48 protein-coding genes and 1 riboswitch (1 of these 49 only partly in view) are annotated in these 57063 nt (G+C 65.5%); of the genes, 29 read left to right on the top strand and 19 right to left on the bottom strand.

Translation table 11 applies throughout. The annotated features are described in order from the left end of the window. The 4 genes from coaBC to ACP159_RS13715 all read left to right on the top strand — a co-directional run. Window positions 1-1040 carry the 3' portion of a bifunctional phosphopantothenoylcysteine decarboxylase/phosphopantothenate--cysteine ligase CoaBC gene (gene coaBC, locus ACP159_RS13730; protein ID WP_425100301.1) on the top strand. 157 nt of this gene lie to the left of the window's left edge, so 1040 of the gene's 1197 nt are visible here — the last part of the coding sequence; the start codon falls outside the window, past its left edge; its stop codon occupies window positions 1038-1040. Between the two features lie 42 nt (window positions 1041-1082). Beyond that, window positions 1083-1544, top strand: a complete 462-nt coding sequence (dut, locus tag ACP159_RS13725) for a dUTP diphosphatase (RefSeq protein ID WP_425100300.1) — start codon at window positions 1083-1085, stop codon at window positions 1542-1544. After that, window positions 1544-2611 (top strand): molybdopterin-synthase adenylyltransferase MoeB, encoded by a 1068-nt coding sequence (moeB, locus tag ACP159_RS13720; protein ID WP_425100299.1) that lies wholly within the window; start codon window positions 1544-1546, stop codon window positions 2609-2611. The genes dut and moeB overlap by 1 nt, the downstream gene beginning before the upstream one ends. A gap of 343 nt (window positions 2612-2954) precedes the next feature. After that, window positions 2955-4979 carry a M3 family metallopeptidase gene (locus ACP159_RS13715; RefSeq protein ID WP_425100298.1) on the top strand — a complete coding sequence of 675 codons (2025 nt, stop codon included), beginning with the start codon at window positions 2955-2957 and terminating at the stop codon, window positions 4977-4979. Between the two features lie 60 nt (window positions 4980-5039). On the opposite strand, the gene ACP159_RS13710 is transcribed toward ACP159_RS13715, so the two are convergent. Continuing rightward, window positions 5040-6023 (bottom strand): TraB/GumN family protein, encoded by a 984-nt coding sequence (locus tag ACP159_RS13710; RefSeq protein ID WP_425100297.1) that lies wholly within the window; start codon window positions 6021-6023, stop codon window positions 5040-5042. A gap of 63 nt (window positions 6024-6086) precedes the next feature. Between ACP159_RS13710 and ACP159_RS13705 the strand changes: the two genes are divergently transcribed. Further along, complete coding sequence (locus ACP159_RS13705) at window positions 6087-6776, top strand: DUF2161 domain-containing phosphodiesterase (protein WP_425100296.1); 690 nt, start codon at window positions 6087-6089, stop codon at window positions 6774-6776. Between the two features lie 17 nt (window positions 6777-6793). Here the strand turns inward: ACP159_RS13705 and ACP159_RS13700 are convergent, their stop codons facing one another. Together ACP159_RS13700 and ACP159_RS13695 are read right to left on the bottom strand one after the other, a co-directional pair. Further along, on the bottom strand, window positions 6794-7723 hold the full coding sequence (locus ACP159_RS13700) for a DMT family transporter (protein WP_425100295.1): 930 nt from the start codon (window positions 7721-7723) through the stop codon (window positions 6794-6796). A gap of 198 nt (window positions 7724-7921) precedes the next feature. Then, window positions 7922-8407: a GNAT family N-acetyltransferase gene (locus ACP159_RS13695; RefSeq protein ID WP_425100294.1), complete on the bottom strand. Its 486-nt coding sequence runs from the start codon at window positions 8405-8407 to the stop codon at window positions 7922-7924. A 266-nt stretch (window positions 8408-8673) separates the two neighbouring features. On the opposite strand from ACP159_RS13695, the gene ACP159_RS13690 reads away from it, so the two are divergent. The 5 genes from ACP159_RS13690 to ACP159_RS13670 all read left to right on the top strand — a co-directional run bounded on the left by ACP159_RS13690 (window position 8674) and on the right by ACP159_RS13670 (window position 13566). Next, the gene (locus tag ACP159_RS13690) at window positions 8674-8961 is read left to right on the top strand and encodes a co-chaperone GroES (protein ID WP_425100293.1); all 288 of its coding nucleotides are present in this window, start codon (window positions 8674-8676) and stop codon (window positions 8959-8961) included. Between the two features lie 66 nt (window positions 8962-9027). Then, window positions 9028-10674 (top strand): chaperonin GroEL, encoded by a 1647-nt coding sequence (gene groL, locus ACP159_RS13685; RefSeq protein ID WP_425100292.1) that lies wholly within the window; start codon window positions 9028-9030, stop codon window positions 10672-10674. A gap of 228 nt (window positions 10675-10902) precedes the next feature. Next, the gene (locus ACP159_RS13680) at window positions 10903-11691 is read left to right on the top strand and encodes a GGDEF domain-containing protein (RefSeq protein ID WP_425100291.1); all 789 of its coding nucleotides are present in this window, start codon (window positions 10903-10905) and stop codon (window positions 11689-11691) included. Window positions 11692-11729: 38 nt separating this feature from the next. Continuing rightward, a complete protein-coding gene (locus ACP159_RS13675) occupies window positions 11730-12359 on the top strand; it encodes a ribonuclease HII (RefSeq protein ID WP_425100290.1) in 630 nt (209 codons plus the stop codon). 91 nt (window positions 12360-12450) lie between these two features. Continuing rightward, complete coding sequence (locus ACP159_RS13670; protein ID WP_425100289.1) at window positions 12451-13566, top strand: site-specific DNA-methyltransferase; 1116 nt, start codon at window positions 12451-12453, stop codon at window positions 13564-13566. Window positions 13567-13674: 108 nt separating this feature from the next. Here the strand turns inward: ACP159_RS13670 and ACP159_RS13665 are convergent, their stop codons facing one another. Further along, on the bottom strand, window positions 13675-14127 hold the full coding sequence (locus ACP159_RS13665; protein ID WP_425100288.1) for a YbjN domain-containing protein: 453 nt from the start codon (window positions 14125-14127) through the stop codon (window positions 13675-13677). 142 nt (window positions 14128-14269) lie between these two features. On the opposite strand from ACP159_RS13665, the gene ACP159_RS13660 reads away from it, so the two are divergent. Together ACP159_RS13660 and ACP159_RS13655 are read left to right on the top strand one after the other, a co-directional pair. Beyond that, a complete protein-coding gene (locus tag ACP159_RS13660; RefSeq protein WP_425100287.1) occupies window positions 14270-15145 on the top strand; it encodes a DMT family transporter in 876 nt (291 codons plus the stop codon). 174 nt (window positions 15146-15319) lie between these two features. After that, window positions 15320-17245: a methyl-accepting chemotaxis protein gene (locus tag ACP159_RS13655; protein WP_425100286.1), complete on the top strand. Its 1926-nt coding sequence runs from the start codon at window positions 15320-15322 to the stop codon at window positions 17243-17245. Window positions 17246-17302: 57 nt separating this feature from the next. Here ACP159_RS13655 and aroC read toward each other — a convergent pair whose 3' ends face one another. After that, window positions 17303-18409, bottom strand: a complete 1107-nt coding sequence (aroC, locus tag ACP159_RS13650) for a chorismate synthase (protein ID WP_425100285.1) — start codon at window positions 18407-18409, stop codon at window positions 17303-17305. 91 nt (window positions 18410-18500) lie between these two features. Next, a riboswitch (TPP riboswitch) is annotated at window positions 18501-18611 on the top strand. A gap of 47 nt (window positions 18612-18658) precedes the next feature. On the opposite strand from aroC, the gene thiB reads away from it, so the two are divergent. Genes thiB through ACP159_RS13635 form a run of 3 tightly spaced genes read left to right on the top strand, consistent with a single transcriptional unit; the run spans window position 18659 to window position 21826 of the window. After that, on the top strand, window positions 18659-19639 hold the full coding sequence (gene thiB / locus ACP159_RS13645; RefSeq protein ID WP_425100284.1) for a thiamine ABC transporter substrate binding subunit: 981 nt from the start codon (window positions 18659-18661) through the stop codon (window positions 19637-19639). Further along, window positions 19615-21126, top strand: coding sequence for a thiamine/thiamine pyrophosphate ABC transporter permease ThiP (locus ACP159_RS13640; RefSeq protein WP_425100283.1), 1512 nt, complete (start codon window positions 19615-19617; stop codon window positions 21124-21126). Before thiB ends, ACP159_RS13640 begins: the two co-directional genes overlap by 25 nt. Continuing rightward, the gene (locus ACP159_RS13635; RefSeq protein ID WP_425100282.1) at window positions 21119-21826 is read left to right on the top strand and encodes an ATP-binding cassette domain-containing protein; all 708 of its coding nucleotides are present in this window, start codon (window positions 21119-21121) and stop codon (window positions 21824-21826) included. The genes ACP159_RS13640 and ACP159_RS13635 overlap by 8 nt, the downstream gene beginning before the upstream one ends. Before the next feature lie 228 nt (window positions 21827-22054). On the opposite strand, the gene ACP159_RS13630 is transcribed toward ACP159_RS13635, so the two are convergent. The 3 genes from ACP159_RS13630 to petA are packed head-to-tail and all read right to left on the bottom strand — an operon-like array spanning window position 22055 to window position 24775. Further along, on the bottom strand, window positions 22055-22849 hold the full coding sequence (locus ACP159_RS13630) for a cytochrome c1 (RefSeq protein WP_425100281.1): 795 nt from the start codon (window positions 22847-22849) through the stop codon (window positions 22055-22057). 18 nt (window positions 22850-22867) lie between these two features. Next, window positions 22868-24199: a cytochrome b gene (gene petB, locus ACP159_RS13625; RefSeq protein WP_425100280.1), complete on the bottom strand. Its 1332-nt coding sequence runs from the start codon at window positions 24197-24199 to the stop codon at window positions 22868-22870. 12 nt (window positions 24200-24211) lie between these two features. Then, window positions 24212-24775: a ubiquinol-cytochrome c reductase iron-sulfur subunit gene (petA, locus tag ACP159_RS13620; protein ID WP_425100279.1), complete on the bottom strand. Its 564-nt coding sequence runs from the start codon at window positions 24773-24775 to the stop codon at window positions 24212-24214. Window positions 24776-24988: 213 nt separating this feature from the next. On the opposite strand from petA, the gene ACP159_RS13615 reads away from it, so the two are divergent. Beyond that, entirely contained in the window at window positions 24989-25654 is a 666-nt protein-coding gene (locus ACP159_RS13615; RefSeq protein ID WP_425100277.1) for an outer membrane protein, read from the top strand. Window positions 25655-25700: 46 nt separating this feature from the next. Here ACP159_RS13615 and ACP159_RS13610 read toward each other — a convergent pair whose 3' ends face one another. The 4 genes from ACP159_RS13610 to ACP159_RS13595 all read right to left on the bottom strand — a co-directional run bounded on the left by ACP159_RS13610 (window position 25701) and on the right by ACP159_RS13595 (window position 29001). Next, a complete protein-coding gene (locus ACP159_RS13610) occupies window positions 25701-26303 on the bottom strand; it encodes a glutathione S-transferase (protein ID WP_425100276.1) in 603 nt (200 codons plus the stop codon). 140 nt (window positions 26304-26443) lie between these two features. Next, window positions 26444-27370, bottom strand: a complete 927-nt coding sequence (locus ACP159_RS13605; protein ID WP_425100275.1) for a tyrosine recombinase XerC — start codon at window positions 27368-27370, stop codon at window positions 26444-26446. 74 nt (window positions 27371-27444) lie between these two features. Beyond that, window positions 27445-28155 (bottom strand): DUF484 family protein, encoded by a 711-nt coding sequence (locus ACP159_RS13600; RefSeq protein ID WP_425100274.1) that lies wholly within the window; start codon window positions 28153-28155, stop codon window positions 27445-27447. A gap of 153 nt (window positions 28156-28308) precedes the next feature. After that, window positions 28309-29001 (bottom strand): winged helix-turn-helix transcriptional regulator, encoded by a 693-nt coding sequence (locus tag ACP159_RS13595; protein ID WP_425100273.1) that lies wholly within the window; start codon window positions 28999-29001, stop codon window positions 28309-28311. A 290-nt stretch (window positions 29002-29291) separates the two neighbouring features. On the opposite strand from ACP159_RS13595, the gene ACP159_RS13590 reads away from it, so the two are divergent. Further along, complete coding sequence (locus tag ACP159_RS13590) at window positions 29292-29705, top strand: universal stress protein (protein ID WP_425100272.1); 414 nt, start codon at window positions 29292-29294, stop codon at window positions 29703-29705. Window positions 29706-29735: 30 nt separating this feature from the next. After that, on the top strand, window positions 29736-30287 hold the full coding sequence (locus ACP159_RS13585) for a hemerythrin domain-containing protein (protein ID WP_425100271.1): 552 nt from the start codon (window positions 29736-29738) through the stop codon (window positions 30285-30287). Here the strand turns inward: ACP159_RS13585 and ACP159_RS13580 are convergent, their stop codons facing one another. From ACP159_RS13580 to uvrB, 5 genes are all read right to left on the bottom strand, one after another. Then, window positions 30288-30674 carry a VOC family protein gene (locus tag ACP159_RS13580; RefSeq protein ID WP_425100270.1) on the bottom strand — a complete coding sequence of 129 codons (387 nt, stop codon included), beginning with the start codon at window positions 30672-30674 and terminating at the stop codon, window positions 30288-30290. 162 nt (window positions 30675-30836) lie between these two features. Next, a complete protein-coding gene (locus tag ACP159_RS13575; protein ID WP_425100269.1) occupies window positions 30837-31022 on the bottom strand; it encodes a PLD nuclease N-terminal domain-containing protein in 186 nt (61 codons plus the stop codon). 87 nt (window positions 31023-31109) lie between these two features. Next, on the bottom strand, window positions 31110-31538 hold the full coding sequence (locus ACP159_RS13570; protein ID WP_425100268.1) for a hypothetical protein: 429 nt from the start codon (window positions 31536-31538) through the stop codon (window positions 31110-31112). A gap of 138 nt (window positions 31539-31676) precedes the next feature. Continuing rightward, window positions 31677-31889 (bottom strand): hypothetical protein, encoded by a 213-nt coding sequence (locus ACP159_RS13565; RefSeq protein WP_425100267.1) that lies wholly within the window; start codon window positions 31887-31889, stop codon window positions 31677-31679. Between the two features lie 34 nt (window positions 31890-31923). Beyond that, complete coding sequence (gene uvrB, locus ACP159_RS13560) at window positions 31924-34116, bottom strand: excinuclease ABC subunit UvrB (protein ID WP_425100266.1); 2193 nt, start codon at window positions 34114-34116, stop codon at window positions 31924-31926. Window positions 34117-34623: 507 nt separating this feature from the next. On the opposite strand from uvrB, the gene ACP159_RS13555 reads away from it, so the two are divergent. Then, on the top strand, window positions 34624-35073 hold the full coding sequence (locus ACP159_RS13555; RefSeq protein WP_425100265.1) for a hypothetical protein: 450 nt from the start codon (window positions 34624-34626) through the stop codon (window positions 35071-35073). A gap of 347 nt (window positions 35074-35420) precedes the next feature. Then, on the top strand, window positions 35421-35732 hold the full coding sequence (locus tag ACP159_RS13550; RefSeq protein WP_425100264.1) for an ETC complex I subunit: 312 nt from the start codon (window positions 35421-35423) through the stop codon (window positions 35730-35732). 103 nt (window positions 35733-35835) lie between these two features. Here ACP159_RS13550 and ACP159_RS13545 read toward each other — a convergent pair whose 3' ends face one another. Beyond that, window positions 35836-37158, bottom strand: a complete 1323-nt coding sequence (locus tag ACP159_RS13545; protein WP_425100263.1) for an RsmB/NOP family class I SAM-dependent RNA methyltransferase — start codon at window positions 37156-37158, stop codon at window positions 35836-35838. Window positions 37159-37558: 400 nt separating this feature from the next. Between ACP159_RS13545 and ACP159_RS13540 the strand changes: the two genes are divergently transcribed. The 7 genes from ACP159_RS13540 (at window position 37559) to ACP159_RS13510 (ending at window position 48489) form a co-directional block, all read left to right on the top strand. Then, complete coding sequence (locus tag ACP159_RS13540; RefSeq protein WP_425100262.1) at window positions 37559-38476, top strand: MYG1 family protein; 918 nt, start codon at window positions 37559-37561, stop codon at window positions 38474-38476. 3 nt (window positions 38477-38479) lie between these two features. Continuing rightward, window positions 38480-39106: an alpha/beta family hydrolase gene (locus ACP159_RS13535; RefSeq protein ID WP_425100261.1), complete on the top strand. Its 627-nt coding sequence runs from the start codon at window positions 38480-38482 to the stop codon at window positions 39104-39106. 162 nt (window positions 39107-39268) lie between these two features. Then, the gene (gene glgB / locus ACP159_RS13530) at window positions 39269-41236 is read left to right on the top strand and encodes a 1,4-alpha-glucan branching protein GlgB (RefSeq protein ID WP_425100260.1); all 1968 of its coding nucleotides are present in this window, start codon (window positions 39269-39271) and stop codon (window positions 41234-41236) included. A 22-nt stretch (window positions 41237-41258) separates the two neighbouring features. After that, on the top strand, window positions 41259-42515 hold the full coding sequence (glgC, locus tag ACP159_RS13525) for a glucose-1-phosphate adenylyltransferase (protein WP_425100259.1): 1257 nt from the start codon (window positions 41259-41261) through the stop codon (window positions 42513-42515). Beyond that, window positions 42512-43936 carry a glycogen synthase GlgA gene (gene glgA / locus ACP159_RS13520; RefSeq protein ID WP_425100258.1) on the top strand — a complete coding sequence of 475 codons (1425 nt, stop codon included), beginning with the start codon at window positions 42512-42514 and terminating at the stop codon, window positions 43934-43936. The genes glgC and glgA overlap by 4 nt, the downstream gene beginning before the upstream one ends. A 4-nt stretch (window positions 43937-43940) precedes the next feature. After that, window positions 43941-46022, top strand: coding sequence for a glycogen debranching protein GlgX (glgX, locus tag ACP159_RS13515; protein ID WP_425100257.1), 2082 nt, complete (start codon window positions 43941-43943; stop codon window positions 46020-46022). A gap of 76 nt (window positions 46023-46098) precedes the next feature. After that, complete coding sequence (locus ACP159_RS13510) at window positions 46099-48489, top strand: glycogen/starch/alpha-glucan phosphorylase (protein WP_425100256.1); 2391 nt, start codon at window positions 46099-46101, stop codon at window positions 48487-48489. Window positions 48490-48982: 493 nt separating this feature from the next. On the opposite strand, the gene ACP159_RS13505 is transcribed toward ACP159_RS13510, so the two are convergent. Beyond that, window positions 48983-50611 carry an alpha-glucosidase gene (locus ACP159_RS13505; RefSeq protein ID WP_425100255.1) on the bottom strand — a complete coding sequence of 543 codons (1629 nt, stop codon included), beginning with the start codon at window positions 50609-50611 and terminating at the stop codon, window positions 48983-48985. A 222-nt stretch (window positions 50612-50833) separates the two neighbouring features. Between ACP159_RS13505 and ACP159_RS13500 the strand changes: the two genes are divergently transcribed. Further along, window positions 50834-51241, top strand: coding sequence for a hypothetical protein (locus ACP159_RS13500; RefSeq protein WP_425100254.1), 408 nt, complete (start codon window positions 50834-50836; stop codon window positions 51239-51241). 595 nt (window positions 51242-51836) lie between these two features. Then, a partial coding sequence (locus ACP159_RS13495) for a beta strand repeat-containing protein (protein ID WP_425100253.1) occupies window positions 51837-57063 on the top strand: 5227 nt, incomplete at its 3' end.

Genomic DNA, 57063 nt, shown 5'->3' with positions numbered 1-57063 from the left:
CGCTGGCCGGAGAAGAGGTGCACAGCGATTTGTTCGACCTCACCCGCGAAGCGCAGATGGGACACATACAACTCAGCCGTGTTGCAGACCTGGTCGTGGTCGCCCCGGCGACCGCGGACTTGATGGGAAAGATGGCCAATGGCCTGGCGAATGATCTGGCGTCGACTTTGCTTATGGCGACGGACACAGCCGTGATGATCGCCCCGGCGATGAATGTACGGATGTGGGAGCATCCTGCGACGCGGCGGAATCTCAAGGTTTTGCAAGCAGATGGCGTGTCGGTTGTCGGACCGGACAGCGGCGAGATGGCATGCGGCGAGTTCGGCGAGGGGCGCATGGCCGAGCCGGCGGCCATCGTCGCGGCCGTGGAAGCGGCCTTTTCCGACGGGCCGCTGAAAGGTCGGCGTATTGTGATCACATCCGGCCCGACCCATGAGCCGATCGACCCTGTCCGCTACATCGCCAACCGGTCCTCCGGGGCACAGGGCACGGCGATTGCGGCGGCACTGCGGGATCTTGGGGCGGAGGTGGTCTTCGTGACAGGGCCCGCGGACGTGGCGCGGCCTCATGGTGTCTCGGTCATCGAGGTTGAAACCGCGCGGGACATGCGTGAGGCGGTCCTCCAAGCGCTGCCCGCGGACGCGGCCGTCTTCGCCGCGGCGGTTGCGGATTGGAGGGTTGCGTCCGAAAGTTCAAGCAAGATCAAGAAGAAAGCAGGTGCCTTGCCGGTTCTGGAGTTTGCGGAAAACCCGGATATTCTTGCCGAAGTGTCGCAACTCGCCGAGGGCCGCCCGGGTCTTGTCATAGGCTTTGCGGCCGAAACCGACGATGTGATCACAAACGCGACCGCGAAGCGCATCCGTAAAGGCTGCGACTGGATCGTGGCCAATGACGTCAGCCCCGCGACCGGCATCATGGGCGGATCGGAGAATGCCGTTGTGCTGATTTCAGCCGATGGTGTCGAGGAATGGACGCGCATGAGCAAGACCGAGGTGGCGCGACGGCTGGCCGACAGGATCACCTCGGCTCTGAACTCCTGACGTGGTGGGAAAAAGAATTGACTGTTTTCAGAGAGAAAGCACATGACGGACTGTAGGATCGTGTTCGCATGGGAGCCTGGGGCGGACAGGTCTCTGGGGTTGCCGGCCTATGCGACGGCGGGAGCCGCAGGCGCGGACCTTCGCGCCAACCTCGCGGATCGCGGTGTGATCACGCTTGCTCCGGGGCAGCGGCTTCTGGTTCCGACAGGACTGCGCCTTGCCATTCCGGACGGCTTTGAAGTCCAGGTCCGCCCGCGGTCCGGTCTTGCGCTCAAGCATGGAATAACATTGCCGAATTCGCCCGGAACAATCGACTCCGACTATCGAGGCGCCCTGGGCGTTATCCTGATGAATACCGGTCAGGAGGTTTTTGTGATCACGCATGGTGACCGGATCGCCCAGATGGTTGTCGCTCCCGTGGTGCGGGGCGCATTCGAAGCCGCCGAGACCCTGCCGGAAACGCCGCGCGGCAGGGGTGGGTTCGGCTCCACTGGGCGGCTCTGATGCTTCTGATTTTTCTTTTGATTGCGGGACTTTGGGGTGTCGGGCTCTTGATGGGTGCGCCGGTTCGGGCGCGGCTCGTGATGATCGGTATACTTTATCTTGGCGTGGTGCTTGGACATCTGGTCCTGCCACCGGGGCATGCTCTGCGCGAGGCGACGGGCGGGTCGGCGGCGGGTTGGTTGATTCTTGCGGGATTTCTGGCGCTGGGGTTTGCCTATGCGTTTGGAATCAGACGGTTGCGGGACATCACCCGTAACCGCGAAACGCAGGAGACGACAAAACGGCAAGGCGTCTTTGCCGAGGGCGAACTGGACCGCTACGCGCGCCACGTGGTCCTGCGTGAACTCGGCGGGCCCGGACAGAAAAAACTGAAGGAATCCAAGGTCCTGGTGGTCGGCGCCGGGGGGCTTGGGTCTCCTGTCCTGCTCTATCTCGCGGCGGGGGGCGTGGGGCGTATCGGCGTGATCGACGATGACGTCGTCGATAGTGGAAACTTGCAGCGGCAGATTGTGCATGATGATCCAAGCATAGGAAAAGAAAAGGTTTTCTCCGCGCAAGAGCGGATGCTCGCAATAAATCCATTCGTGGATGTGCGGCCCTACAAGCGCAGATTGACCGAAGAGATCGCGGCAGACTTGATCGCCGACTACGATCTCGTGCTCGACGGAACGGACAATTTCGACACGCGATATCTGGTCAACCGGACGTGCGTGGCACAGGGAAAACCGCTGGTTTCCGGCGCGCTCAGCCAATGGGAGGGGCAGGTGTCCGTCTTTCATCCGCAGGTCTCAGGCCCCTGTTATCAATGTATTTTTCCGGAAGCGCCCGCGCCGGGCCTTGCGCCGAGTTGCGCCGTCGCCGGCGTGCTCGGGCCGCTGCCCGGAGTGGTCGGGAGCATGATGGCGGTGGAGGCGGTGAAGCAGATCAGCGGGGCCGGGCAAGTTCTGCGGGGCGACATGCTGATCTATGACGCGCTCTGGAGTGAGACCCGGAAAATCGGTTTGAAAGCGCGGGTGGACTGCCCGGTGTGCGGCGGGCGCGGCGCCAATACGGCCGAGACGTCCTGACGGGTCAAATCCGGTGCGCTCGCCGCGTTAACCCCGCCCATCAACGGATTCGCAACCTTCTTTCGGTACAAAACGTCCCGAGTTTCGTACAGATTGCCCCAGCCTGGCAGAGTGGCGCTGCCGGTGTGACGGATCGTTTGGTACGATTCCTGGTCAGTTTCGTACAGATTGGCTCCAGGGCGGGACTGGCACGCCGATTTTGGGAAGCGTGGCTTGAAAAGTGCCTTCACAACGTCGCGAGGGCCGAAGAGATTTTCGCAGGCGGGTCGCCGCCTCCGATGTTTTGCGCGTTGAAGGTCGCCCGTGCGGGACATAGCTTTCGGATGACAGACAGGAGATCCGAATGACCAACCCTTTGCTCGCCGACTGGGATACACCTTTTGGCCTTGCCCCGTTCGACCGCATTTCCGACGCCGATTACGCCCCGGCGCTGGATGTTGCTCTGGCGGCGCATATGGAGGAGATTGAGGCGATCGCCGGGAACCCGGACACGCCGACCTTTGCCAATACCATCGAGGCGATGGAAGGGGCGGGCGAGGCGCTCGATAAGGTGCTCGGCACATTCTACAACGTGTCCGGCGCGGACAGCAATGACACGCGGCAAGCGCTGCAGCGGGAGTTCTCGCCCAAGCTCTCGGCGCACACCTCGGCGATCTACTCGAACGCGGCGCTCTTCGGCAGGGTGCGTGACCTCTGGGAGCGGCGGGACGAGCTGGCGTTGTCGGACGAAGAGGCGCGGGTACTGATGCTGACGCACCGCGGCTTCGTGCGGGCGGGCGCAGCGCTGACCGGCGACGAGGCGGAGCGGATGAAGGCGGTGAAGGCGCGGCTGGCTGTCTTGGGAACGCAGTTCACGCAGAACCTGCTGAAGGATGAGGCGGGTTGGATGATGGATTTGTCGGAGGATGATCTGGCCGGGCTGCCGGACTTCGTGATCGACGCGGCGCGTTCCGCCGGTGAGGCGGCGGGCAGGCCGGGACCCGTGGTGACCCTGTCACGCTCGCTCATCGTGCCGTTCCTTCAGTTCTCGCCCAACCGGGCCCTGCGCGAGAAGGCCTGGCGGGCGTGGACGGCGCGAGGCGCGAACGGCGGTGAGACCGACAACCGCGCGGCGGCGGCGGAAACGTTGAAGCTGCGCGAGGAACGGGCGGCGCTGCTCGGCTATCCGGACTTTGCGCATTACAAGCTGGAGACGGAGATGGCGGGCACACCGGACGCGGTGCGGGGCCTGCTGATGGATGTCTGGGAACCGGCAAAGGCGGCGGCGGAGGCCGATGCGGCCCAGATGGAGGCGATGCTGAAGGCGGACGGGTTGCCCGCGCCTTTGGAGCCCTGGGACTGGCGCTACTATGCGGAGAAACGGCGCAAGGCCCTGCACGATCTCGACGAGGCGGAATTGAAGCCTTACTTGCAACTCGAAAGGATGATCGAGGCGGCCTTTGCCTGCGCGGACCGGCTGTTCGGGCTGGAGTTTGCACCGCTTGAGGTGTCTTTGTACCACCCCGATTGCCGGGCCTGGGAGGTGACGCGGGACGGGCGGCACGTCGCGGTCTTCATCGGGGATTATTTCGCGCGGGCGTCGAAGCGGTCGGGCGCCTGGTGCTCGGCGTTCCAGAGCCAGGCGAAGCGGCCGGTGGAGAAAGCGCCGATCGTGGTGAACGTATGCAATTTCGCGAAGCCGTCGGCGGGGAAACCGGCGCTGCTGTCTTATGACGACGCGCGGACCTTGTTCCACGAATTCGGCCACGCGCTGCACCAGATGCTCTCCGACGTGGAGTTCGGCTCGGTTTCGGGCACGTCCGTGGCGCGGGATTTCGTCGAATTGCCGTCGCAGTTGTATGAACACTGGCTGGAGGTGCCGGAGGTGCTCTCGGAGTTTGCGACCCATGCAGAGACCGGGGAGGCGATGCCGGAGGCGCTGCTGGAGAAGGTGCTGAAGGCGGCGACCTTCGACATGGGGTTCCAGACGGTGGAATACGTCGCTTCGGCCCTGGTGGACCTCGAGTTCCACAGCGGCGCGGCGCCCGCCGATCCGATGCAGAAGCAGGCGGAGGTGCTGGAAGCCATCGGGATGCCGCATGCGATCACGATGCGCCACGCGACGCCGCATTTCGCGCATGTGTTTTCCGGGGATGGATATTCCTCCGGGTATTACAGCTACATGTGGTCGGAAGTGATGGACGCGGATGCCTTTGCCGCCTTCGAGGAGGCGGGGGGCGCGTTCGATCCGGAGATGGCGAAGCGGCTTGAGGGGTTCATCCTGTCGAAGGGTGGATCTGAGGATGCGGCGGATCTGTACATGCAGTTCCGGGGAAAGATGCCGGAGGTGGAAGCGCTGCTCAAGGGCCGCGGGCTGGTGGCGGCCTGAGCCGGGCGGCGGGGCGCCGCTCGTTCTGCGAACATCGCACCGCCCGCCGTCCCGTGAGCCCTAGAATGGCTGACGGGTCAGTGTGTAGCCGCGTTGCGCCAGCAGGTTCAGCACGCCGTTCTCGCCGGAGAGGTGACCTGCGCCGAAGGCGGCGACGACCGGGCCGTCCGTATCCGCAAGGGCCTGTTCCATCACCGGAATCCAGGCGATGTTGCGGCCTTCCAGAAGGGTGCGTTCGAGTTCGGCCTGTTCGGCGTCCATGTCGGCTTGCGTCATGCCGTCGAGAGGCGGCGTGATGACCAGAGTGGTCAGCCAGGAGAGGGCGTGCGCCTCCTCGACATAGGTCGCGATCAGGGTTTCGATCATGTCGGCGCCGGTGTCGGGTTGGGTGATCGCGGCGACGAGCCAATGCAGCTGGTCCTCGCGCGGGGTATCCGCGAAGATGCGGATGGCGGCGTCGAAGGGTTCCAGGCCGCGCGTGCGAACGCCAGCGGCGTCTGCGGCGGCTTCGAGCTGGAAGTCGATGCCGTTCTGATCCTTGATGGAGGCCATGAGGCAGGGCGGCATGCCGAGGATCGTGGAGACGTACCACGGCTCGAACTTCGCGGCCATGAAGCCGGGGATGCCGCGCTCCTGCATGGCGTCGGCGAGGCGCAGCCAGTCGTCCTCGGGCAGGAGGTCGGGAAGCGTTTCACCTTCCAGCAGCATCAGGCCCGGTTCGGTGGCGAGGAGGCTTTGCATCTGTTTCCGCCCGGCTGCGGGCAATTCGAGCAGCAGCAGGGCGGCGGTCTCGACCAAGGGTGTGAGACGGGCGACGGGACCGGCGAAGCGCGGGTCGTCGATGTGGATCGTGCCGATCAGGTGGAGTGCTTCGCCATCCTTCTCAGCGAGCCAGTGGTTGCCCTCCGGGTAGGGGCGGCCGTCCATACGCTCAGCGAGGCGGGCCTGCTGGTCCGGGGTGAGTGTGCCGCGCAGGTCGGTGCCCTGGCAGGCGGCGTGCAGCGGAGCGGCGAGGGTCAGGAAGGCGAGGGCGAGGCGGAGCATCTTGGACTTCTTTCGGTAAAACGGCATTGTCCATCAAGGATGTGGCGAAGATGCGGGGCGGCAATGCAGCGGGAAAGCGACCTTTATGCGCCCCTCAAGGGGTATCTTGAGGCGCAGGGCTACGAGGTCAAGGGCGAGGTCGGGGCGGCGGACATCGTGGCGCGGCGCGGTGACGAGGAGCCGGTGATCGTGGAGCTGAAACTGCGGATCACGCTGTCGCTCTATCATCAGGCGGCGGCGCGGATGACCCTGTCGGATCTGGTCTATATCGCGGTGCCGCGCCCGGTGGGGACGTCGGCGCGGCGGGCGTTGAAGGACAACAAGGCGCTGTGCCGGCGGATCGGCCTCGGGTTCATCACGGTGCGCGAGGATGGTTTCGTCGAGGTGCAATGCGATCCGGGCGGAGCCGCGCCTCGGCGGAACACGAAGAAGCGGGAGCGCCTCCTGCGGGCGTTCGAGCGGCTGCGGGGGGATCCGAACGACGGCGGCGCGACGCGCTACGGAATCGTGACGGGGTATCGGCAGGATGCGCTGGCCTGCGCGGCGTACCTCGCCCATGCGGGGGCCGAGAAGGGCTCGATCGTGGCGAAGGCGACGGGGGTGGCGAAAGCGACACAGATCATGCGCAGCAACGTCTATGGCTGGTTCGGCAAGGTGGAGACCGGCGTATATGATCTGACCGACGAAGGCCGGAAGGGGCTGGCGGATTGGGCGCACAGCCTGGAGGACGCGTCCGGGAACGAGGGTGCGTAGCGGGAAGGGCCGGTTGGTCAGGCGGGTTCTGACGGACGTTTGCGGCGGCCAGCCTGGCGTTCGCGGTGCAGGGTGTAGAGGCCGGAGGCGACGATGATCGCACAGCCCAGGATGGTCCAGAGGTCCGGCAGGTCGGAGAATACGAGCCACCCATAGAAGGTGCCCCAGAGGATCATCGAGTAATGCAACGGCGCGAGTACCACCGCCTGCGCGATGTCGAGGGCCCGGATCACGAGGACTTCCCCGAGCGCGGCGCAACTGGCGAGGCCGAAGATCGGCAGCCAGATCTGCCAGCCCTGCGGGGTCTCCCAGACAAATGGCAGCAAAGCCGTGAGCACCACCGTGGCGGTGATGGAGGTATAGGCCACGGTGGTCAGGGCGCTGTCGCCGCCGGCCAGCCAGCGAGACAGGATCTGGCGCAGGGCGAAGAGGCTGGCGGCCAGGACGACCAGCAGGATCGCCGGGTGAAAGACGCCGAAGCCCGGCCGGATGACGATGAGCATGCCGCAGAAACCAATGGCCACGGCGATCCAGCGGCGTATGCCGACCGGCTCGCGCAGGATCAGCGCCCCGAGCAGGGTGACGATGAAGGGCGCGACGAAAGACACGGCGACCGCATCGGCCAGGGGAACGTGGCCGACGGCGATGATGAAGAGCGTGGCGGAGCCAGCGGCGGCGACTCCCCGGCTGATCTGCAGGATCGGGTTCTTTGTCCGCAGCGCCTGGCCCCGGTTCAGGATCAGCGCGACCATCACGCCGAGAAACAGACCTGCCATGCGGAACCAGGTGATCTGCAGCGCCGGCAGGTGCGCGGTCAGCACCTTGGCCTGCACGTCGCCAGCGGCGAAAAAGAAGAACCCGAGCGCCATCAGGGCGATCCCCCGCATGTTGTCAGGATCGGACGGGGCGGGGGCGCTGTGCAGCGGAGAGGCAGTCTGAAGGGGCATCGGTGTGGCCGGTCCTCGGGAAATGCGTGTGCAGGCGACAGATCCTGTCCCGCGCGGGTTCGGCCCGGGCCAACCGGATCACCCGCTGTCAGGCGGGGCGGTTTCGGGCAATCGCGTGGCGGGATAGGTCATCTTGTCTGACCTGACAGTGCGTCCGGAGCGCCGGGGCGTCAAGGCGAAACCCGGCGCGCCCGCCTGTCAGCGTGGGCTTGTCAGGTGTTTTTCGAAGAAGACATCGGGATAGGGATCGTCGTTGAAGCGCGGAATCTCGTCCCATTGCCATTTGCGGTACATGGCGATGGCCTCGGTCAGGATGGAATTGCTGTCGAGGCGGAGCAGCGTGTGGCCCAACTCCATCGCACGCGATTCGAGGGCGGCCATGAGCCGGCGGGCGAGGCCGAGCCCCCGGGCCTCGGGCGAGACCCACAGGCGCTTGACCTCCGCGTAACCGTAGTCCGTGCCCTTGAGGCCAACGCAGCCGAGCAGGGTTTGGCCCTGCAACGCGATGAGAAAGCAGCCGCGCGGCGGCATCATGTCCGCGGCTTCGGGATCGGCGGAGAGGGAGACGTCGAAGCCGCGCTCGAAGCGGGCGGCCAGCTCGGCGTAATACTGTTCCAGGCAGATCACGGCACGCGGATCGGTTGGTGCGATTTCCAGCAGGGTGACTTGGGGAGCATGGGGCATGGCGGATTCCTTGGTGCGCGATGTCTGGCAGAGCGGCGCGCGGGCCGCAAGATCGGCGGCGGGCGGCCGATGGGCTTTGCAGTCCGCAAACCGGTTCCCCATATACCGGGCAAGGCGGAGGGAGCGCCGAAATTTTTTCCGAACAGGGTTGTTGACTCGCCGGTTTCAGACGCCTAGCTATGCGCCGTTAGCACTCGACCAAGGTGAGTGCTAACGCCCCGACGAGAGGGGCCAAGGACACAAACTTTGAGCAAGGAGACTCGAAGATGGCATTCACACCGCTTCATGACCGCGTGCTGGTCCGCCGTGTGCAGAGCGACGAGAAGACCAAGGGTGGTCTGATCATCCCCGACAGCGCAAAGGAAAAGCCCGCCGAGGGCGAGATCGTTTCCTGCGGCGAAGGCGCGCGCAAGGACAGCGGCGAGCTGATCGCAATGTCGGTGAAGGCAGGCGACAAGGTCCTGTTCGGCAAGTGGTCCGGCACCGAAGTGACGATCGACGGCGAAGAGCTGCTGATCATGAAAGAGAGCGACATCCTCGGCATCATCGCCTGAGACCGTCCCGGCGGCGTCGCCGCTGACCGCACTCTTCCAAGCTAACCCCATTCAGGAGAACACGAAATGTCTGCAAAAGACGTGAAGTTCAACACCGATGCCCGCACCAAGATGCTGCGCGGCGTGAACATCCTCGCCGACGCGGTGAAGGTGACCCTCGGCCCGAAAGGCCGCAACGTGGTCCTCGACAAATCCTTCGGCGCACCGCGCATCACCAAGGACGGCGTGTCCGTGGCGAAGGAAATCGAACTGGAAGACAAGTTCGAGAACATGGGCGCCCAGATGGTGAAGGAAGTTGCTTCCCGCACCAACGACGAAGCCGGTGACGGCACCACCACCGCGACGGTTCTGGCCCAGGCCATCGTCAAGGAAGGCCTCAAGCAGGTTGCCGCGGGTCTCAACCCGATGGACCTCAAGCGCGGCATCGACATGGCAACCTCCAAGGTCGTCGAAGCGATCAAGGCCGCTGCCCGCCCGGTGAGCGATTCCAACGAAGTCGCCCAGGTCGGCACCATCTCCGCCAACGGTGAAGCCGAAATCGGCCGTCAGATCGCAGACGCGATGCAGAAGGTCGGCAACGAGGGTGTCATCACCGTCGAAGAGAACAAGGGCCTCGAAACCGAGACCGACGTCGTCGAAGGCATGCAGTTCGACCGTGGCTACCTGTCGCCCTACTTCGTGACCAACCCGGACAAGATGGTTGCCGAGTTGGAAGACGCGATGATCCTCCTGCACGAGAAGAAGCTCTCCTCGCTGCAGCCGATGGTCCCGCTGCTCGAGCAGGTGATCCAGTCGCAAAAGCCGCTGCTGATCATCGCGGAAGACGTCGAAGGCGAAGCACTGGCGACCCTCGTGGTCAACAAGCTGCGCGGCGGTCTCAAGATCGCAGCCGTCAAGGCACCGGGCTTCGGCGACCGCCGCAAGGCCATGCTGCAGGACATCGCGATCCTGACCGGCGGCCAGGTGATCTCCGAGGACCTCGGCATGAAGCTCGAGTCCGTGACCATGGACATGCTGGGCACCGCCAAGACAATCAACATCACCAAGGACGAGACGACCATCGTCGACGGCCATGGTGACAAGGCCGAGATCCAGGCGCGCGTCTCCCAGATTCGCACCCAGATCGAGGAAACCACCTCCGATTACGACCGTGAGAAGCTGCAGGAACGCGTTGCCAAGCTGGCAGGCGGTGTTGCCGTGATCCGCGTCGGCGGCATGACCGAAGTGGAAGTGAAAGAGCGCAAGGACCGCGTGGACGACGCTCTGAACGCCACCCGCGCAGCCGTGCAGGAAGGCATCGTCGTCGGCGGTGGCGTGGCTCTGGTGCAGGGTGCGAAGGCGCTGGCAGGCCTCGAAGGCGCGAATGCCGACCAGAACGCCGGTATCGCCATCGTGCGCCGCGCCCTGGAAGCGCCGCTGCGTCAGATCGCGGAGAACGCTGGTGTCGACGGCTCCGTCGTTGCTGGCAAGGTGCGCGAGTCGGACGACCAGAAGTTCGGCTACAACGCCCAGACCGACGAGTACGGCGACATGTTCAAGTTCGGCGTCATCGACCCGGCGAAGGTCGTGCGCACCGCGCTCGAGGATGCGGCTTCCGTGGCCGGCCTGCTGATCACCACCGAAGCGATGGTGGCCGACAAGCCCGCGAAGGAAGGTGCCGGCGGCGGCATGCCCGACATGGGCGGCATGGGTGGCATGGGCGGCATGATGTAATCTGCCCCGCCACCTGCGGACACACTGACGGATGTCAGGACAAAGGCGCCCCTGCGGCGCCTTTGTTGCATTTGCGGCAAAGGATAAAATGCACGGCAAAGAGCAGAGGATTTTTATCCGGTGTTAAGGGCTGCGGTGCACGATCGGGGTCGGGCCAGAAGGGGTGTCCATATGTGGCTGTACCGGAGCATGAATCGCGTGTTTCCATCATCGTTCGGAGCCAAGTTGATGTGCATTGCGCTCATCGGCCAACTGCTGCCGCTGGCGCTGGTGGTGTGCTATCTGGGATTCACGGCCGGCGCGCGCGCGCTGGCCAGCGCCGAGTTCGTGATCTTCTTCATCTCCACGGGCGCCGGGATGTTCTTCTCGGTCACGGGACTGTCGGCTTTGATGGTGCCGTTGCGCACGTTGGAACAGGCGCTGTCGGTGATGAAGGCGCGGCGGGAATACCGTGTGTTGCCGACGGAGTTCCGGGACAGCGTTGGCCGCATGATGGCTGTGACCAACGCCATCGCACAGGCCCTAGGCGCGAAGCTGGATCCGCGATACGCCAAGTCCAACATCAATCCGCTGACCGGCGTCCTCGATGAAGCCGGGTTCGAGGTGGCGCTGCGGCGACAGGGCGAGGGTACGCTGGTCTGGCTGAACATCGACAACCTTGAGGGGATTCGCGCGGAGCACGGCGCCGAACTGGCCGACGCGCTGTTGGCGCAGGCCGGGCAGGCGCTGCGCGACGAGCTGCGCATCGGAGATCTCGTTGGACATACCGGCGAGACGGAGATGGGGGTCTGGCTCAAAGGGGCAGGGCGTGTCGTGTCGCGGCATGTTGCGGAGAGGCTCTGCGATGCGGTGAAGATGGCCACGGTGCGCGAACTGCCCGGCGTGACGCTCTCGGCGGGCATCGCGGTCCGCGGCGAGAAGGAACCCGTGGAGGCGCTGCTGCCGCGTGCGGAAGATGCCTGGCGGATGGCGCATCACTCCGGGAACCGGGTGGAACTGGCGCCAAACGTCGGCTGAGGCTTGCCCGGGGCGCCGGTTTGCGGTTTCACCGGGGGATGGAACCGTTGAACACGAATTTCGAGTCGCCCTTCTGGGGCAGGGGCCTGCGCGTCGCGGGCGTGGACGAGGTGGGCCGGGGGCCACTGGCGGGTCCGGTGGTGGCCGCCGCGGTCGTGCTGAACCCGGAGGCCTTTCCGGAGGGTTTGCGCGATTCCAAGATGTTGAGCCCGAAGCGACGCGAGGCGATGACCTTGCTGATCCGCCAGCAGGCGGAGGTCGGCATAGGCTTTGCCAGCGTCGAGGAGATCGACAAGATCAACATCCTGCAGGCGACCTACCTTGCCATGCGCCGCGCCCTTGCGGCCTTGCCGCGCCCGCCTGACCACGCGCTGATCGACGGCAACCGGAATCCGTCCGATCTGCCCTGTCCCGGCACCCCCATCGTCAGGGGCGACAGCAAATCGCCTTCCATCGCGGCGGCCTCAATTGTGGCCAAAACATGGCGCGATGATGTCATGAAAAAGATCGCGACACAGTATCCGGGATATGGTTGGGAAACAAACGCGGGATACCCGACCAAGTGTCACAAAGATGCACTCCGAAATCTGGGGGTGACCCCACACCATAGGCGTTCGTTCCGACCCGTGCACAATATCTTGTATCAAGATAATTTCTCAAGTGACTGATTAAAAAACAAAATTGACCTCGAATCGGTTAGGATTCAATTTCTAGGCCAAGGTACGAGAGCGCAAAAAGCGCCGGGGACAGAGGCAGAGAATGACGAAGATGACCAAGCTGAAGGGCGCCGAGGCGCTCCCTCTCAACACGATCTTGGCAGGCGACTGTATCGAGATCATGAACAGTCTGCCGGAGGCCTCGGTGGACCTGATCTTTGCCGATCCGCCGTACAATCTTCAACTCAAGGGCGATCTGCATCGCCCGGACAACTCCCGTGTCGACGCCGTCGACGATCACTGGGATCAATTCAGCAGTTTCGCCGCCTATGACGCGTTTACCCAGGACTGGCTCAAGGCGGCCCGCCGATTGCTCAAGCCCGACGGGGCGATCTGGGTGATCGGCTCCTATCACAACATCTTCCGGGTCGGCACCGCGCTCCAGAACGAGGGCTACTGGATCCTGAACGATGTGGTCTGGCGCAAGGCCAACCCGATGCCGAACTTCCGTGGCAAACGCTTCACCAACGCCCATGAGACGATGATCTGGGCGTCGAAGAGCGAGGGGGCGAGATACACGTTCAATTACGAGGCGCTGAAGGCGCTGAACGAGGGTATCCAGATGCGTTCCGACTGGGTTTTGCCGATCTGCAACGGTGGCGAGCGGCTCAAGGACGAGCAGGGCGAAAAGGCGCATCCGACGCAGAAGCCCATGAGCCTGCTGCACCGTATCCTGATCGGATCGACCAACCCCGGCGACGTGGTGCTCGATCCGTTCTTCGGCACCGGAACGACGGGCGCGGTGGCGAAGATGCTCGGCCGCGACTGGATCGGGATCGAACGCGAGGAGGCCTATCGCACGGTCGCGGAAAAGCGCATCGCGGAGATCCGGCCGTTTGATCGTTCCGCGCTCGAGGTCAGCCAATCGAAACGCGCCGCCCCGCGTGTGCCCTTCGGCCAGCTGGTCGAGCGCGGCATGCTGCGCCCGGGTGAGGAACTCTGGAGCATGAACGGCCGCCACAAGGTCAAGGTGCGTGCGGACGGCACGCTGATCGGCGACGACGTGCGCGGCTCCATCCACCAGGTGGGCGCGGCGCTGGAGAACGCGCCGAGCTGCAACGGCTGGACCTACTGGTGTTTCCGTCGCGACGGCAAGACGGTGCCGATCGACGTGCTGCGCCAGCAGATCCGCGCAGAAATGGACGCCCATCCGGGCTGATCTCCTACGGTTTCATGAACACCGCCGGTGCCTTGTGAGTGTCATCCGAGGCATCAACTCACCCCGCCTGCGCGTCAGGCGGGGCTTTTTGGTTCGCGGGCCAGGCGCTTACCAGTCGATGAAGTCCTCGAAGTCCTTCAGCACCCGGGTCCACATCTTGAAATTGTCGACGAAATTCTGCTCCGAGACGCCGTAGTCGACGTTCACATCCATCTGCAGGAAGGGGTCCATTTCGTCATCGAGATAGACGCTGGCATACCGCTTGGTGGCGTTCCATTCGTTGGCCTTGGGGTATTCCATCCCGGAACTCATGTCATAAGCGGTCTGGAACTGGATGGTGCGGCAGGACACGTTGTCAGTGCAGTCGTAGAAGAAGATCTGGAAATTGCTGCCCTCGTACTTGGCGGAGATCTTCGGGTCGCCCATACTGTCGGCACCAAGCTCCACGGCGTAGCCTTCGGAGCGCAGGAGATCGTAGATGCGTGCCGGGTTGGAGGCGTCGATGTCGGCCTGCGCGGAAGTCGCCGCAAGAGCGGCGAGGGCGGAAAGAAACGGTTTCATGGGCAAGGGCCTCGGCATTTGTGGTTCAATGGCGGGAGCCTAGCAATCGCGGGTCATTCCGGCAACGGAGCTCTGCGGCGCGGTGCCGTTGGGCGTGAGAATCCGGTTTCCTCCGGCCGCGGTGCCTTCTACAGAAGCGGGCATGGATGTACGCGCACTTCTGATGGGACTGGCCTTCGCGGTCATGTGGTCCTCGGCTTTCACCTCGGCCCGGATCATCGTGGCCGCGGCACCGCCGTTGTCGGCACTGGCGGTCCGGTTCCTGATCTCGGGCACGCTGGCGGTGCTGATCGCCCGGGCGCTCGGTCAGAGTTGGCGCCTGACGCGGGCGCAGTGGCGGGCAACGGTGATCTTTGGCGTATGCCAGAACGCTCTTTACCTCGGGCTGAATTTCTTCGCGATGCAGACGGTGGAAGCCTCCCTGGCCGCGATCATCGCCTCAACCATGCCGCTGCTCGTGGCCCTGGCCGGATGGCTGGTTCTGGGCGACCGGCTGCGTCCATTGAGCCTGTTCGGTCTCCTGGCAGGCATGGTGGGTGTCGCGCTGATCGTGGGGGCTCGATTCGGCGGGGGCTTCGACGTCTTCGGCGTGTCGCTCTGCGTCGTCGGTGCGGTGGCGCTGACCGTGGCGACGCTGTCCATGCGCGGGGCGACATCGGGCGGCAACATGCTGATGGTCGTGGGCCTGCAGATGCTCGTCGGCAGCGTCGCATTGATGCCGTTCGCCGCGTTCGAAAATTTACAAGTCGAATGGTCGATGGCCCTGATCGCCGCCTTCGTTTACACCACGCTGGTGCCGGGGCTGGCGGCGACGCTGGTCTGGTTCCTTCTGGTGGGCCGGATCGGCGCGGTGCGCGCCGCGACCTTCCATTTTCTCAATCCTTTCTTTGGGGTAGCCATCGCTGCCGTCCTTCTGGGAGAGGCGCTGCGACCGCTCGACATGGTCGGAGTGGCGATCATCGCGGCGGGAATCCTTGCGGTGCAACTCTCGAAATTGCCGCCGAAGAAGCCCGCCTGACGGCCAGCATTTTAACGATTTCCCACAGTGCCGGACCAGAGGTTGTTAACCCGCACGGGCCAATAAGGTCACGGGTGCCAGCCGGGGATTGCCCCTGGCACGGTGAGACTTTCGAGGTGTGAGATGGGCAAGGTGTTGAGCAGATTCCCGGTGGGAACGCAGGTTTTCATGGCAATGTCGGTGTTGATCCTGGCGCTGGCGGCGGTGGCTGGCACGTCATGGGTCGTCGAAAAGCGGTTGACGGACAATGCCGACCGTTTGTCGATGTATTTTGCTGCCGACGATTTCATGATGCACACGGAACTGACCCTTCTCGAGGCCGAGGGCAAGCTGTTGCGGTATGGTTCCGACGTGTCGGAGACCTGGAACCCGATCGCGACCCGCATCGACGAGGTGGTCACTGATCTCCGAACGGTGTCCGACCAGCCCTGGCAGACGGAGCGGTTGGTGCAGGAACTGGGGCAGATCGGCGAGTTGCTGGGTGTGATTTCCGGACTGGCGGAACAGGCCAGGGCCGCGACATCCGTGGAGGAGCGGGCCACGGTCATCGAGACGGCGGACCATACCTTGCGCAATGCGTTGTTCAAACTGGCCGCGCTGGCCGAACTGACCGATCAGGCAACGGAAGAGTTGAGCGCGGAAGTCTCTCGCATCTCCAACTGGGCGCAGGTCTTGATACTCTCGGTCGCGTCTGTTGGGCTTGCCGGCGCTGTTGCCACAGCGCTGCTGTTCGGCAAGGCCTTGTCGAAGGCGATCCACGCCATTGCCGCGTCGATTCGCGACCTGACCGAGGAGCGTTTCGACGGGGAGATTGCCGGGACTGACCGCAAGGACGAACTGGGGGGCATCGCCCAGAATGTGTCGGACCTGCGCAATCGCCTTTCGGAGGCCAGCCGTGCCGCCCGGAAGGAGAGTGAGCTGAACGAGGGGCGCGTCGCGTTGTTCGCCGTCCTCGGGGAGGCGATGACGGCGCTCAAGCTGGGCGACCTCGACCAGCGTCTGAACAGTGAGGAGTGGTCGCGCCTGGGTGAAGATTACGTGAAACTCTGTGATGATTTCAACGGCTTGGTTGTTGGTATCGACGATTTGGTTGGCCAGTTGCGGGACAGCGGCGACCGTGTGCAGGGCAATGCGCAGGAACTGACCCGGATGTCCTCGGAGATGGCGCGCCGCTCGGAGCTGCAGGCTGCGACCTTGGAGGAAAGCGCCGCGGCGTTGGAAGAACTGGCGTCGAGCGTCCAATCCGCGGCGGAACGGGCCAAGAGCGCAGAGGCGAAGGTTGTGACGGGCCGGGAACGTGCGGAGCGGGGCGGCGAGGTCATGGCGCGGGCGCAGTCGGCCATGGGCTCCATCGCCAAGTCTTCGGAGCAGATCACCCAGATCATCGGAGTGATCGACGACATCGCCTTCCAGACCAACCTGCTGGCATTGAACGCGGGCGTCGAGGCCGCGCGGGCCGGGGAATCCGGCAAGGGCTTCGCCGTGGTGGCATCCGAGGTGCGCGGGTTGGCGCAGCGGGCCTCCGAGTCGGCCAGCGAGATCAAGGAACTCGTCTCGAACAGCTCGGATCAGGTGGCGGCCGGTGAGCGACTGGTGGAGGAAACCTCCGTGACGCTCAAGGACATCGTCGAGAGCGTGAACGAAGTCTCGGAACTGGTGGCGGAAATCTCGGCCTCCGCGCAGCAGCAGGCACAGGGTGTGCAGGAGATCAATGTAGGCGTCTCCGAGCTGGACAAGGTGACCCAGCAGAACGCCGCCATGGTCAACGAAACCACCGAAGCCAGCCGCGAACTGAGCGGTGAGGCGGATCGTCTGTCCGGTCTGCTGTCGGAGTTCTCCGGCGGGACCGGCCCGGCGGCGCGGGTCTCCGGGGACGTCGGAGCGGTAGAGATGTTCGACGAGGACGACGTGGTCGAGCCGGTGGTGAGGGATCGCCCGGTCAGCGCCCTCGGCGAGAGCGACCTTGAGGTCGAACCGGAGCCGCTGGACACCGCCGGTACCTGGGATGAGGCCGAGATCAAACCCTCGACGCCAGCACCCTCGGTTGTCCGATCAAAGGTGGCGGTGAACGACGAGGTCGGAGTCTGGAGCGATTTCTGAGGGGGATAAGCCCCCAGACAAGCCCGGTCCGGCATGGGCCGGGCTCATGTCTTCCGGTCAGGCCGGACCGATCCTGCCACCTGCGTTGCCGATCTGGCCCCGGTGCAGCAACAGGTGATCGAGGATCACGCATGCCATCATCGCCTCGCCCACGGGTACCGCCCGGATACCGACGCAGGGATCGTGACGGCCCTTGGTGATGATCTCGGTCTGCTGGCCCGTCTTGGTGATGGTCTGGCGGGTCTTCAGGATCGAGGACGTGGGTTTCACGGCAAAGCGCACGACGATGTCCTGCCCGGTCGAGATGCCGCCCAGGATGCCCCCCGCGTGATTCGAACTGAACACCGGCTTGCCGTCGTTGCCCATGAAGATCTCGTCGGCGTTCTCCTCGCCGGTCAGCATCGCTGCCGCCATGCCTTCGCCGATCTCCACGCCCTTCACGGCGTTGATGGACATCATCGCAGCGGCGAGGTCCGTGTCGAGCTTGCCGTAGATCGGCGCGCCGAGACCCGGGGGCACGTTTCGGGCGACCACCTCGACAATGGCGCCGACGGAGTTGCCGGACTTGCGCAGCTCTTCGAGATATCCAGCCCAGGTTTCCGCGGTCTTCGCGGAAGGCACCCAGAACGGGTTCTGGTCGATCTGCGCAAAATCCCGTTCGCCCTCGATGCCATGCGGGCCCATCTGGGTCATGTAACCCTGGATCTCGATGCCCGGAGCCAGCGCGTCGAGCGCCGCCCGCGCGAGCCCGCCCGCCGCAACCCGCGCCGCGGTCTCGCGCGCGGAGGACCGCCCGCCGCCACGATAATCGCGGATGCCGTATTTCTGCCAATAGGTGATGTCCGCATGGCCGGGCCGGAATTTCTCGGCGATGTCGCCATAATCCTTCGAGCGCTGGTCGGTGTTCTCGATCATCAGTTGCACCGGCGTGCCGGTTGTCTTGCCCTCGAACACACCGGAGAGGATGCGCACGGCGTCCGGCTCGCGCCGCTGCGTGGTGTATTTGTTCTGCCCCGGCTTGCGCTTGTCGAGCCAGAGCTGGAGCGTCGCCTCGTCGATCGCCACGCCCGGCGGGCAGCCGTCTACCGTAGCGCCGAGCGCCGGTCCGTGGCTCTCGCCCCAGGTGGTGACACGGAAGAGATGTCCGAAGGTGTTGAGGCTCATGGGCTTACTCCTTTGCGCACCTGTTAGGCCAGCGGCCGCACGCCCTCAAGCGTTTTCCCGCTTGAACTGCCCGGGTCGCGGCCCTAGGTTCCGCGTTACCTCGGGGTGGTGGAGCCTGATCCGCCTGAGATTTGCGTAAACGCATCAACCCGTTGAACCTGAACCGGTTAACACCGGCGGAGGGAAGGTCGGGACACAGCCGAAATGGCCCCTTATCTTGCCTTCCGCCGCACAGATAGGAGATGCCCGATGAAGGCCCTCATATGTGCAGCGGGAATGTTTGTTGCCAGCATGGCGCTGGCGGATACCCCTGTTCTCACCGTCTACGCGCCCGACTATTTCACCTCCGAATGGGGGCCGGGTCCGCAAATCGAAACGCTGTTCGAAGCACAGTGCGGCTGCGATCTGCAATTCAAACCCGGCGATCTGCTGCCCCGGCTGCTGCTCGAAGGGGAACGCACCGAGGCAGACGTGGTCATCGGCTTGAACACCGATGTGACGAAGAAGGCGCGGGAGTCGGGTCTTTTTGCGCCGCATGGCGTCGATCTGTCATCGCTGACACTGCCGATCGACTGGACCGACGATGTCTTCCTGCCGTTCAACTACGGCCACACCGCCTTCATCTACGACACGACCAAGGTGGCCAATCCGCCGGCGTCCTTTGACGATCTGCTTAATGCGACGGATGACCTGAGGCTGGTGATTCAGGACCCGCGTTCGTCGATTTCCGGGCTGGCGCTGGTGCTCTGGGTCCAGGCCGTCTACGGCAACAGGGCCGGGGAGGCCTGGGCGAAACTGGCGCCGAAGATCGTCACCGTCACGCGCGGCTGGTCCGAGAGCTATGGCCTCTTTACCGACGGCGAGGCCGACATGGTGCTGAGCTACACCACCTCGCCCGCCTACCACATCATCGCCGAGGGGGACGAGACGAAGAAGGCGGCGATCTTCCCGGAGGGGCATTACTTCATGGTCGAACTGGCGGCGAAGGTCGCATCGAGCGACCAGCCGGAACTGGCGCAGCAGTTCATGGATTTCATCCTGTCCGAAGCGTTTCAGGGCATGATCGCGACCGGCAACTGGTCGATTCCGGCGGCGCTGCCGCAGGACAAGTGGCCCGAGGGGTTCCAGAAGCTCGACCTGCCGGAAAAGGTGCTCTTCTACTCCGAGGACGAGGCGGCAGCCCTGCGGGACGAGGCCATCGAGGCATGGCGCAGCGCACTCTCGCAATAATCGCGGGCACGGCCCTGGTGCTTCTGACGCTGGGGCCGATTGCCGTTGTGCTGATCCGGGCGGAAGGCTTCGGCGCCTTCCGGCCCGGCGACCTGGAGGCGGTACGCTTCACCCTCTGGCAGGCGTTCCTGTCTGCGGTCTTCAGCTGCGTGTTTGCCGTACCCGTGGCGCGGGCGCTGGCGCGGCGGCGTTTTGCCGGGCGCGGGCTGCTGGTTGCGCTGCTGGGTGCGCCGTTCATCCTGCCTGTCATCGTCGCGGTGATGGGGCTTCTGGCGGTGTTCGGCGGCGCGGGCCTGATCAATTCGGCACTGGCCGGGCTCGGCCTTCCTCGTTTCGATATCTACGGTCTGCACGGCGTCGTCCTGGCGCACGTGTTCTTCAACCTGCCGCTGGCGGTGCGCATGCTCTTGCAGGGCTGGTTGGCCATCCCGGCGGAACGCTTCCGGCTTGCGGCCTCGCTTGGCCTGACTCCCTGGGCCATGGTCCGCGTGCTCGAAGGGCCGATGCTTGCGCGTATCCTTCCCGGCGCCTTCGCGGTGATCTTCGTGATCTGCCTCACCTCCTTCGCAGTGGCGCTGACGCTGGGCGGCGGGCCGAAGGCGACTACAGTGGAACTGGCCATCTACCAGGCGATGCGCTTCGATTTCGACCTCGGGCGCGCGGCCTTGCTGGCGACCGTGCAGTTGGCGCTGGCGCTGGCGGCGGGGAGCGTGGCCTGGCGCGTGTCGCTCGGGGCAGGCTTCGGCGCGGGACTGGACCGGCATCAGCCACGGTGGGATGGCGGGAGCCTGACGGCGCGGGCCGGGGATTGCCTCTGGATCGCGCTGGTCTCGGTGTTCCTGCTTCTGCCGCTGGGTCTCGTCGTCCTGCGCGGTGCGCCGGGATTGGCCCTGCTCGGAGCCGACACGATCCGGGCCGCGGGCCATTCCCTGGCCGTTGCAGCCGGCTCCACGCTGCTCTGCATGGCCTGGGCCCTGCCACTGGCGACGCGCCGCGGTGAATTGCTGGCCCTCGCCGCCATCGCGATCTCGCCGCTGGTGCTGGGCACCGGACTGTTCCTGATCCTGCGCCCGGTCATCAACCCGTTTTCCATGGCGTTGCCGGTGACGGGGCTGGTCAACGCGCTCATGGCGCTGCCCTTTGCCCTGCGCATCCTCAGACCGGAGGCCGAGGCGATCCGGACGGATTTTGCCCGGCTGGCCGCCAGCATCGGGCTGACGCCCTCTGCCTGGGTCCGGCTGGTGCTGCTGCCGCGCCTGCGCCGGCCGATGGGCTTCGCAGCGGGGCTGACGGCGGCGCTGGCCATGGGCGACCTCGGCGTGATCGCCCTCTTCGCCGATCCTGACCGGGCGACACTGCCGCTGCAGGTCTATCGGCTCATGGGGTCTTACCAGATGGAGGCGGCGGCGGGGGCGTCGCTGTTGCTGTTGGTGCTGAGCCTCGGGCTGTTCTGGCTTCTGGACAGGGGAGGGCGCATCGGTGCTTGAGATCTCGGGACTGCGGCTGGACCAGGACGGCTTTGTCCTCGAAGGCGATCTGAGATTGGCGGCGGGCCGCCGGGTCGCGGTGATCGGACCATCCGGCGCGGGAAAATCGACCCTGCTTGACGTCATCGCGGGTTTTCGCAAACCGGACGCGGGGCGGGTTTCCTGGCACGGTCGGGAGTTGGCCGATGAACCGCCGCAGGCGAGGCCGGTCTCGATGCTCTTCCAGGACCAGAATCTGTTTCCGCACTTGACGGTGCAGCGAAATCTCGGGCTGGCGCTGCGGCCGGACGGCGGGCGGCTCGATCCGGCGCAGCAAGGGCGCGTGGACGAGGCGCTGCGGCGCATGGGGCTGGACGATATGGGGGATCGCAGGCCCGGCACCCTGTCAGGCGGGCAACAGGCGCGCTGTGCGCTGGCCAGGGTGCTCCTGCAGGCGCGACCGATCCTGCTGCTCGACGAACCCTTTGCGGCGCTCGGCCCGGCGCTGCGCCGGGCCATGCTGACGGAGGTCGAAACCGTCGCCGCCGACACCGGCGCCCTCGTGCTGATGGTCAGCCACGATCCCGAAGACGCCCGGGTCTTTTCGGAAGAGACCATCTTCATCGACGCGGGCCGCGTCCATGCCCCTGTCGCAACGCAAACGCTTTTCGCGGAGCCGCCGGACGCGCTTCGCGACTACCTTGGGACGGGTGCGGGGTAAAACCCCGCCCTACAGGTGCACAGGCCCGGACTTCTTTGGTCTTCAAATCCCTTGGGGAGGCCGCCGCAGGCGGCCGGGGCAAAGCCCCGGACGAAAAATTTCGCCCCGGAAATTTTTCACGGCGCGCGCAGCGCGCCGGTCGCCTTGCGCTAGCAAGGCGAAACCCCTCGCCAGACGCAAAAAGCCCCGCACGAGGCGGGGCTTTCCGAACCATCGAAGCGGAGGAAATCAGGCCGACTTGGCCTTCTTCTTCACCGGCTTCCAGATGCGCTTGTTGGTCAGGTACAGCAGCACCGAGAGGATGACGAGGAACAGGACGGCGGTGAAACCGGCCTGCTTGCGCGCCATCATCTTCGGTTCCGCGGTCCACATCAGGAACGCCGCCACATCCTGCGCTTCATGGTGCAGCTCGTTGGAGTGGCCATCTGCGTATTCGACGTCCTCGCCGGCCAGCGGCGGCGCCATGGATATCCAGCCGCCCGGGAAGGCGTGGTTTTCGTACAGCGTCGTGCCCGCCTGTTCCATGGTCTCGCCGGTGTAGCCGGTGAGGATGGAGGCGATGTACTCGGGGCCGCCGATGCCATGCAGGAACTGGTTGATGCCAAGGCCATAGGGGCCGTGGAAGCCCGCGCGGGCCTTCGCCATCAGCGACAGGTCCGGAGCGCCGACGCCGGTGTTGGCCGGGAACTTGTCCGCCGGGCGGGCCGGGCGGAAATCGTCGAGTTCCCTGTCGAACACTTCGAAGTTCTGGGCGGCGTAGGCCCGGACCTCGTCCTCGGAGTAGCCGAGGCCACCCTCTTCGGACATGGAGCGGAAGGGCACGAATTTCAGGCCGTGGCAGGCGGAGCAGACCTCGGTGAAGATCTGCAGACCGCGCTGCAGCTGGTGCTGGTCATAGGTGCCGAACGGGCCTTCGAACGAAAAGTCGAAGTCCTCGATGTGGCCCTCGGCACCGGCGGCATAGGCGCCGCCGGCCGAGAGGGTCAGGGCCGTCAGGGCCGAGAGGGTGAGTTTCTTGAGCATCTCAAACGGTCCTTTCGATCACTCAGCCGGATGACCGGCTGCGTCACCCTTGCCATAGTGCGCGTTGAAGTCTTCCTCGATGGTGTCCGGCGTCGGCAGCGGCTTCTCGATCACGCCCATGAGCGGGAGGATGACGAGGAAGTAGCCGAACCAGTAGGCCGAGGCGATCAGGGAGAAGGAGGCGTAGGGCTCCTCCGCCGGCATCGCGCCGAGCCACATCAGCACCATGAAGTCGATGGCCAGCAGCCAGAACCACCACTTGAGCATCGGGCGATACCGCGCCGAGCGAACGGAGGAGGTGTCGAGCCAGGGTGCCAGTGCCATGACGGCGATGGCGCCGAACATCGCCAGCACGCCAAAGAACTTGGCGTCGATGATGCCGCCGGTCACGAAGGACGCGATCTGTACGACCCAGACTTCGGAGGTGAAGGCACGCAGGATCGCGTAGAACGGCAGGAAATACCACTCCGGAACGATGTGGGCGGGCGTCGCCAGCGGGTTTGCCTCGATGTAGTTGTCCGGGTGGCCGAGGTAGTTCGGCATGAAGCCGACCACGGCGAAGAAGACAACCAGCACCACCACGAGGGCGAAGAGGTCCTTGATCACGAAATACGGCCAGAAGGGCAGCGTGTCCTTCTCGGCGTCGGCCTTGGAGGTGCGACGCACTTCGACACCGGTCGGGTTGTTGTTGCCCGTGGTGTGGAAGGCCCAGATGTGGATGGCGACGAGGGCCGCGATCACGAAGGGCAGCAGGTAGTGCAGCGAGAAGAAGCGGTTCAGCGTGGCGTTGTCCACGGCGGGCCCGCCGAGGAGCCAGGTCTGGATCGGCTCGCCGATCAGCGGGATGGCCCCGAACAGGCCGGTGATCACCGTGGCACCCCAGAAGGACATCTGGCCCCAGGGCAGCACATAACCCATGAAGGCGGTGCCCATCATGGCGAGGTAGATCAGCATGCCGACGATCCAGGTCACTTCGCGGGGCGCCTTGTAGGAGCCGTAGTAGAGACCGCGGAAGATGTGGATGTAGACGGCGACGAAGAACAGCGACGCGCCGTTGGCATGCAGGTAGCGGATCATGTAGCCGCCGTTCACGTCGCGCATGATGTGCTCGACGGAGGCAAAGGCGTAATCCACATGCGGGGTGTAGTGCATCACGAGCACCACGCCGGTCACGATCATGTGGACCAGGCAGTAGGCAAGCACGATGCCCCAGATCCACCACCAGTTCAGGTTCTTGGGGGTGGGGATCATGATGGTGTCATAGACGAGGCCCAGGATCGGAAGGCGCTTGTGCAGCCACTTCTCCCCACCGGACTTCGGTTCGTAATGGTCGTGCGGAATACCGGACATTCGCGCGTCTCCTTATCCCAGCAGGATTGTGGTTTCGTCGACAAATTCCGCCGGGGGAACCGGCAGGTTGCGCGGTGCGGGCCCTTTGCGGATCCGGCCGGCAGTGTCGTAGTGAGAGCCGTGGCAGGGGCAGAACCAGCCATCGTAGTCGCCGGCGCCGTCCCCGAGCGGCACGCAGCCGAGGTGTGTGCACACGCCCATCATGACGAGCCATTCGCCGGCCTCGTCGAGGGTGCGGTTCTCGTCCGTCGCCGGGGCACCGGCGTCGATGTTGGCGTTCTCGGCGTTCTGGTCGACGAGGTCGGAGAGAGCGACCGCGCGGCCTTCCTCGATCTCCGTCTCGGTGCGGCGGCGAATGAACACCGGCTTTCCGAGCCACTTCACCGTCAGCTGGGTCCCGGTCGAGACACCGGAGACGTCGACGCGGATGGACGCGAGCGCCCGGACATCGGCGGAGGGGTTCATCTGGTTCACCAGCGGCCAGACAGCCGCGCCCGTGGCGACGACCCCTGCGCCTGCCGTGGCATAGTAGAGAAAGTCTCTACGGGTGCCTTCGTGATCTTCTGCGTGTGACACGAGATTCGCTCCATTGCTTTCGGGGCCTTGTCTGGCCGGAATACAACCAAGGGCCGCGATAAATCGCAGCCGTTCCGCGGCGGTTATTAGCCAAGCTGACGTGAGGCGTCCAGCACACAAAAGCCCCTGATTGCAATAAGCGCGGATGTGTCGCGGTTGAAACGCGACCCCCGCAATGCTTATCTGACATCGAGACATTGACCAAGGCGCACCATGCGACACCTGATTCTATCCACGACGGCCGGTGCGGCCCTTCTCGCGACGCTTGCCAGCCCGGCGGCGGCGGAGATGGAACTGTCGTTCTATACCGGCTGGCAAACCCTGCCGCACAGCCGTCTGTCGGGCGAACTGCCGAACGGTGGCGGCTCCTATGATCAACTGGTCGGCTGGGACGGCAAGTCGTTCGAGATGCCGCCCTACTACGGCGCCCGCGTGACGTGGTGGCGCAGCGAGACGCTCGGATTCGGGCTCGAGTACACCCATACCAAGGCCTATGCCCCGAGCGACGTGAAATCGGCGCTGGGGTTCTCGCGGCTGGAGTTCTCGGACGGGCACAACGTGCTGACCGCGAATGTCATGCGCCGCTGGCCGGACCAGTGGGGCGCGATCACCCCCTATGTGGGCGGCGGCCTCGGGATTGCCTTCCCGCACGTCGACGCGGACCACGCCAGCGGCAGCCGCACCTATGGCTTCCAGGTCACCGGCCCGGCGATGCGCCTGACCGCCGGGGCGAGTTATCCGATCAATGACCGCTTCTCGGTGTTCGGCGAGTACCAGTTTACCTACTCGTCCAACGAAGGTGAGTTCGACGAGGGTGGCACCTTCAAGACCGACATCAAGACCAACGCGCTGAACGTCGGCATTTCGCTGAACTTCTGAGGCAGGTGCGGGGCACAGCCCCGCCCTACGTGCTGTCAGGAAGGCTTCAGGCGGGTTTCGTCGCCTGCATCGACTCGCGTGCGCCGAAGGTCTCGAACCAGGCGGCCAGACCGCTGCGTCCCGCACGCCAGTCGCGCGCGCTGTGGCGCAGGTCGATGTAGCCGAGCGCACAGCCGACGGCGATCTGGCCCATGTCGAGCGGGCCGTTCAGATGGCTGAGCCAACGCGACTCGAGCACATCAAGCGCACGGCTGGCCTTGGCCCATTGCGCCTCCATCCACTCGGTGGACTGCATCTCGGGATCGCGGAAACGGGTCTCGTAGACGATCGCCAGCGAGGCCTCCATGATGCCGTCCGCGGTCGCCTCCAGCGTCAGCACATCCCAGATCCGGCTTTCGGGATAAAGGGCGGTCCCGGCCTTTGCGTCGAGATAGCGGCAGATCACCCGGCTGTCGTAGAGCGCAGGGCCATCGTCGCGCACCAGCGCGGGGATCTTGCCCATCGGGTTGGCGGCGGCGACCTCGGGCGCGGTGGCCAAGGGGGTTGTCGTCACATTGACCAGTTCGACCTGCGGAAACAGGCCGGTTTCGTGCAGGGTCACGACGGTCTTGCGCACGAAGGGCGAGGCCGGGGAGTGGATCAGTTTCATCGCGAGGGGTCCTGTCAGGGGGCGTTCGGTGCGAGCCTAGGCTTGCGCCCGGATGAGCGCAAGCGCGTCCGTTTGGCCGGACACCCGGGGCAAGCGCGGAACTTTTCGAGTATTTTCAAAGAGAAGAAACACGGGGGCGGTTATCCGGCCTTGGGGTGGGTCGCCTCGTAGACCTTCATCAGCTGGACCTGATCCACGGAGGTATAGGCCTGGGTCGTGGACAGCGAGGCGTGCCCGAGAAGTTCCTGAATGGCACGCAGATCGCCCCCGGCGGAGAGCAGATGCGTCGCGAAGCTGTGGCGCATGGCGTGGGGTGTGGCGGTGGCGGGCAGGCCGAGTTGCATGCGCGATTGCTCGGTGACTTTCTGAATGGTGCGCGGGTTCAGCGGGCCGCCGCGCGCGCCGCGGAAGACAGGCAGGTCGGCGGCCATCGGGTGCGGGCAAAGCCGCAGGTAGGTGTCCACCGCGCGGCGGGCGATGGGCAGGACGGGAACGATGCGCTCCTTCTTGCCCTTGCCGAGGATTCGGAGCGACTCGCCGAGGGGCAGGTCGCGGCCGGTCAGGCCGAGGGCTTCGGAGATCCGCAGCCCGCAGCCGTAAAGCAGGGTGATGACCGCCGCGTCGCGGGCCCCGATCCAGCCGGTCTGCGACTGCATCTCGACGGTGTCGATCATGGCGCGGGCGGCGTCTTCGGTCAGGGGGCGGGGGAGTTTCTTCTGGAACTTCGGCGCGCGGGCAGAGAGCACGGCGGTGGGCTCGAATCCCTCGCGTTCAGCCAGCCAGCGGTAGAAGGTCTTTACCGCCGAGAGTTTGCGCGCCATGGAGCGCGAGGCGACGCCGGTGCCGCGCAGGTGGGCCATCCAGGAGCGCATGTCGGAGGTCGTCACGCGGGCGAGGGGGGCGAGGCCCTGCGGCTCGGCCTTGTGGCCGGTCAGGAACACGATGAAATCGAGCACGTCGCCGCGATAGGCGGTCAGCGTGTTCCCGGAGGCGTCCTTGAGCGCCTTCGTGTGGTCGAGCCAGGTGGCGAGGGCGTCGCGGGCGGCGGGGGAGATGTCCAGCGTCATGGTGCCACGGTTCGCGCCTTGCCGGCGCGCCTTTCAGGTTTCGGGACCCGTGGCAGCGGGTGTGTTATCGGCTCTCAGCTGAGCCAGCGCCGCATGGCGCGTTCGAAGACGCCGCCGAAGAAGGCCAGCAGATCGGTGCCTTGCTGCGGCGTGAACATGTGCGGGTCCTCGGAGCCGAGTACCAGCAGGCCCGGCAGGCGGCCGGGGCCGAAGTCGAGCTTGAGGCAGGCCTCGGAGCGGATCCAGTCGGCCTTGTCGCCGAAGATCTGGCCGGTGCCCTGTTCGATCTGGCGCAGGGTGACAGGCCGCAACGGTGCCTCGCGGCCTTCCGAGACATAGTCCGTCACGAAACCCGGTTCGGCGACGGAGAGCACGTCGCCAAGGCGGGTCACGGCGATCTCGCCCTCGGCATTGGCGCTCTCCAGCACGAGGCGGACCGAATCCACCCGCAGGATCTGGGCCACTTCGCCGCCCAGGTCATGTAGGAAGGGTTCGAACTCCACCGGGTCGAGCATGCGCAGCACGGCGCGGTGGATCTGGTTCGTCCCGGCGAGGTTTTCGTAGGCGGCGGCGATCACCGAGCGGTGCGTGTCCTCGAGCCGGTCCAGCCGGGCCTCGAGCCGCTCCATGGCGATGCCGCGCAGGTCGATGATGTTGCCGCCCATGGCGCGTTCGTTGGCTGCGATCAGCGCATGCATCAGATCCTTGTCGTCCAGGATGATGTCCGGTTGGGAAATGATGGTTTCCCGCAGGGAATCCTCGATGCGCTGGCTGCTGCTGGTCATGGCGTCTCTGTTCTGCTCGGGCCGCCCTGTTGCCGGGCGATCGGTTTTTTGATCCGCCCCTGTTTGGCCCCGCCTGCGCGGAGCTGTCAAGAAAAACGGGGCGGGATCGGCAGAAACCGGGGCGGCGCGGAGAACCTGCAACGCAGAGGCGGATCAGGCGGCGATGGCGGCGTCCGGGATGTCGTCCGCGACGAAGCGGAACCCGGAGCCACGCGCCGTCTCGATGTCCACCGCGCCGCCCGAGGCCGCCAGTTGGGACCGCAGGTTGCACATGTAGACGTCGAAGACGCGCGGGTCCGGTTCGTTCTCGAGACCGTAGATATGGGTCAGCAGGCTTTCACGGGTCACGAGGCGGCCGGGACGCAGGGCGATGAACTCGAGGAGTTCGTAGACCTTCGGCGTCAGTTTCAGCCGCACGTCGCCGATGTGGGCGCGGCGGTGCATGAGATCGACGCGCAGCGGGCCGTATTGCAGCACCGGGCGGCCAAGTCCATGCGCCCGGCGGGCCACGGCCTGCAGACGGGCAAGGGTTTCCTCGTGGTCGGTGCGCGGGTCGATCACGGTGTCGGCCCCGGCCATGATCCAGGTGGCCATCTGCTCCGAGGTCGTGTTGCGGGCGACCAGTGCGATCGGGGCACGCGGATTCGCCGCGCGCAGGCTGTCGATTGTCACGCCGTCCCGGCCCAGCTGGCCCGCGGCGAGGAGGATCAGGTCGACCTGACCGATCCGCGCAAAGTGTTCGAGATCTTCGGGCCGGTCTGTCCGGGTCAACAGGGTTCCGTTGGTGACCAGCTCCTGTGCCAGAGTCATCATGTCCCAGTTGGTTTCGGCGATCAGGTAACGCATCCGCTTGCTCCTCGCGTTTCTTGACGGGAGACCCATGGGGCCGGGAGACCCTGACGGGCCACCCACATGGCATCAAATGACCGGACCGGCGTCTTCTGACAGGGGATCGGGTCAAGATCGGATAACGTTCTGCTATGGTTCTCAGTGCTACGGGGCGAATGTGTCCGAATTGAGGAGCCTTTCGGGCATGATCTCCATCAAGGATCAACCTCAGGGCGTGTGCGACACTGGTCCATGGTTTCGGCCCATGCCCCAGGGGCGGCCGGACGGCAGGGTAGGAGAACGACCACATGTATACCACCATTCTGGTTCCGATCGCCTTCGATGAGGAGGGCAACGACAAGGCGCAGGCGGCGATCGCCGTGGCGCGGCGGCTGGCGGCGGACGGCGCCCGGATCATTTTGGTCCACGTCATGGAGACGGTGCCCGGCTATGCCATCAACTACGTTCCGGCGGACTTCACGGCGCAGTCGAAGAAGGCGATCCAGAACGAACTGGACGAGATGGCGGCCCAGGTGCCTGGCGGCGAGGGGCGCGTCATCGACGGCCACTCGGGTCGGGCGATCATCGACTGGGCGGAGCAGAATCGCGTCGACCTGATCGTCATCGCCTCGCATCGTCCGGGGATGCAGGACCTGTTGCTCGGCTCGACGGCCACGCAGGTTGTGCGCCATGCGAGATGTGCTGTGCACGTGCTGCGTTGACATCCGCGTGCGCCTGCCCACCTTGCGCGTATGGATGAGACACTCGATTTGAAAACCCGCGAAGGGCTGCCGGACGCGTTGCGTGCGCTTGTGGCGGATTTCCCGCGCGATGCCTGGCAGTCACATGAGAATTTCGCCGGTCTGGTCGCCTTCTGGCTCGACCGGCACATGATGTTCCGGCGGTTGTCGGAGATGCTGCGCAGCGATGCGGAGGCGGCGCAGGACGGGCGTCTGGCGCGGGAGCAGATGCTGCCGCGACTCTCCCGGTTCGGGGGCATGCTGGTGCAGAGCCTGCATGGCCACCACCAGATCGAGGACATGCACTACTTCCCGATCCTGAGCGGCAAGGAACGGGCGCTGGAGCGGGGTTTCGAGATCCTCGACCGCGATCACCACGCCATGGACGGCCTGTTGAACCGGTTCACCGCGGCGGCCAATGGCGTGATCAAGGGGCAGACCGAACCGGGCGTGTTCCGCGAAGAGGTCCTGTCCTTCGAGGCCATGCTGCTCCGTCATCTGGAGGACGAGGAAGACCTGATCGTGCCGGTGATCCTCAAGCACGGTCCGGACGGTCTGTCCTGATCAGAGCGACGCCAGTTCTTCCTTGTGAAAATCGACGTGGATGTGGTTGCCATCCGGGTCGTGAAAGTTGACCTGAACGATGGGGAACTCCGGAACTTCGTCGATGCTGTGGACGATACCGTTGTCTTTCAGGAGGGCAATGAAGGCGGGCATGTCCCTGGCGCGGAAGGCGAAATGTTCCAGCGTGGTGTTTCCCGCCGCCTCGGGCGGGCTCGCCACCTCCACAAGGTGCACGTAAGGCTGATCGCCGAGGTAGAGCCAGGCCCCGCCGACGTTGAACGGAGGGCGCGGCCCCGGATGCAGGCCCAGGATGCGCCCATACCATGCAGTCATAGCGTCCAGATTGGCGGTCCGAACGTTGACGTGGTCGAAGGCTGTCAGTGGCATGGCAAAAATCCCGGTTCGTGTGTGCCGGAACAGGTTAACGCTGTGAGCGCTATCAGGTTCAAGGGAAAAATCGGGACGGGGGCAATGTGAAACGGGAAACGGGCCCCCTGGTGGAGGCCCGCTTGCAGTTCAAAGGTATGAAGTCTGAAGGGATGCGGCGTCTTATACGTGCGCCGCGCGGCCCCGGGGGCCTGCGACCAGCCAGGCGATGAAGCCAAGCACCGGCAGGATCAGGATGGCGAGGGTCCAGACAACCTTTGCCCCGGTGGAGGCGCCGGAGGTCAGCACGTTGTAGATGGCATAGAGGTCCGCGATGAGGACCAGCAGTCCGAAAAGGCCATATTCCATGAGAGAAACTCCCGTTTGGTGTGTGAAGCGTATCTGCATTCACAACCCCGGGTTCGCGGAAAAGTTCCCGGCTCTGTGCTTGACGGATCAACCGCCACAGACTTCGGGGATCACGGTGTGCCAGATCGGACAGAATTCCTCCCAGGCCCACCACATGTCGGTGGCGCCGATGGCGTGGTGCGTGGCGACCCAGGTGTCGCCGGACTTCTGCAGCAGCGCCTGCACGGTGGCCCCGTCGCCGACCTCCGGGTCGATCTCGCCGCGCCGGGGCGCCGGGGTGGCGTAGACGTCGATCACCCCGCCGCCCGGGCGCTGGGCCATGAGACTGGCAAAGGCCACATCGCCGTCGCGGCGCAGGTCCCAGACGACGAATTCCACAGGGGCTCCGAGCGCCCATTCGATGTGCGGGCGGATCGCGTCCATGATGTTGGTGCGGGTCGCAGTGCCGCGTGCCGGTTCTTCCCAGGCGAGGGCGGGGGCGGCGAGGAGGAGGAGAGGGAGGAGGAAGGGGCGCATGGCGAGACTCCGGAATTTGGCGGAGTGTCCGATGTGTTTAGGGTTACGTCAACTTGGGCGGGGGCCGAAATCTTCAAAAGATTTCGGTCCGATTTCTTTTGAAGAAATCGGGCCAGGCGGCTCCGTAAGCCAGCGGACCTAGGCGCGGTTGCAGAAGATGATGAGTTGACCCGCGTTTTCCGCGACCTGGAAACCGCGCCGATTGATTTCGGACAGAAAAGTCTCCATGCCGACGAAACGTTCGATATCGCGCTTCGTGCGGCGGATGACTTCTCCCTGCTGGACGGCCTTCGAGGCGAAGAGATCGTGTAACCAGATGTCGGGTGAAAGGGGCGAAGTGCGGGTTTGCATGCGCCTTTTATCCGCGAGCCTGGTTAATTGACCGTTATCGTCGCCGCTTCACATTCCCGCCGCGCTGTCCCGGCCGTCCCGCCGTGGACCTCCCCTTCGCCTTCACCGCCTCCGCCGAAGCCTTTTCCACCGCCTGCTGCCGCGCCAGAGGATCATCCGAGACGGCAAGATCCACGGCTTCCAGACGCTTGACCTCGTCACGCAGCCTCGCCGCTTCCTCGAACTCCAGGTTCTCCGCCGCCTTGCGCATGTCGGCTTTCAGCCCTTCGAGTACCGCCTGCAAATTGGACCCGGAGTGCTTCGGATCAATCGTCGCCGTCACGCGGTTCATGTCCACGTCGCCCTGATACAGCCCGGCGAGGATGTCCTCGACGTTCTTCTTAACCGTTTCCGGGGTGATGCCGTGTTCCAGGTTGTAGGCGATCTGCTTTTCGCGGCGGCGGTTGGTCTCCGCCAACGCTCGCTCCATGGAGCCGGTCATGCGGTCGGCGTACATGATGACGCGGCCCTCGGCGTTCCGAGCAGCGCGGCCGATGGTCTGGATCAGAGAGGTTTCCGAACGCAGGAAGCCCTCCTTGTCCGCATCGAGAATGGCGACCAGCCCGCATTCGGGAATGTCGAGACCTTCGCGCAGCAGGTTGATGCCGACGAGCACGTCAAACGCGCCGAGGCGCAGGTCGCGCAGGATCTCGATGCGTTCGATGGTGTCGATGTCGGAGTGCATGTAGCGCACCTTTATGCCCTGCTCGTGCAGGTATTCGGTCAGGTCCTCCGCCATGCGCTTGGTCAGCGTGGTGGCCAGCGTGCGCATGCCCTTGGCGGCGACCTTGCGGATCTCGTCCAGCAAGTCGTCCACCTGCATGTCGACGGGGCGGATTTCCACCTCCGGATCGAGCAGGCCAGTGGGGCGGATGACCTGTTCGGCAAAGACGCCGCCGGCCTGATCCATCTCCCATTTCGCCGGCGTGGCGGAGACGAACACGGATTGCGGGCGCATGGCGTCCCATTCCTCGAACTTCAGCGGACGGTTGTCCATGCAACTCGGCAGGCGGAAGCCGTGCTCGGCAAGCGTGAACTTGCGGCGGTAGTCACCCTTGTACATGGCGCCGATCTGCGGGACGGAGACGTGGCTTTCGTCCGCGAAGACAATCGCATTGTCGGGGATGAATTCGAAGAGGGTGGGGGGCGGCTCGCCCGGGGCGCGGCCTGTCAGGTAGCGCGAGTAGTTCTCGATGCCGTTGCACACGCCCGTTGCCTCCAGCATCTCCAGATCGAAGTTGCAGCGCTGCTCCAGCCGCTGCGCCTCCAGCAGCTTGCCCTCGTTCACAAGCTGGTCGAGCCGCTGGCGCAACTCCTTCTTGATGCCGATGATCGCCTGATTCATCGTCGGGCGCGGCGTGACATAGTGCGAGTTGGCATAGATGCGGATCCGCTCGAAGCTGTCGGTCTTGACCCCGGTGAGCGGGTCGAACTCGGTGATCGCCTCAAGCTCCTCGCCGAAGAAGGACAGCTTCCAGGCGCGGTCCTCGAGGTGGGCGGGCCAGACTTCGAGGCTGTCGCCACGCACCCGGAAACAGCCGCGCTGGAAGGCCTGATCGTTGCGGCGATACTGCTGCGCCACGAGGTCGGCCATGATCTTGCGCTGGTCGTATTCCTTGCCGACGAAAAGGTCCTGCGTCATGGCGCCGTAGGTCTCGACGGACCCGATGCCATAGATACAGGAGACCGAGGCCACGATGATGACGTCGTCCCGTTCCAGCAGCGCGCGGGTGGCCGAATGGCGCATCCGGTCGATCTGCTCGTTGATCTGGCTTTCCTTCTCGATATAGGTGTCGGAGCGCGGGACGTAGGCCTCCGGCTGGTAGTAGTCGTAGTAGGACACGAAGTATTCCACCGCGTTCTCCGGAAAGAAGCCCTTGAACTCGCCGTACAACTGCGCCGCCAGTGTCTTGTTCGGGGCGAGGATGATCGCCGGGCGCTGCGTCTCCTCGATGACCTTGGCCATGGTGAAGGTCTTGCCGGTGCCCGTCGCGCCCAGCAGCACCTGATCGCGCTCTCCGCTGATCACGCCTTCGGACAGCTCCGCGATGGCGGTCGGCTGGTCACCGGCGGGCGCGAAGGTGGTGTGCATGACAAACCGCTTGCCGCCCTCCAGCTTCTCGCGCTGGCGCACATCCGGCGCGGCGGCGTGCAGGATCGGCATGGACTGCGGATTGTTGTTGTGCATCAGGCGGACTCCTTCGGCTTTCAAATGTGGCACGCGCGGCAGGGGATGCAAGGGTGGCTGCTGTCAGTTTGTGTCAGGATGCCGCCGCGCGGACCTGTTGGCGTTGTACGATAGTATGACTGGGCGACCCGCCAGGGTGGTGGCATCCTGCCACTCATGACCCAAGGACGGGAGAGGCAGAGGCCGTGCGTCTGCAAGGACGTTCCCTTCGACCGATCCATCCGCTTGTCGCTCCCGGCGCCGGGAGAGTTGCGGGCGTTCAAGGCAGGTCCAGACCCCGGAATACAGCCGGAAAACAATCAATAGTTGATCACAGCCGAAGGGGCGGCAAACCGTGCATCGGGCGCATCCCCCTGCGGCGTTTGGTTCGGTTCCTGTTTCGTTGAACTGTGCTTCGCTGGCCACGCCGTGATCGTTTCACACTGATGACGTCGCGTAACACGTATAGCGTGTGACGCGAAACTGTGTCAGCTTGGGCGTTCCGGGGAAGCTGATCAGGGGATTGGCATGTCAGACAATACGGGTTTGCGGGATTTGGGCGATATCGCCGAAACCGGCGTTGGCCTGGATCTCGGTGTCCTGCCGAGTGGCAGGCGGTACGCCGTTCTGCGGCCCGTCGCCGAAATGGACCGGCGGTCCGTGCACGGCGCGTTGCGGCATCTTGCCGAGGCGCCGGGACTGGGTGCGCGGATGCCGACCCTGTGGGACTTCCGGGGATTCGACTTCGCGTCCTGCAATCTCGCCGTCTGCCGGCGCAACGTCATGGGACTGTCCGCGATCCCGGACCGGGCCGGGGCGCTGCGGGCCTGCCTTGTCGATTCGGAACTGGGGTATGGCGTCCTGCGCATGGTGCAGGAGGTGGTCGGCGGCTGCGGGGTCGACGATATCGAGAATTTCCACATCACCTATGCCATCGACGACGCGCTCGGATGGCTCGACAGCCGGTTGAACTCGTAAGGTTTTTACCCGGCCGGTCCAACGGGGTGCACCCCGTCCGGCAACAGTTTGTTCAGCATTTGGGCGGGAAACTGTTGCCATAAGAGGTATTCTGAATGTAGCTTTGATGGAGCAAGCAGGCGTGTCGTTCATTTCGATGCTGTGGACCCCTACCCCTCGTTCCTCGTGGATCCCGGCCACTACGCGCCTGCTTGCCGCCTGTCCTGTCTTGTAATGCCCGGGCCACGCGCGGCGGTATTGGTTCAATTGCCGCAGCATCGACGCTTGCCCCGGCCGCTCGAATCCCGGATAACCGCTGCGGATCATTGCGTTTCGGCCCTGCGCCGGGTCGTCCAAAGGAGATCGCCATGCGTGCACGGATTTATCAGCCTTCCAAGACCGCCATGTCCTCGGGGCAGGGCAAGACCCGGGTCTGGCTTCTGGAATTCGCCCCTGCAAGCGCCCGCGCGGTCGATCCGCTGATGGGCTGGACCTCCAGCAACGACACCCAGTCGCAGGTGCGCCTGCGCTTCGACAGCCGCGAAGCGGCCGAGGCCTATGCCAAGGAAAATGGCATCGACGCCCAGGTGTTCGAGCCGAACAAGCGGCGTCCGAACGTGCGTCCGCGCGGCTATGCCGAGAATTTCGCGGTGGATCGCAAGGGCGCCTGGACGCACTGATCGACCCGGCCGTCCCCCGGGGCGGCAAATCGGCTTGACGGGAAGGGTCCAAGAGGGGCGGGCGCTCTGAGCCGTCACCCCCGCGTACGTCAAATCACAAGGATCAGGTCGCGCTTGCCGTGGTCGTCTGCGTCTGGCGTTGCAGCACGGCGGCAAAGAAGCCGTCCGTATCGTGACGCGCCGGTGTCAGGGAGAGGTAGTCGGCATGGGCCGACGGAACCTCCAGCACCCCGGCCTGCCGCACCGGGATCACGCCGAACTCCGGATGCGCGGCAAGAAACGTCGCGACCTGCGCCTCGTTCTCTTCGGGCAGCAGCGAACACGTCGCATAGACGAGGCGGCCGCCTGGCCTGACGAGACGGGCGGCGCTGGCAAGGATCCGCGCCTGCAGGGACACGAGGGCGCCCAGTCCCTGATCCTCCTCCGGTCGCCAGCGGGCGTCGGGGTTGCGGCGCCAGGTGCCGGTTCCGCTGCATGGGGCGTCGACCAGAACGCGGTCATACCCGCCCTTGTGGCGCTTGACCCAACGGTCGGTTTCGCTCTCCAGGAGCCGCGTCTGGACATTGTGCAGCCCGGCCTTGCGCAGGCGCTCCGCGCAGCGTTTCAGGCGGCCCTCGCTCACGTCGCAGGCGACCAGATGCCCCTTGTTGTTCATCTGCGCGGCGATGGCGAGCGCCTTGCCGCCGGCCCCGGCGCAGAAGTCGACCACGCGGTCGCCGGGCTGGGCGTCGACCAGCAGCGCGACCAGTTGCGAGCCCTCGTCCTGCACTTCGACGGCGCCTTCCTTCAGTCCGGGCAGCCGGGTCAGCGAAAGCCGTTCGGACAGCCGGATGCCGTTTGGGGCGATCCGGGATGGCGCTGCGGGAAGGCCACGGTCGGCCATGTCACGGAGCACCGCCGCGCGGGTCGACTTGATCGTGTTGACGCGCAGGTCGAGCGGCGCGGGCGTCAACATCGCGGCCATTTCGGCGTCAAAGGCCTCGCCGAAGCGGCGCCGGAGCGGATCGGCGGCCCAGTCCGGGCATTCGAGGCGGATCTCTTCGGGCATGTCCGGATGGTCGGGGGTATGGCCCTTGAGCGCCTTCAGCAGCGCGGTTTCCCGGGCTGTCAGGGGCTGCGGTCCGGACGAGACGCCGCCAAACAGACGGTCCACCTTGTCCGGCGTCCGGCCTTCCCCCAGTACCAGCCAGGCCAGCAGTCGGCCGCGCGGCGTATCGGCGACGCCCTGCCGGTTCAGCCACCAGCCAAGCCGGGCGCGGTGGCGCAGGGTCTGGTCGAGCAGAGCCAGCACCGCGCCCCGATCCCGGTCGTCCATCCTGCGCCGGGATCGCAGCCAGCCAGACACCACGGAATCCGCCGGACGCGGATCACGGTCGACGGCGTCCATGAGGTCGAGGGCGGCATTCAGGCGGGCGGATGGGGTCACGATGAGACGGTCGGCTTCGAGCGGGTGCGGGTTGGACGTGTGCAGGGCCTTGGACTGCCGGTTCCGGGGAGCGCCGGGGCCACAGCGGCCCGACGGGTTTACTGGTCGCGTCCGGCTTTGGAAACCGGCATTTTGGCCTTTGAACGCAGAAAGTCCTTCTCCGCCCCGGGCTGACCCGCGCCACGAGCCGCTCCGCACATGGCCGCCCGCTTTCCGTAACGGGATGACTCAAAAAAGCGCAGCGTTGTTGGTTGCCATCGTGCGGCCTTCGGCACTAAATTTCATGCTAGGTGCACGCGGGATCCGCGGTCGGGCCGGGTTCTGACCGGCGCGGGCCCGCGACGTGGCTGAGGGGCCGCTTGCGTTCACCAAAGGAGCCGACAACCAGAGTGCCACACGCATGACCATCACCCATCTCGTCACCCATTCCGGGGGCTTTCATGCGGATGAACTCCTGTCCACCGTGATCCTGACGCTGCTGTATCCGCAGGCGGTTCTGGTGCGCAGCCGGGAGGAGGACTGGATCACGCCCGCGCCGGGGCGGATCGTCTATGACGTTGGCCGGGTCTACGATCCGGACGCGCACATCTTCGACCACCACCAGCGCCCGAATCCCTTGAGGGCCAGCGGGGAGCCGTTCAGTTCCTTCGGACTGATCTGGAAACATTTCGGCATGGATTACCTGCGGGCTACGGGCGTGGCGGAGGCGGACAGTGCTGCGGTTCACAGCCGCTTCGACCTCGATTTCGTGCTGCCGGTCGACCTGCTGGACAATGGCGCGATCGAGCCATCCGTCGCCGGGCCGCTGTCGGGGCTGTCGCTGCCCTTGCTTCTGGAGGCGATGAAACCCTCGTTCGACGATCGCGGCGCGGAGGCGGACGACCGGGCCTTCGACGCGGCGCTCGGCGTGGCGCGCAGTCTCGTGGAGGCGGTGGTCCGGGGGATGGCCGACAAGCGACGGGCCGAGGCCATGGTGTCCGAGGCAATCCGCGCCACCGGCGACAATCGGGTGCTCGAATTGCCGATGGGCATGCCATTCCGCCGCGGGATCGAGCGGGCGGGTGCGGACCATATCCTCTTCGTGGTGCATCCGCGTGACAAGGACTGGGCGCTGACCACCATCCGCAAGAGCGGCGACACCTTCCAGAGCCGCGCCGACCTGCCCGAGGCCTGGGCCGGGCTGACCGACCGGGCGCTCGAACAGGTTTCGGGCGTGGCGGGCGCGAAGTTCTGCCACAACGCGCGGTTCATCGCGGTCGCGTCGTCGCGCGAGGCGATTCTGCGACTGGCCGAGATGGCCGTGGCGGCGGCGGAGTAGCGCGTGGATTTCCTGCGCGATGGCACAGGCACCGGGCCACTGGTGCTGCTCGCTCATGGTGCCGGGGCGGCGATGGACACCGTCTTCATGACCGGCATCGCGCGGGGGCTGGCGGCAGAGGGGCTGCGCGTGGCGCGGTTCGAGTTCGCCTACATGGCGGCGCGGCGGACCGGGGGGCCGAAGCGGCCGCCGCCCAAGATCACGCTGCTGCAGGACGAGTTCCGCGACGCCGTTCAGGCGCTGGCCGGTGAGGGGCCGCTGATCATCGGCGGCAAGAGCATGGGTGGCCGCGTGGCCAGCCTGATTGCCGACCCCTTGTTTGCGGAGGGGGCGATCCGCGGGGTGCTCTGCCTCGGTTACCCGTTCCATCCGACCGGAAAACCGGAAAAGCTGCGCACCGAGCACCTGGCCGCGATGACCTGCCCGACGCTGATCTGCCAGGGCACCCGCGATCCTTTCGGTACGCGGGATGAGGTGGACGGCTATGCCCTGTCGGACCGGATCACGCTGCATTGGCTGCAGGATGGAGACCACGATTTCCGCCCGCGCCGGACGGTGACGGGGCAGGCTCAGGCCGATCTCCTGACCGAGGCCGCCGGGGCGGTGGCGCGATGGGCCGGGATGCTCTGACGAAGTTGCGCTTCTGTTGAATCGCGTGACTTTGGGCGTTTGTCCTCTAGTGTGGTGTCAAAGAGCACAGATGCGGGCCGAGCTGGCGCGCGGCCGATTTCCCGGTTGTGCAAACTTGCGTTTGCGCTAACATTCGCGAAACGGTCAAACGGGGGAGTGGATATGGCAGCGAAGAAGACCACACCGAAGGCCGGGGCGGCAGCCGCGCCGACGACTCCTGAAAAACCGGGCTTTGGGCCGATTCTGACAGAGTTCGACCAATACCTGATGGGCGAGGGCACCCACCGCGAGTTGTGGCGGGCGCTGGGCGCGCATGTCCGCGAGCACGGAGGCGTCCGGGGCGTCCATTTCGCTGTCTGGGCGCCAAATGCGCAGCGGGTGGCGGTTGTGGGCGACTTCAACGCCTGGGATGGCCGGGTGAACGAGATGGCCCGCGTCGGCGCGACCGGCGCCTGGGAGGTCTTCGTGCCCGGCGTGGGCGAGGGGGCGCTCTACAAGTACGAGGTGCAGGGCGCGGACGGCGGCTTGCGGCTGAAGGCCGACCCGGTGGGCTTCGGCTCGCAGCATCCGCCGGAGAAGGCGTCTGTCGTGCGGGACATTGCCGGCTACGGCTGGAGCGATGCGGCCTGGATGGAGACGCGGAAAGCGCGGGGCGCACGCGATGCGGCGGTGTCGATCTACGAGGTGCATCTCGGCTCCTGGCGGCGGCGCTGGGACGAGGCGGGCCGCCCGCTGAGCTACAAGGAACTGGCGAAGGACCTGATCGGATACGTCAGGCACATGGGCTTCACCCATATCGAGCTGCTGCCGGTCTCGGAGTTTCCCTTTGACGGATCATGGGGTTATCAGCCCGTGGGCCTGTTCGCCCCGACCATCCGCTTCGGTCCGCCGCATGAGTTCCGCGACCTGATCGAGGCGGCGCATGAGGCGGACATCGGCGTGCTGCTCGACTGGGTGCCGGGGCATTTCCCGACGGATGAGCACGGCCTTGCCCGCTTCGACGGCACCGCGCTTTATGAGCATCAGGACCCGCGCGAGGGCTTCCATCAGGACTGGAATACGCTGATCTACAACTACGGGCGCACCGAGGTGAAGAATTACCTCGTCGCCAACGCCCTGTACTGGCTGGAGGAATACCACGTCGACGGGCTGCGGGTGGATGCGGTGGCCTCCATGCTCTACCGCGACTATTCCCGGCCCGAGGGCCAGTGGATTCCCAACAAGGACGGCGGGCGCGAGAATTACGAGGCGATTGATTTCCTCAAGGAAATGAACGTCGCCGTCTACGGGGCCTTTCCCGACGCCATGACCGTGGCGGAGGAGAGCACCTCCTTCCCCGGCGTCTCGCGGCCGGTGAACTTCGGCGGGCTGGGCTTCGGCTACAAGTGGAACATGGGCTGGATGAACGACACGCTCAGCTACATGCACCGCGATCCGGTGCACCGGAAGTACCATCAGGACAACATGACCTTCGGCATCCACTATGCCTTCTCCGAGAACTTCATCCTGCCGATCAGCCATGACGAGGTGGTGCACGGCAAGGGCTCGATGCTGGAGAAGATGCCGGGGGGCGAGGACGAGAAATTCGCCAACCTGCGGGCCTATTACGGCTTCATGTGGACCCATCCGGGCAAGAAGCTGCTGTTCATGGGCTGCGAATTCGCCCAGCCGGAAGAATGGAACCACAATGGCGAGCTGAACTGGCACGCGGCGGAGCAGCCGCGTCATGCGGGCGTCCAGCGGCTCGTGCGCGATCTGAACACACTCTATCGCGGCACGCCTGCGCTGCATGTGAACGACTGCCAGCCCGAGGGCTTCGAATGGCTGAACGGCGATCCGCAGCAATCGACCCTTGGCTACATCCGCTTCGGGCGCAGCGGTGACGCGCCGGTGGTGGTGATGTGCAACTTCACGCCGGTGATGCGCGAAGGCTTCCGCATCGGCGTGCCGCGGGCCGGGCATTGGGAGGAGGTTCTGAACACCGACTCCGAGATCTACGGCGGCGGCAACCGCGGCAACCTCGGCGGCGTGGCGAGCACGGACGAGCCCTGTGACGGCAAGGCGCACTCGGTCAGCCTGACCCTGCCGCCGCTGTCGGTGGTGGTGCTGCGCCTGCGCACGGACAACTGAATTCTGGGAGGAAGGGAAATCCATGGAAACCAAGAGACTGACTCAGCGTTCGATGTGCTTTGTCCTCGCCGGCGGACGGGGCAGCCGTCTGAAGGAACTGACCGACCGGCGCGTGAAACCGGCGGTCTATTTCGGCGGCAAGACGCGCATCATCGACTTTGCCCTGTCCAACGCGATGAATTCCGGAATCCGCCGCATGGCGATCGCGACGCAGTACAAGGCGCACAGTCTGATCCGCCACGTCCAGCGCGGCTGGAACTTCTTCCGGGCGGAGCGCAACGAGTTTCTCGACGTGCTGCCCGCCTCGCAGCGCTCCGGGACCGAGAACTGGTACATGGGCACGGCGGATGCGGTGACGCAGAACATCGACATCGTCGACAGCTATGGCGTCGACTACGTCATCATTCTCGCGGGCGACCACATCTACAAGATGGACTACGAGATCATGCTGCGCCAGCACGTGGAGACGAACGCCGATGTCACCATCGGCTGCCTGACCGTGCCGCGCATGGAAGCGGTGGCCTTCGGGGTGATGGCGACGGATGACACGGGGCGGATCACCTCTTTCCTTGAAAAGCCGAAGGACCCGCCCGCGACGCCGGAGGACCCGGACAAGGCGCTGGCTTCGATGGGAATCTACGTCTTCAAGTGGTCCTTCCTGCGCGATCTGCTCATCAAGGATGCGGAGGACACCAACTCCAGCCATGACTTCGGCAACGACCTGATCCCGGACATCGTGAAGAACGGCAAGGCCATGGCGCATCGCTTTGACGAGAGCTGCGTGCGGGACGAGGATGCACCGGCCTACTGGAAGGACGTCGGCACCGTCGACGCCTTCTGGGAGAGCAACATCGACCTGACCGATTTCACGCCGGACCTGAACCTCTGGGACAAGAACTGGCCGATCTGGACCTACTCCGAGAGCGTCCCGCCCGCGAAGTTCATCCATGACGAACGCGACCGGCGCGGCATGGCGATTTCCTCCATGGTCTCCGGCGGCTGCATCATTTCCGGCACGGAAGTGCGCAACTCCGTTCTGTTCACCAACGTGCACACCAACAGTTACGCCGTGCTCGATCACGCGGTGGTGCTGCCGCGCGTGGTGGTCAACCGCTCGGCGCGGCTGCGGCAGGTGGTGATCGACAGCGGCGTGGTGATCCCGGAAGGGCTGGTCGTCGGGGAGGACCCGGCCGAAGATGCAAAGTGGTTCCGCGTCACCGAGCGCGGGACGACGCTGATCACGCAGGACATGCTGGACAGGAGAGACGCAAGCCTATGAGCCGTATCCTTTCCGTCGCTTCCGAAGCCGTCCCGCTGGTCAAGACCGGCGGGCTGGCGGATGTCGTGGGTGCCCTGCCGGAGGCGTTGCAGCCGCTCGGCGACGAGATGGTCACGCTGCTGCCGGGCTACCCCGGGGTGATCGGAAAGCTGAAGAAGAGCGAGGAGGCCGCCCGCTGGGACGACCTCTTCGGCGGGCCGGGCCGGCTCCTCCGGGCGAAGGCGGCGGGTCTCGACGTTCTGGTCGTCGAGGCCGCGCATCTCTACGAACGCGAGGGCGGGCCGTACCTGACGCCGCAAGGCCAGGACTGGCCGGACAACCCGGAGCGCTTCGCGGCGCTGTGCTGGGTCGCCGCCGAGATCGCGGCGGGCCGGGCCGGGGGCTGGGTGCCGGAGGTGATCCACGGCCATGACTGGCAGGCCGGGCTGGTGCCGGAATACCTGGTCGCGGCGGGCTGCCGGGTGCCGTTCGTCTTCACGGTGCACAACATCGCCTTTCACGGCAATGTCGAGGCGGCACGCATGGGATCGCTGCGGCTCGACAGCTGGCGCTTCACCCCGGACCACTACGAATTCTGGGGGCAGATCTCGGCCCTGAAGGCCGGGCTCATGGGGGCGAGCCGGATCACGACCGTCTCGCAGACCTACGCGCAGGAGCTTTTGACCGAAGAGTTCGGCATCGGCATGGACGGCGTTCTGCGCGGCCGTCAGGCGGTGCTGAGCGGCATCGTCAACGGCATCGACACCGGCGTCTGGAACCCGGAAACCGATCCCGAAATCAAGCCGTACAAGACACCGAAGGGCAAGGCGGCGAACAAGGCTGCGCTGCGGGCGGAATTCGATCTGCCCGATGCCACCGGCCCGCTGTGCATCCTCGTCTCCCGGCTGACGCAGCAGAAGGGCATCGACCTGCTGTTGGAGGCGCTGCCGCGCCTTCTGGACCGGGGCGGGCAACTGGCGCTGCTCGGCTCCGGCGATCCGGCGCTGGAGGCGGCGGTCCGGGATGCGGCGGCGGCGCATGTGAATGTCGGCGTCCGGATCGGCTATGACGAGGGCTTGTCGCACCGGATGATGGCGGGCGCGGACGCGATCCTCGTGCCGTCCCGCTTCGAACCTTGCGGGCTGACTCAGCTTTACGGGCTGCGCTACGGCACCCTGCCGGTCGTCGCGCTGACCGGCGGCCTCGCGGATACGGTGATCAACGCCAGCCCCGCCGCGCTGGCGCGAAACGTCGCCACCGGCCTGCAATTCTTTCCGATAAATGCCCATGCCTTGGGCAATGCCCTCTCCCGCCTGTGCGATCTCTATGCACAACCGAAGATTTTTGCTGCAATGCAGCGAAATGCGATGAAACAGCCGGTGGGTTGGGGAACCTCGGCCGAGGCTTATCATTCCCTTTACGCGGATGTGTTAACGGGCTGAGATCATGGCAGGCAATTTCCCGATCAGCGCCGGGCGGCCCTATCCGCTCGGCGCGACGTTTGATGGCGACGGCGTGAACTTCGCCGTCTTCTCGGAACATGCAACGAAGGTTGTGCTCTGCCTGTTCAACGACCGCGGGCAGGAGGTGCAGAACGTCACCCTGCCGGAGCGGCAGGGCCACGTCTGGCACGGCTACATCTCCGGCATGCGGCCCGGGCAGCAATACGGCTATCGCATCCACGGACCCTACAAGCCGGAGGAGGGGCACCGCTTCAACCCGTACAAGCTGCTGATCGACCCCTACGCCAAGCGGCTCACCGGCCATCCGAAATGGAACGACGCCCTGTTCGGCTACGACGTGAAGGACACGGCGGGGGACCTGAGTTTCGACAAGCGCGACAGCGCGCCCTACATGCCCCGCTCCATCGTCGTCGATCCGGCCTTCACCTGGGGCAACACGCCCGCCCCGCAAAGGCCCTGGGACGAGACGATCCTCTACGAGGCGCATGTCAAGGGGCTGACCCGCATGCGCAAGGACGTCCCGAACGCGGGCACCTACCTCGCCATGGCCTCCGATCCGATGCTCGACCATCTGACGAAGCTCGGGGTCACGGCCATCGAGCTCCTGCCGGTGCAGGCCTTCGTCAACGACAAGTTTCTCGTCGACAAGGGGCTGACGAATTACTGGGGCTACATGACCTACGGGTTCTTCGCCCCGGACCCGCGCTACATGCAGAACGGCGAGATCGCCGAGTTCCAGCAGATGGTGGCGCGGTTCCACAGCGCCGGGATCGAGGTCATTCTCGACGTGGTCTACAACCACACCGCCGAAGGCGACGAAAAAGGCCCGACGCTGGCGTTCCGGGGGTTGGATAACGCGAGCTATTACCGGCTGGCCGAAGACAGACGGTATTACATCAACGACACGGGTTGCGGGAATACGCTCGATTTCGACAACCCCTTTACCCTGCGGCTGGTGACGGACAGCCTGCGTTACTGGGTCGAGACGATGCATGTCGACGGCTTCCGCTTCGATCTGTGTTCGACGCTTGGGCGCACGAATGGCGCCTTCGACCGTGACGGGCCGTTCCTGCGTGCGGTGCGGCAGGACCCGGTGCTGAACCGGGTGAAGCTGATCGCGGAGCCCTGGGACATCGGCCCCGGCGGCTACCAGCTTGGCGCCTATCCCGCGCCCTTCGCCGAGTGGAACGACACCTTCCGCGACGATGTGCGCCGGTTCTGGCGCGGCGATGACGGCATGGTCTCGGGCATGGCGGCGCGGCTCTCCGGCTCGGCGCAGTTTTTCGACCATGACGGGCGGGCGGCGACGTCCTCGGTCAACTTCCTGACCGCCCATGACGGCTTCACGCTGATGGATACCGTCAGCTACGCGGAAAAGCACAACGAGGCCAACGGCGAGGACAACCGCGACGGCCATTCGGAGAACTTCTCGGACAACATGGGTGAGGAGGGGCCATCGGACGATCCGAAGATCGCCGCCGCCCGCACCCGCCGCCGCCGCAACATGATCGCCACGATGATGCTCAGCCAGGGCACGCCGATGCTGCTCGCCGGGGACGAATTCGGCAACACCCAGAACGGCAACAACAACGCCTATTGCCAGGACAGCGAGATCGGCTGGATCGACTGGGAGGGCGCGGACAAGGCGTTCTTTGCCTTCTGCGCGAAGGCCATCGCCTTCCGAAAGGCGCATCCGATCCTGCACCAGCGCCGCTTCCTGCATTCCCGCTCGCGCCTGATCGACGGCGCGCCGGACCTGTTCTGGCGCAAGCCGGACGGCACGGCGATGACCCAGAGCGACTGGGACAATCCCAAGGGGCGACTGGTCATGGCGGAACTCAGGATGGCCTCCGGAACCCCGGAGTACGTGGAGCGCGAGGGCGCGCTGATGGTGGTGCTGAACCGCGGCGCGGCGGTGGAGGTGAGCCTGCCCGACCCGCCGAAAGGCCAGCACTGGCGCCGGCGCTTCGACACCGCCGAGGAGGCCGTTGTCGGCGACTTCGACGGATGCCTGATCGCCGAAGAGGCGGTTGTGGTTTTCGTGCTCGAGGAAAAGCCTGCCTGATGCCCGCGACTTTGACAGCGCCGCGCCGCTGCCCTAATCCGATAGCGACCCTTGATAACGATAACGGTGCCAAGCCATGAACGCCTTGACCAACATGTCCGCCGAAATGCTGCGGGCCCGGATCATCCAGCACCTGACCTACACGATGGGCAAGGACAAGGAGCACGCCAGCACCTACGACTGGCGCATGGCCGTCAGCTACACGGTGCGCGACATGATCGTGGACGGCTGGTTCGAGGCAACGCGGCGGACGTATGAGCAGAAGGGCAAGCGGGTCTATTATCTGTCGATGGAGTTCCTGATCGGACGGATCCTGGAGGACGCGGTCATCAATCTGGGCCTGCATGAGCGCATCGAGGCGGTGCTGAAGGCCGAGGGCGTGAGCCTGATGGACGTGGTCGAGGACGAGCCGGACGCGGCGCTCGGCAATGGCGGCCTCGGTCGGCTGGCGGCCTGTTTCCTCGAAAGCCTCTCGACTCTGGGCTGCCCGGCCTTCGGCTATGGCATCCGCTACGAGCACGGCCTGTTCCGGCAAAGGTTCGAGGGCGGGCGTCAGGTGGAGACGCCGGAGGACTGGCTGAACCAGACCCATCCGTGGGAGTTCGACCGCCCGGAATCCGCCTACACCGTGCCGTTCAAGGGCTCGGTCGAGGTCAAGGACGGGCGTGCGGTCTGGAACCCGGGCGAGACGGTGATCGCGCGGGCCTACGACACGCCGCAGGTCGGCTGGAAAGGCGCCTGGGCGAACACGCTGCGGCTCTGGGGGGCGCATCCGACCGAATTGTTCGATCTGGAGCGCTTCAACCACGGCGATCACACGGCGGCGGCTGCCCCGGAGGCCCTGGCGCGGACCCTGTCGCGGGTGCTTTACCCAGAGGACACCACCGAAAGCGGCAAGGAGTTGCGGCTCAAGCAGGAGTATTTCCTGACTTCGGCGGCCCTCCAGGACATTCTGCGCCGGTTCCTCAGCGAGTACGACGATCTGGACATGCTGCCGCAGAAGGTCGCGATCCAGATGAACGACACCCACCCGGCGCTGGCGGGGCCGGAGCTGATCCGCCTGCTGGTGGACAAGCACGACGTGGCCTGGGCGCGGGCGAAACGGCTGGCGCAGGGGTGCCTGAACTACACCAACCACACGCTGTTGCCCGAGGCGCTGGAAACCTGGTCGACCTGGCTCATGGGCCGGGTGCTGCCGCGCCACATGCAGATCATCGAGCGCATCGACGCGGAGCATCAGGCGGCGACGAACTGCGGCCCGGACCTGCGCATCGTCCACCACGACCAGGTGCACATGGGCACGCTGGCCTTTGTCATGGCGTCCCACGTCAACGGCGTCTCGGCGCTGCACAGCGACCTGATGAAGACCACGGTCTTTGCCGAACTCCACAAGGCCTACCCCGGGCGCATCCTCAACCAGACCAACGGCGTCACGCCGCGGCGCTGGCTCAAGCTGTCGAACCCGGCTCTGAGCGCGGTCATTACGGAGGCGGTGGGCGAGGGCTGGGAGAATGATCTCGACCGGCTGGCCGGGCTGCGCGACAAGGACGGCCCCGAGCTGCGCACCGCGCTCCGCGCGGCGAAGCGCGTCAACAAGGTGGCGTTTTCCAACTGGGTCAAGGAGAGCATGGGCCTTTCCATCGACCCGGACGCCATGTTCGACGTACAGGTCAAGCGGGTCCACGAGTACAAGCGGCAACTGCTGAACGTCTTCGAGACGATTGCCCGCTGGAACGCCATCCGCAAGAACCCGAACGCGGGCTGGGTGCCGCGCGTCAAGGTCTTCGGCGGCAAGGCGGCGCCCGGCTATTTCGCGGCCAAGACGATCATCCGCCTGATCAACGATGTCGCGAAGGTGGTGAACAACGATCCGGTGACGCGGGACTACCTCAAGGTGGTCTATCCGGCGAATTACAACGTCTCAATGGCGCAGCGGCTGATGCCCGCCGCGGATCTGTCGGAACAGATTTCGACCGCGGGCAAGGAGGCCTCCGGCACCGGCAACATGAAGTTCACCATGAACGGTGCGCTGACCATCGGCACGCTGGACGGGGCGAACGTGGAGATCCGCGAGCACGTGGGGGCGCCGAACTTCTTCCTGTTCGGGATGACGGCGGAGGAGGTTCTGGCGCGGTATCGGGTGGCGGATCACGCCCGCAAGGCGATCCTGCAGTCGCAGGATTTGCAGGACGTTCTGCAAATGCTGGCCGAAGGGCGGTTCAACCCGGAAGAAGTCGGGCGCTACCACGGGTTGCTGGATTCGACATGGAACCACGACCCGTTCCTCGTGGCCTCGGATTTCGTGTCTTACGGCGAATGCCAGACCTATGTGGACCGCGTCTATGCCGATCCGGACCGCTGGGACGGCATGGTGGTGCAGAACATCGCCGGGTCCGGTTTCTTCTCGTCGGACCGGACGATCCGCGGCTACATGGATCAGGTCTGGGGCGCGAAGAGTTTGCTTTGAAACCGGAACAGTCGGCGCTGTTTCTGCTCTTCGGGGGGCCATGAGGTCCCGGATCAGGTCCGGGACTGCGCCGCGCCTGTCCGGCACGCGGGGCTGGACAAGGCCACTTTGCACGCCATGGCGCCGCGCTATCGCACACCGCCCGGCAAGGCCCCGATTTCTTGAAAAGAAATCGGACCGGACTCTTTGCAAGAGTCCGGCGCCACCGGTCACCGGGCGCTCAAGCAAGATGTTGTTAACCGATGCGCGGCACTGTCACCCCCGGTACCGATGAAGACAAACGGATCTCCCTGCGCGGCCCTTTGGCAAGGCCAGGGCAGGGCCAGCCCTTCGGGGCTGTTCGATCTGATCAGGCGAACAGGGCCGGGACTGACACCCCGGCACAGGCTTTCCGTGACTGGCGGCCGCCGATCTTCACCTTGAAGACAGCATGAGGCACCGCAGAAGACCCGTCCGGCAGACCGCCGTGGCGGGCCTTCCGCGTGGCATCCGGTCAGGTCCGGGGTGCCTCCTCGGCAATCTCTAGCGTCCCGTCGCTTTCCACATAGGCATAGCCATTACCCGGCAGGGTGAGCATGCCCTCCGCCAGGAAGGCATCGCACGGCCCGGTCAATTGCCCCTCTCCCGTCACCGCCAGCGTCACCGGCTCCAGCCCGAGGTTGAACACGCAGGTCAGCGTCTGTTCCGTGGCGCGGCGGTGGAAGGCCAGCACCGGTTCGGGCAGGTCGATGAACTCGGTCTTGCCCCGGCTCAGCGCGGCGCTCGCCTTGCGGAAGGCGATCACCCCCTTGTAGAACGCGAGAATGCCGTCGTTGCCCTGCGCGTCCACGGCCTTTGCAGCCTGCGGTTCCTTGACCGGCAGCCAGGGTTTCACCTTCGAGAACCCGGCGTTCGGCGCGTCCTTTTCCCAGACCATCGGCGTGCGGCAGCCGTCCCGGCCCTTCACCGCGGGCCAGAAACGCAGGGCAGGGGGATCGGTCAGCTCCTCGTAGACCAGCTCGGTCTCCGTCTGCCCGAGTTCCTCGCCCTGGTAGATGCCGATGGTGCCCTCGAAGCTCATCAGCATGGCGCAGGTCAGCCGGGCCATGTCCTCCTCCGACACCGCATGGGCAGACCAGCGGCTGACCTGCCGGGGCACGTCGTGGTTGGAGAAGGACCAGTAGGGATGGCCATCCGGCGCACCCTTCTGGAAGCCCTCGATGCAGGAGCGGAAATGCGCGGCGGACCAGTCCGGGCCAAGCATGGCGAAACTGTAGGCCATGTGCAGGCGCGTGTTTCCCGCCGTGTACTCCCCCATGATCTCGATGGAGCGCCCGCCCATCTCGCCGACCTCGCCGACCATCATGATGTCGTCGTAGTGGTCGGTCAGCGCCCGCAGCTTTTCCAGGAAGCCGAGGTTCTCGGGGCGGGTCTTGTTGTAGAGGTTCTTCTGCATCCCGTAGAGGTCCGTCGCCATGACCTGCGGGCGGGTCTGCGCCGGGGGATTGGAGCGCAGCTTCTGGTCGTGGAAGTAGTAGTTCACCGTATCGAGGCGGAAGCCGTCGAGCCCGCGGTCCAGCCAGAACTTGCAGGTGCGCAGGATCTCCTCGACCACGGCGGGGTTGTGGAAATTCAGGTCCGGCTGGGCAATCAGGAAATGGTGCAGGTAGTACTGCCCGCGCTGCGGCTCGAACTCCCAGGCCGGGCCACCGAAATGGCTGTGCCAGTTGGTCGGCGGGCTGCCGTCGGGCTTGGGATCGGCCCAGACGTACCAGTCGGCGTAATCGCCCTCCCGGCTCTTGCGGCTCTCCCTGAACCACGGATGCAGGTCGGAGGTGTGCGAAAGCACCTGGTCGACGATGACTTTCAGCCCCAGCCCGTGGGCCGTGTCGATCATCTCGTCGAAATCCTCCATCGTGCCGAACAGCGGGTCGATGGCGCAGTAATCGGAGACGTCATAGCCCATGTCCTTCTGCGGCGAGGCGAAGATCGGCGAGAGCCAGATGCAATCCGCGCCGAGGTCGGCCACGTGGGGCAGGCGGCGGGTGATCCCCCGAAGATCGCCGACCCCGTCGCCGTTGTCGTCCTGATAGGAGCGGGGATAGATCTGGTAGATGATCGCGTCGCGCCACCATTCGGTCATGGGCAAGTCCTTTGCTGTTTCGATCCACTCTAGAGGTGATAGCGCAAACGAAAAGGGGGCACGGCACGCGCGGGCACGGTTTTCCGCACGGCGGCACCCCGCCGCTTGACCACGTGCCAAAGATTTTGTGTTTTGCGGAAGGCCGGGTTTTCTGGTTTCAATGTGTTGGCGTCGATCCCGGAGCCGACGCCGCAGGACCTACGGATTTCAAGGAGCTGAATTATGCGTTTTCTCTCGATGCTGGCCGCTGCCAGCCTGGCCTTTGCCGGTGCAGCCCATGCCGCCGAGCCCGATCCGGTGCAGCAGCACAACTCCAACGCGGTCTGGTTCGAGAACTGGATCGGCCTGAGCAACGCCACCATGGTGGTTGCCGCACCGAACGGCCGGATCAGCCAGGTGCGCGCGGACAGCGGCACGCCGGTGTACGAACTGACCCGCGGCGATGTGCAGGACGGCGTCTATCGCTACGAACTGCGTGCGGCCACCGAAGAGGACATCGAGATCGTCAACCCGATCGACAATGGCCGGGGCGAGATGCAGACCACGATGAAGAAACCCTTCTACATGACCGGCCATTTCGTGGTGTCGCGCGGCGTCATCATCACGCCCGAAGAGGTGAAGGAAGAGTAACACGGTCGCGGCGATCCGCGCCCGGCAAGACCGAAGATGACCCGCGCCGGGGGTCTTCGCCCGGCGCGTCCCGGTGCGATCCGCAGGACCGGGCCGCAGGCCGGTCCTGCGCGGTTCTGCGCCGGGTATCGTGGCCGGAAGATTCGGGGCAACGGTGCCGGATCGCTCCGCCTCAATCCGTAAACAATCCATTAAACTGACGAGACGGCGCCGAATTTTTTCCGGCCCGTTGCAATCGCCGACGGGGCGTGATGACGCCCGCCGGCGGCGGACACGGGCGCCCAGACAGGCTTTATGACGTCTCGGCCTTCGGGAAGTGCCCCAACGCACGCAGAAAATCCGGGAGCGCCCCGGACTGTCCCATCCGTCCGGGGTACCCTGGCGGGCCATCGGCGGACGCCATTTCCCACACTGACCTGTGACCGGGATCACATCTGCCGCGCAACTGCGCCACAGTTCCCCAGAAATCTGCGTCATGACCCAAGACGGGTTTTTCCTGTCAACGGGTTGCCCCTAGGGTGGCCGACAAAACCAGCGGTGTGCCCGGAATCCGGGCAGAATCGCGTCGACAAGAAAATTGACTTCGGGACACCCCATGACCAGCACGCTGCGCCGCTCTCTCGTTCTTTGCCTTGCCTGCGTTTTCCCCTCGTTCGCCCAGTCCCAGGTCTCTCCGGATTTCGACTTCACGCCGCAATTCTCGCCAAGCAGCCTCGTGTCCAACGCGCAGGGCTCCCTGACGCTGACCTTCACCGACAGCACGTCGTCCGGGCCGATCACCGACATCGCGACCAACGCGACCCTTCCGACCAACGTCGAGGTCGGCGCGGGCGGCACCGTGTCGAGCTGTTTCGGCGCAACGATCACCGCTGTCGAAGGCGCGGGCACGATAGCCGTGACTGATGTATCCATCGGCAGGTCGCAAAGCTGCCAGATCTCGATTCCCGTCCTCGCCGGGACGATTTCAAGCTCCAGCACCGAGACCGTCTCCTTCCCGTACTCCTCGGCCAGCGGAACCCACCCGGCGGAATCCGCGAACCTGACGCTGAGCGTGCCGCCGTTCACGGTCACCAAGAGCCTGTCGCTTGCCTCCATGGACCCGGGCAGCGTGTCGCGGGTGACCTATACGCTCACCGCACCGGCCTCCGGTTTCCAGCCCGTGAGCATCACCGAATCCCTGCCCACCGGCGTGGTGATCGCCTCTTCGCCGAACATCCAGACCGACTGCCGGTTCAACGCCGCTCCGCAGATTACCACGGTTTCGGCTACGCCCGGCGGATCGTCGGCTGTCATGCAGAGCGGGTATCTGGAAGCGGGCGAGCCCGACTGCACCTTTTCCTTCGACGTGACATCGAATGCCCCCGGCGTCTATGCCCTCACCGGCAGCGGCAGCGCCGGCACCTTCGTCAAGACGCTGACGGTCAACAATCTGCCGGTCGGCTCCGTCGGTCTGCAGAAATCCTTTGCGGTGACCCAGGCCGGACCGGGCGAGACCGTGAACCTGTCCTTCACCCTGCGCAACACGACCCGGGGGTCCGATGCCACCGCGGTGACCTTCTCGGACAACCTGTCGACCATGCTGGCCGGGTCGAGCTTCGGCTCCGGCCTGCCCGCATCGCCCTGCGGGGCGGGATCGGCGCTGGCGCGGTCCACGACATCCTCGTCCAATGACACGCTGACCCTGACCGGAGGCGCGCTCGGCGCCGAAGCCTCCTGCCAGTTCACCGTGCCCGTGGTGCTTCCGTCGAGTATCGGCAGCGCGCAGACCGTCCTGAACCAGACCTCCGCGGTGACCGGCCTGCTGGACGGCTCCGGCTTCACCGGCAACCAGGCGAGCACGACGCTGTTCGTCCTCGCCGACGACGGGCTGCCGCCGGTCCTGAGCAAGGTCTACGACGGTGATACCGGCACCTCCGGCAATCAACCCGTCGCCCCGGGCGACAACGTCCAGGTCACCTACACCATCCAGAACCCCAACACCGGGGCGGCGTTGTCCGGCATTGCCTTCATCGACGGGCTGATCGAACCGTCCGGGATGATTCCGAATACCGGATCCCTTTCCAATTCCTGCGGCGGTACGTTTGCCTACAGTGTGGCCGACAGCCTCGCCTCTCTTACGGGTGGCAGCCTCGCCGCCGGCGCGACCTGCACCATCAGCCTGCCGTTCAGCGTTCCGTCCGGCACGGCGGCAGGCGATTATACCTACACCACGGGCACGATCAGCGCGACGGTCGGCAGCAGCACCGTGTCGGGCAGCGGTGCGACGGCCACGGTGACCGTCATCGGCGGGGCCAACGTGGATGTGTCGAAGGGCTTCGCCGTCGATACGGTCGCCGCCGGCTCCACCGCAACCGTGGTGCTGGCGCTCCAGAACCGCGCCGAGAGCCCGTCCGACGCGACCGGCGTGACGGTTTCGGACGATCTCGACGCCTTCATCAGCGGCGCAACGATCTCCGGCGCGCCGCTCGGCAGTTGCGGGGCGACCCTTGGCGGCACCGCCTCCAACCCGACGTTCACCGTCGCGTCGCTGCCGATTGGCGCTCGCTGCGAGATCCAGTTCGACGTGAACATCCCATCGGGGGCCAATGGCACCTTCACCAACACCACCAGCACCGTGACCGGCACCGCAGGCGGACAGCCGGTCGCCGGAACGGCAGCCTCTGCAAGCCTGACGGTCCTGCCTGCCGCGCCGCTCGAGACCACCGTGGCGTTCATTCCGGACACGGTCCTTCCGGGCCGCAGCTACATCGCGCGCTACACGCTGAACAACCCGTCGGCCTTCGAATACTCATCCATCGGCTTCAACCACGGCATGATCTCGGGAAGCACCGTCAGCAGCAGCCTGCCCACCGACTTCTGCGGCACCGGCAGCAGCTACACACCGGCCGGGTCGCTTTTCGTGGTTTCGAACCTGACCGTAGCCGCAGGCGGAAGCTGCACCTTCGACGTGGTGGTGACGACATCGTCCTCGTCCGGCGAAACCGCCTATACCCTGACAAGTTCGAACGTCACGGCGACGGTCTCGACGCAGACCGTCACGCTCCCGAAGATGTCGGCGCAGGTGATCCTGCAGCGCAACTGGCTGGACCTGACGCGCAGCTACGGCCTTGCCCAGCTGCAGGCAGGCCAGACCCAGACGGTCACCTACACGATCACCAACAGGCTCGACGAAGCGGTGAGCGGACTGGCCTTCATCGAATCCACCGGCAGTTACCCGGCGGGCTCGACCCTCTCCGGCACCCCGGCCACGACCTGCGGCGGCAGCCTCGGCGCCGGTATGCCGGTCAGCCTCACGGGCGGAGCGCTTGGCGCCGGGGCCAGCTGCACCGTGACCGCCAGTTTCGACCTGCCGGTGTCGGCGCCCTCCGGCGTCTACACCGCGTCCGGCAACGCACCGGGGGCGTCTACCGCAACCGACAGCTTCTCGGTGACCGGCACCGCGACAACCGCCCAGTTCAGCGTGCAGCCCTTCTCCCTGCCGACGTTCTCCGTCGCCTACGAGCCGAACGTGGGCCTCGGCCTCGATCTCGGGGTGACCTTCACGCTCACCAACACCGACGCGGCTGCCACGATCACCGACCTGCAGTTCACCAACGATTTCGCCTCGGTCCTGAGCGGCGCGACCATTGCCTCCGGCACGCTGGCCAGCACCTGCGGCAGTGCTGTGCTCAACGGAGAAGGCACCGGCAGCCTGACAGCCTCCGCGCTGTCGGTCCCGCCGTCCGCCTCCTGCACCGTCACGCTGGATCTGTCTGTTCCGTCCGGCGCCACACCCGGCAGCTACACGATGACGAGCAGCATCCTGGGGGCCAATGGCGAAACCCTCGCCAGCCCGGCCAGCGGCAGCTTCACCGTCGAGCCGAACCCCGGCTTCTCCGCCGCCTTCGCCCCGGCAAGCGTGGTGCAGGGCGCGGTGTCCACGCTGACCTACACGCTCGACAACAGCGGCGCGACGGTGGCGGCGACAAATGCCGCGTTCTCCGGCACGTTGGAGTCCTCGCTGCTGGTGGCGACGCCCGCCAATGCCTCGACCACCTGTACCGGCGGCACGCTGACGGCATCGGGCAGCACCTACAGCTACTCCGGCGGCACCGTCGCCGCGGGCGGCAGCTGTACCGTGCAATTCGACGTCGTGACCTCGTCGATCGGCAACAAGTCGCAGGTAAGCGGCGCGCTGGCATCCAGCCTGGGCGACAGTGGCACCGCCACCGCAAGCCTGCTGGTGTCCTCCGCGCCGGTGCCGACCTTCGGCAAGGCCTTCGCTTCCTCCAGCATCCCGGCGGGCGGCGCGACGACCATGACGCTGACCGTCAACAACGCGGCGGCCCTCGTGGCGGCGACCTCGCTGGACGTGACCGACAACCTGCCGGCCGGCATGACCGTCGCCAGCCCGGCCAACGCGGCAACGACCTGCACCGGCGGCACGCTGACGGCCATTCCGGGCTCCGGAACCGTCTCCTACACCGGCGGCACCGTGGCCGCATCGAGCGTCTGTACGGTCACGGTCGATGTCACGCTGTCCTCGGCGGGCAGCTACGCGAACACCACCGGGGCATTGACCTCTTCGCTCGGCAACTCCGGCACGGCCAGCGCCACGCTCAGCCAACCCGGCATCGCGATCACCACACCGATTGCCGGGGACAACATCGTGAACGGCGCGGAAGCCGGCTCGGTGAACGTCTCGGGCAACACCTTTTCGGTGGAGAACGGCCGGACCGTGACCGTGACGGCCACGGACGGATCGAGCGGCACGGCCAGCAACACGGTGGCGGTCAGCGGCGGCACGTTCAGCCTTGTGCTCGACATGAGCGGTCTCGCGGACGGTCCGGTGAGCATCGCGGCGAGCGTGAGCGACACCAACGGCTCGGCGGCCACCGCGATCCCGGCCAGCGTGACCAAGGACACCACACCGCCCACCGGGCAGACCGTGGCCTTCGACCCCGCCGCCGTTGCCATCGCCAACCAGGCATCGGTCGACTTCACCCTGACGGGTGGCGAAATCGGCGCGGTCTTCAGCTACCAGATCACCGACAGCGGCGCAGGGCTCGTGTCCGGCGGGCCGGTGACCATAACGGCCGCTCCGCAACAGGTGACCGGCCTCGATCTGAGCGCATTGGCGGACGGGACATTGACCGTCAGCGTGGTTCTGACGGACACGAACGGCAACGCGGCTCCGGCCGTGACCGACACGATCGAAAAGGATACCGCGGCGCCGGTGCTGCAGTTCGACAGCCCCCTGGCGGGGGATGATGTGGTGAACGCGGCGGAGGCCGGGGCGGTGACGCTCTCGGGCACGGTGACCGGGGCGGAGGATGGTTTGCAGGTGCTGCTCGACATCACCGCCGGCGGCACGACTTTCTCGGGGATTCCGGCGGTGGTGAGCGGCGGGGTGTGGAGCGTGGTCTTCGACTTCTCCGTGCTGGCGGACGGGGCGGTGAGCCTGACGGCGGATGTAACGGACCTGGCGGGCAATGCGGCGGCGCAGGTCTCGGCTTCGCTGACCAAGGACACGGTGGCGCCCGCGGGCTACGCGGTGGCCTTCGATTTGGACCCGGTGAACGGGAGCAACGCCACGGCGGCGGGCTTCAGCTTCAGCGGCGCGGAGATCGGCGCGGGCTATGCCTTTGCCATAAGCTCGGACGGCGGCGGCACCCCGGTGACGGGGACCGGCACGATCGCCACGGCGACGGACAGCGTGACCGGCCTCGACCTGAGCGGGCTTTCCGACGGCACGCTGACGGTCTCGGTGGTGCTGACCGACCCGGCGGGCAACGCCGGGACGGCGGCGACGGACACGGCGGTGAAGGACGTGGCGGCGCCGG

Source organism: Tropicibacter sp. S64, assembly GCF_049803835.1.
In the GTDB taxonomy this organism is placed as follows: domain Bacteria; phylum Pseudomonadota; class Alphaproteobacteria; order Rhodobacterales; family Rhodobacteraceae; genus Pacificoceanicola.
The sequence above is the reverse complement of the archived record's forward strand: the minus strand, read 5'-3'. Positions and strand labels throughout refer to the sequence as shown.

Excerpts from the sequence above, each read along its gene's own strand:
- dut (WP_425100300.1), top strand. The coding sequence starts at position 1,083 with ATGACGGACTGTAGGATCGTGTTCGCATGGGAGCCTGGGGCGGACAGG.
- moeB (WP_425100299.1), top strand. The coding sequence starts at position 1,544 with ATGCTTCTGATTTTTCTTTTGATTGCGGGACTTTGGGGTGTCGGGCTC.
- ACP159_RS13715 (WP_425100298.1), top strand. The coding sequence starts at position 2,955 with ATGACCAACCCTTTGCTCGCCGACTGGGATACACCTTTTGGCCTTGCC.
- ACP159_RS13710 (WP_425100297.1), bottom strand. The coding sequence starts at position 6,023 with ATGCTCCGCCTCGCCCTCGCCTTCCTGACCCTCGCCGCTCCGCTGCAC.
- ACP159_RS13705 (WP_425100296.1), top strand. The coding sequence starts at position 6,087 with ATGCAGCGGGAAAGCGACCTTTATGCGCCCCTCAAGGGGTATCTTGAG.
- ACP159_RS13700 (WP_425100295.1), bottom strand. The coding sequence starts at position 7,723 with ATGCCCCTTCAGACTGCCTCTCCGCTGCACAGCGCCCCCGCCCCGTCC.
- ACP159_RS13695 (WP_425100294.1), bottom strand. The coding sequence starts at position 8,407 with ATGCCCCATGCTCCCCAAGTCACCCTGCTGGAAATCGCACCAACCGAT.
- ACP159_RS13690 (WP_425100293.1), top strand. The coding sequence starts at position 8,674 with ATGGCATTCACACCGCTTCATGACCGCGTGCTGGTCCGCCGTGTGCAG.
- groL (WP_425100292.1), top strand. The coding sequence starts at position 9,028 with ATGTCTGCAAAAGACGTGAAGTTCAACACCGATGCCCGCACCAAGATG.
- ACP159_RS13680 (WP_425100291.1), top strand. The coding sequence starts at position 10,903 with ATGTGCATTGCGCTCATCGGCCAACTGCTGCCGCTGGCGCTGGTGGTG.
- ACP159_RS13675 (WP_425100290.1), top strand. The coding sequence starts at position 11,730 with ATGGAACCGTTGAACACGAATTTCGAGTCGCCCTTCTGGGGCAGGGGC.
- ACP159_RS13670 (WP_425100289.1), top strand. The coding sequence starts at position 12,451 with ATGACGAAGATGACCAAGCTGAAGGGCGCCGAGGCGCTCCCTCTCAAC.
- ACP159_RS13665 (WP_425100288.1), bottom strand. The coding sequence starts at position 14,127 with ATGAAACCGTTTCTTTCCGCCCTCGCCGCTCTTGCGGCGACTTCCGCG.
- ACP159_RS13660 (WP_425100287.1), top strand. The coding sequence starts at position 14,270 with ATGGATGTACGCGCACTTCTGATGGGACTGGCCTTCGCGGTCATGTGG.
- ACP159_RS13655 (WP_425100286.1), top strand. The coding sequence starts at position 15,320 with ATGTCGGTGTTGATCCTGGCGCTGGCGGCGGTGGCTGGCACGTCATGG.
- aroC (WP_425100285.1), bottom strand. The coding sequence starts at position 18,409 with ATGAGCCTCAACACCTTCGGACATCTCTTCCGTGTCACCACCTGGGGC.
- thiB (WP_425100284.1), top strand. The coding sequence starts at position 18,659 with ATGAAGGCCCTCATATGTGCAGCGGGAATGTTTGTTGCCAGCATGGCG.
- ACP159_RS13640 (WP_425100283.1), top strand. The coding sequence starts at position 19,615 with ATGGCGCAGCGCACTCTCGCAATAATCGCGGGCACGGCCCTGGTGCTT.
- ACP159_RS13630 (WP_425100281.1), bottom strand. The coding sequence starts at position 22,849 with ATGCTCAAGAAACTCACCCTCTCGGCCCTGACGGCCCTGACCCTCTCG.
- petB (WP_425100280.1), bottom strand. The coding sequence starts at position 24,199 with ATGTCCGGTATTCCGCACGACCATTACGAACCGAAGTCCGGTGGGGAG.
- ACP159_RS13615 (WP_425100277.1), top strand. The coding sequence starts at position 24,989 with ATGCGACACCTGATTCTATCCACGACGGCCGGTGCGGCCCTTCTCGCG.
- ACP159_RS13610 (WP_425100276.1), bottom strand. The coding sequence starts at position 26,303 with ATGAAACTGATCCACTCCCCGGCCTCGCCCTTCGTGCGCAAGACCGTC.
- ACP159_RS13605 (WP_425100275.1), bottom strand. The coding sequence starts at position 27,370 with ATGACGCTGGACATCTCCCCCGCCGCCCGCGACGCCCTCGCCACCTGG.
- ACP159_RS13600 (WP_425100274.1), bottom strand. The coding sequence starts at position 28,155 with ATGACCAGCAGCAGCCAGCGCATCGAGGATTCCCTGCGGGAAACCATC.
- ACP159_RS13595 (WP_425100273.1), bottom strand. The coding sequence starts at position 29,001 with ATGCGTTACCTGATCGCCGAAACCAACTGGGACATGATGACTCTGGCA.
- ACP159_RS13590 (WP_425100272.1), top strand. The coding sequence starts at position 29,292 with ATGTATACCACCATTCTGGTTCCGATCGCCTTCGATGAGGAGGGCAAC.
- ACP159_RS13585 (WP_425100271.1), top strand. The coding sequence starts at position 29,736 with ATGGATGAGACACTCGATTTGAAAACCCGCGAAGGGCTGCCGGACGCG.
- ACP159_RS13580 (WP_425100270.1), bottom strand. The coding sequence starts at position 30,674 with ATGCCACTGACAGCCTTCGACCACGTCAACGTTCGGACCGCCAATCTG.
- ACP159_RS13575 (WP_425100269.1), bottom strand. The coding sequence starts at position 31,022 with ATGGAATATGGCCTTTTCGGACTGCTGGTCCTCATCGCGGACCTCTAT.
- ACP159_RS13570 (WP_425100268.1), bottom strand. The coding sequence starts at position 31,538 with ATGCGCCCCTTCCTCCTCCCTCTCCTCCTCCTCGCCGCCCCCGCCCTC.
- ACP159_RS13565 (WP_425100267.1), bottom strand. The coding sequence starts at position 31,889 with ATGCAAACCCGCACTTCGCCCCTTTCACCCGACATCTGGTTACACGAT.
- uvrB (WP_425100266.1), bottom strand. The coding sequence starts at position 34,116 with ATGCACAACAACAATCCGCAGTCCATGCCGATCCTGCACGCCGCCGCG.
- ACP159_RS13555 (WP_425100265.1), top strand. The coding sequence starts at position 34,624 with ATGTCAGACAATACGGGTTTGCGGGATTTGGGCGATATCGCCGAAACC.
- ACP159_RS13550 (WP_425100264.1), top strand. The coding sequence starts at position 35,421 with ATGCGTGCACGGATTTATCAGCCTTCCAAGACCGCCATGTCCTCGGGG.
- ACP159_RS13540 (WP_425100262.1), top strand. The coding sequence starts at position 37,559 with ATGACCATCACCCATCTCGTCACCCATTCCGGGGGCTTTCATGCGGAT.
- glgB (WP_425100260.1), top strand. The coding sequence starts at position 39,269 with ATGGCAGCGAAGAAGACCACACCGAAGGCCGGGGCGGCAGCCGCGCCG.
- glgC (WP_425100259.1), top strand. The coding sequence starts at position 41,259 with ATGGAAACCAAGAGACTGACTCAGCGTTCGATGTGCTTTGTCCTCGCC.
- glgA (WP_425100258.1), top strand. The coding sequence starts at position 42,512 with ATGAGCCGTATCCTTTCCGTCGCTTCCGAAGCCGTCCCGCTGGTCAAG.
- glgX (WP_425100257.1), top strand. The coding sequence starts at position 43,941 with ATGGCAGGCAATTTCCCGATCAGCGCCGGGCGGCCCTATCCGCTCGGC.
- ACP159_RS13510 (WP_425100256.1), top strand. The coding sequence starts at position 46,099 with ATGAACGCCTTGACCAACATGTCCGCCGAAATGCTGCGGGCCCGGATC.
- ACP159_RS13505 (WP_425100255.1), bottom strand. The coding sequence starts at position 50,611 with ATGACCGAATGGTGGCGCGACGCGATCATCTACCAGATCTATCCCCGC.
- ACP159_RS13500 (WP_425100254.1), top strand. The coding sequence starts at position 50,834 with ATGCGTTTTCTCTCGATGCTGGCCGCTGCCAGCCTGGCCTTTGCCGGT.